Source organism: Pararhizobium polonicum (genome assembly GCF_001687365.1).
Classification (GTDB): Bacteria; Pseudomonadota; Alphaproteobacteria; order Rhizobiales; family Rhizobiaceae; genus Pararhizobium; species Pararhizobium polonicum.
This window is the reverse complement of sequence record NZ_LGLV01000004.1, coordinates 285,646-341,274: the sequence shown is the minus strand read 5'-3', so window position 1 is coordinate 341,274 and position 55,629 is coordinate 285,646. Positions and strand designations below refer to the sequence as shown.

The following is a 55,629-nucleotide window of genomic DNA, read 5'->3' as shown; positions in this document are numbered from 1 at the left end:
GACCGGCTGGCGGAGCGCCAGACCGGCGTACGGAACTGAAGATTTGCCTGCGACGCCGCAAGAGAAACAGGGCATCGCATCGAGTGTGGTTGGCCTCTGCCAAAGGAGAGAGACATGAATGAATCCCGGATGGTCGACCTGTTCATTATCGGGGGCGGTATCAACGGCGCGGGCATCGCGCGTGATGCGGCGGGCCGTGGGCTGTCAGTGATCCTGTGCGAAAAGGATGATCTGGCGCAGGGAACGTCGTCGCGGTCGGGCAAGCTTGTCCATGGCGGGCTGCGCTATCTCGAATATTACGAGTTTCGTCTGGTGCGCGAGGCGCTGATCGAACGCGAAGTCCTGCTGAATTCCGCCAGCCACATCATCTGGCCGATGCGTTTCGTGCTGCCGCACAGTCCCGACGATCGTCCGGCCTGGCTGGTGCGGCTCGGCCTGTTTCTCTACGATCACCTTGGCGGCCGCAAGAAGCTGCCCGGGACCCGCTCGCTCGATCTGCGCCGTGATCCCGAGGGCGCGCCGATCATGGACCAATATACAAAAGGCTTCGAATATTCCGACTGCTGGGTCGACGATGCGCGCCTTGTGGTGCTGAACGCCGTCGCCGCGGCCGAGAAGGGCGCCGAGATTCTGACGCGCACCGCCTGTACCAGCGCCCGGCGCGAAAATGGCGGCTGGACCATCCAGATGCGTAACGAGTGGACCGGCGAGACGCGCACGGTGCGGGCGCGCGTCGTCGTCAATGCCGGTGGCCCGTGGGTCAACGACATCGTCGGCCGCGTTGCCGGCAGCAACAGCCGCCGCAACGTCCGCCTGGTCAAGGGCAGCCACATCATCGTGCCGAAATTCTGGGAGGGGCGGCATGCCTATCTGGTGCAGAATCACGACAAGCGCGTGATCTTCATCAACCCATACGAAGGCGACAAGGCCCTGATCGGCACGACCGACATTCCCTATGACGGAGCGCCGGAAGAGGTGAGGGCGGACGAATCCGAAATCGAATACCTGCTCGCCGTCGTCAATCGTTACTTCAAGGAAAAGCTGCGGCGCGAGGATGTGCTGGAGACATTCTCCGGCGTCAGGCCGCTGTTCGACGACGGTCAGGGCAATCCGTCGGCCGTGACGCGCGACTATACGTTCGATCTGGACGAAACCGACGGCGCACCTCTGCTCAGCGTCTTCGGCGGCAAGATCACCACCTTCCGCAAACTGTCCGAGCATGCGATCGAAAAGATTGCAAAGTTCTTTCCCGCTATGGGGGGAAACTGGACGCGCGGCGCGACCCTGCCGGGCGGCGAGATCGAGAATGCCGATTTCATCCAGTTTGCCGAAGACCTGCGCCGCGCCCATCCGTGGATGCCCCGCCCGCTCGTCCATCATTACGGGCGCCTCTACGGTGCGCGGGTTGGAAAAATTATCGGTAGTGCAACGTCGCTGGCCGGGCTGGGCCGCCATTTCGGCGCGGATCTCTACGAAGCCGAAGTGCGCTATCTGATCGCCCATGAATGGGCGATGACGCCGGATGATATTCTCAGGCGCCGCACGAAACAGGGGCTGCATCTGAGCGAGGGCGAGAGATCGGCCTTTGCCGCCTGGTTCGAGGCGGATCGCGCCAAGAGCGCCTGAACGTCCGGCAACGGCCCACCGCTTTGCCATCGTCTGCAACCTGAATCTGAGAAGCCATCATGTCCCTGACCCTCTCGCTGAATACCAATCCGCTGGTCAACCGGTTCGCCGACCCCGACGACCTCATCGATACCGTCGCGCGCGACCTGAAGATCCGCGACCTGCAGCTGACGCATGAATTCATCAACCCGTCCTGGCCAGCGCCGGTGATCCGCCGCATCACCCGCCGTTTTCGCGCGGCCCTGGATCGAACCGGGGTGCGGGTGACATCCGGCATGACGGGCCCGTATGGGCGGCTCAATCATTTCGGCCATCCCGATCGTGACGTGCGGCGCTACTATGTCGACTGGTTCAAGACATTCGCCGATATCTCGGCCGATCTGGGCGCCAGGTCCGTCGGGACCCAGTTTGCCATCTTCACCTTCGCCGATTTTGACGATCCGCAAAGACGCGAGGACCTGACCCGGATCGCCATCGACTGCTGGTCGGAAGTGGCTGAGCATGGCAAGTCGGCCGGGCTCGACTATGTGTTCTGGGAACCGATGTCGGTCGGCCGCGAGTTCGGCCACACCATTGGCGAATGCATGGCGCTTCAGGACAGGCTGACGGCCGCCGATATGGCGATCCCGATGTGGATGATGGCCGATATCGACCATGGCGATGTCACGTCGCCGGACCCGGACGACACCGATCCCTATGCCTGGGCTCGGGCGGTGCCGAAGGTTTCGCCGATCATCCATATCAAGCAGAGCAAGATGGACAAGGGCGGTCATCGCCCCTTCACCGCCGAGCACAATGCCACGGGGCGGATCCAGCCGGCACCGCTGCTGGCAGCGTTCCATCAGGGCGGCGCGGTGGACAATGAAATCTGCCTCGAACTCTCCTTCAAGGAGCGCGAACCGGACGACCGCAATGTCATCCCCGCCATTGCCGAAAGCATCGCCTTCTGGGCACCCCACATCGATACCGGAGCAGCCGATCTCAATCTCTAGGTGTTTGAGCCTGTCGAAGCCGATGCGAGGATGTCGAGCGTCCGGGGATCGGCCTCGCTACCGAAATAGCGCTCGATTGCCAGCCAGAACGGCTCGGGATCACGTGCCGCCTGCCAAAACAGCGTCATCGATGAGCGTAGCTTCATGTCGTCGGGCGAGCCGAAAATCTGCAGCGCGGTGCGATTGCGCACCGCATTGATGGTGCGGGTGCATTGGACGAGGCGGCCGCCGAGCAGCGGATGCGCCAGATAGGCGCGGGCCTCCTCCAGCGAGGAGATGGCGAACCGCTGCGCGGTCAGTGAATGGCCAAGGCCAGTGATCTGCGGAAAGATGAACCACATCCAGTGGCTCTGCTTGCGGCCATGTTCCAGTTCGCGAAGGGCCGTCTCATAGACCGGCTCCTGCGCTTCGACGAAGCGGGAAAGGTGGTAGAGGTCGCTCATGGACTGCACCGTCAAACCTTGATCGAAAGGCCGCGCCGGAATTCCGGCGCAGCCCTGTCCTGCTACCATTTCTGATGAACGTGAACCTTGATCAGGCGCTCATAGACGGCAGCCAGTTCCGCCAGCGTTTCTGCCGGAATGGCCTGCAGGTCGCTGGTTGCGGCATTCGCCTGCGCCTGCGCCGCGTTGCGGGCACCGGGGATGACGACGGAGACGGCCTTGCTCTCAAGGATCCAGGCCAGCGCGAATTGCGCCATGGAGACACCCTGCGGCACCAGCGGCCGCACCTGCTCGACGGCTTCCAGCGCAACGTCCAGCGGCACGCCGGCAAAGGTTTCGCCGACATCGAAGAACTCGCCATTGCGGTTGAACTTGCGGTGATCGTCGTCGGCGAATTTGGTGTCTGCCGTGATCTTGCCGGACAAGAGGCCCGAAGCCAGCGGCACGCGGACGATGATGCCGACATTCTTCTTTTGCGCCTGCTCGAAGAACAGGTCGTGCGGCCGCTGGCGGAAGATATTGTAGATGATCTGGATCGTCGCAACGCCCGGATATTCGATCGCCTTCAGGGCTTCCTCGACATTCGAAACCGAGACGCCATAGTTGCGGATCTTGCCCTTGACGGTGAGATCGTCCAGCGCGCCGAACACCTCCGGCCGGTAGAAGACCTCCGTCGGCGGGCAATGAAGCTGCACGAGATCGAGCGTCTCGATACCGAGATTGGCAAGGCTGCGGTCGATGAAGGCCTCGATATTGGCGCCGGTATAGCCATCGGCCACATGCGGGTTCAGCCGGCGGCCGGCCTTGGTCGCAACGAACGGCTTGTCGCCGCCGCGTTCCTTCAGCACGGAAGCGATGATCTTTTCCGAGCGGCCGTCGCCATAGACATCGGCCGTGTCGATGAAGGTGACACCGGCATCCAGCGCTGCGTTCAACGCGCGCTTGCCGTCGTCCTCGGAGATGTCACCCCAAGAGCCACCGATCTGCCAGGCGCCGAAGCCGATTTCCGAAATGGCGGCGCCGGTGCGCCCCAGTGTTCTGTTTTTCATGTCTCAATCCTCGCCGGACGGCAGCGCGCCGCCCCAAATCCCCATCCGTTTCGAACGGGAAACCCTGTTTACCCGCCGTTTCTATTCCGAATATGACAGGCTGGCCAGCATTCAGTCTTTCGAGAATGGCGCCGTTCGAAGAAAATCATTCTTGTTTTCAAGATGTTATTATTGCCACACGCGGCAACCGTCTTCACGCATCGTCCAAGATCAGGACAGCCCGGCCGCGGCTGAGGTCGAGGATGGTGGTCTCAGCCGTTTCAAGCCTGTCCGTGGGGATTTGCAAGGAGAGGCTGGCGCCGGTGCCGGTGAAGGTCTCGGTGACAATCGCCACACCCAGGCCGGCCAGCCGCGCCCGGATCAGGGCCAGATCGGAAAAGTCGCATACCAGGCTGCCCCGGACGGTTTCGATGACCTCGATCTTCTCCGCCGCCCGCAGGCAGATGGCCGCCGTGCCGCCATAGGCGCGGATCAGTCCGCCGCTGCCCAGCAGCGTGCCGCCGAACCAGCGGGTGACGACGACAGTGATATGATCCAGAGACTGGCCGTCGATCGCCTGCAGGATCGGCTTGCCTGCCGTGCCGCCCGGTTCGCCGTCGTCGCTGAAACGATAGGTCTGGCCGATGCGGAAGGCCCAGCAATTGTGGCTGGCGGTGAGGTCCGAATGTTGCGCGATGAAAGCCTTGGCTTCATCTTCACTGGCCACGGGACCGCAGATGGCCAGAAACCGGCTCTTCTTGATATCCTGCGTATGGGTTTCGATGCGCTGAAGCGTGAACATTGGCCGGTTCCGTTTGCGCGCGGTGATACCGCATCAGACGGGCTCATGCCAACAGATCACCGATTTTTCTGTGCCCCTCATCCCGGATCGGCGTCGGGATGAGGAGACGGTCTCTCGAACTATCCGATCGACATCAGGCTCGCATTGCCGCCGGCGGCTGCCGTGTTGACGCTCGTCGAGACCTCTTCGAGCAGCCAGTTCAGGCAATAGGCGTCCGGGTTCTTCGCAAGTTCGGCCGTCGACGCGGCCTGGACCAGGACCAGTGGGCCGGGAAGGGTGGCGATCTGCGTGTTGACGGTGCGGACATGCTCCGCCTCGCCTTCGATCAGGGCACCGGCAAAGGGCACATCCATCCGCCAGTCGGCGGTGAAGGAAACGCGGGCGGCGACCGTGGCCGGCAAGGATGCCAGCGCTTCCTTGAGGCCGGATGCCGTATCGACAACGGCGGCGTTGCCGGTTGCAAAGACCGCGGCAAGCTGGCGATAAAGGCCATCGGCAGTCTGCGGCACCAGCAGGATTTTTCCGCGTGGATGCAGGGCGTAGAGGTTGATTTCGCCGACCGGGCCGGCAAGCTCGGTGGTGAGGCCCAGCGCCGACTGGCTGCCGGTTTTGCGGGCATCCTGCGCCGGTGTTTTCAGACCCTTGCTGTCCAGCCATTTGGCAAAATCGAGCAGGATCGGATCGGTATGCACCGAGCTATGCTGCGGCGGCACCGGCGGGGTGGTGACGAGGCGGCCGAGATAGAGCGGGCCACCGGCCTTCGGGCCGGTGCCGGAAAGGCCGCGACCGCCAAAAGGCTGCACACCGACGACGGCGCCGATGATGTTGCGGTTGACGTAGAGATTGCCCGCCTTCACCCGCGAGGTGACATGGGCAATGGTTTCGTCAAGCCGCGTGTGCAGGCCGAAGGTCAGACCATAACCGGTGGCGTTGATATCGTCGATCAGCCGGTCGAGATCGTCGCGCTCGTAGCGCAGCACGTGCAGCACCGGGCCGAAGACTTCGCGCTTCAGGTCGGAGAGATGCTTCAGCTCGATGATCGTCGGCGGCACGAAGGTGCCTTGCTCCGTGGCGGGCGACAGCGCGATCTGTTCTACCTTGGCGCCGATGCCGCGCATGGTCTCGATGTGCTTTTCGATGATGCCCTTGGCTTCCGCCGTGATGACAGGACCGACGTCGACGGCGAGGCGGTCGGTGCGGCCGATGTCGAGTTCGTGCAGGGCGCCCTTCAACATCGTCAGTACGCGGTCGGCAACGTCGTCCTGCAGGCAGAGCACGCGCAGCGCCGAGCAGCGCTGGCCGGCGCTGTCGAAGGCAGAGGCGATAACATCGCCGACCACCTGTTCGGCCAGAGCGGAGGAATCGACGATCATGGCGTTCTGGCCGCCGGTTTCGGCAATCAGCGGGATCGGCTTGCCGGAGGCGGACAGCCGGTCGGCAAGCTGGGCCTGGATCAGCCGGGCGACTTCCGTCGAACCGGTGAACATCACGCCGGCAATGTTGGGCGCGCCGACAAGGGCGGCCCCGACGCGGCCGTCGCCCGGAAGCAGTTGCAGCGCTTCGGCCGGAATGCCGGCTTCATGCAGGATGCGCACGCCTTCAGCGGCGATCAGCGGCGTTTCCTCGGCGGGCTTGGCCAGCACCGGATTACCGGCGACGAGGGCCGCTGCGATCTGGCCGCAGAAGATGGCAAGCGGGAAGTTCCAAGGGCTGATGCAGACGATGGGCCCGAGCGCATGATGGGCGGGGCCGAGCGTGCGGGTTGCCTGCTCGGCGTAATAGCGCAGGAAGTCGATGGCCTCGCGGACTTCGGCAATGGCGTTGGGCAGCGATTTTCCGGCCTCGCGGACGATCAATCCGAGCAGTGTTGGCATGCGGGCCTGCATCAGGTCGGCAGCGCGCACCAGGCACTGGGCGCGCTCGGCAGGTGACACGGTGCTCCAGGTTGCCCCTTCTGCACGGGCGATCTCGACGGCACGGCGCGCATCGTCCTCGGCCGTCTCGACGACCGTGCCGACGGTATCGCGATGGTCGCCGGGATTGCGCACCGGGCGGCTTTCGCCGTGCAGTCTTTTTGCGCCGAGATGCGGGGCGGCGTTCCAGTCGATCGCGGCGCTGGCTTTCAGCGCATCGGACAACATCGCCAGCGATGTCTCGTTGGAAAGATCGAGCCCGGCGGAGTTGCTGCGTCCGGCATAGAGATCGGCAGGCAGCTTGATCTGCTCGTGCTGTGCGCCCATCACCGGCATGGCGCGGACGATGTCGACGGGATCGGCGATCAGATCGTCGATGGAGACGGCCGGGTCGGCGATGCGGTTGACGAAGGAGGAGTTGGCGCCGTTTTCCAGCAGACGGCGGACGAGATAGGCCAGCAGGGTCTCATGCGTCCCGACCGGCGCATAGATCCGGCAGGGACGGTCGAGATTGCCCTTGCCGACGACTTCGTCATAGAGCGGCTCGCCCATGCCGTGCAGGCACTGGAACTCGTATTTGCCGACCTTGAAATCGGGGCCGGCCATCTCATAGATCGTCGCCAGAGACTGGGCATTGTGCGTGGCGAACTGCGGGAAGATCACGTCGGTCGCATCCAGCAGTTTGCGGGCGCAGGCGATGTAGGAAATGTCGGTATGGATCTTGCGGGTATAGACCGGGAAGCCATCGACGCCGTCGATCTGGGCGCGCTTGATCTCGGCGTCCCAATAGGCGCCCTTGACGAGACGCACCATCATCCGGTGGCCGGACCGGCGGGCGAGGTCGATAATGAAATCGAGCACGAACGGGCAGCGTTTGCCGTAGGCCTGGACGACGAAGCCCATGCCGTTCCAGCCCGTAAGGGCGGGGTCGAGGCGCAGGGCTTCGAGCAGGTCGAGCGACAGTTCCAGCCGGTCGGCTTCCTCGGCGTCGATGTTGAGGCCGATATCGTAGCTTTTGGCGATCAGCGCCAGCGCCTTCACCTTCGGCAGCAGCTCGGCCATGACGCGGGCGCTCTGGGCGCGGACGTAGCGTGGATGCAGGGCCGAGAGCTTGATGGAAATGCCGGGACCTTCATAGATGCCGCGGCTGGCCGAAGCCTTGCCGATGGCATGGATGGCGTTTTCGTAATCGGCATAATAGCGCTTGGCGTCAACAGCCGTCGTCGCCGCTTCGCCGAGCATGTCGTAGGAATAGCGGAAGCCCCTGCCCTCCAGCGTACGGGAGCGCTTCAGCGCCTCGTGGATGGTTTCGCCGGTAACGAACTGCTCGCCCATCATCCGCATCGCCATGTCGACGCCACGACGGATGACCGGTTCGCCGGCCCGCGCGATCAGGCGGGTCAGCGCCGCCGACAGGCTGCGGTCATTGACGGTGGAGGTCAGCTTGCCGGTGACGACGAGGCCCCAGGTGGCGGCATTGACGAAGAGGGAGCGGCCGCCGCCGATATGCGAGCGCCAGTCGCCATCGGCGATCTTGTCGCGGATCAGCGCATCACGGGTGGCCGTGTCGGGAATGCGCAACAAAGCTTCGGCAAGGCACATCAGCGCCACGCCCTCCTGGCTCGACAGCGAATATTCATGCACCAGACCCTCGACCCCGGAGCCCTTGTGCTTGGCGCGCAGCGCCGTGATCAGCTTGCGGGCGGTCGCCTTGGCTTTGGCACGGATATCGTCCGGCTGGGTTGCGGCCGTCACCAGCGGAGGCAGGCATTCGGTTTCGGGGCGGCGGTAGGCGGCGGTAATCGCCTGGCGCAGCGCGGTCTGTTCGGCAATCGGCGGGGCGAAGTTTTCAAACGGGAGAGGAGGGCTGTCGGCGGTCTGTTGCGGCTGCGGCTGGCTCATCGAAATCATCCCTCTTCGAAGCGATCAGGCGCACGCGGCGTGGCCCGGAATTCATGGGCGCAAAATAGGGCAGAGGTCTCCGGATAGCTATCCGGGAAAAGGGGCGTCACGCCGGATGTTTCACCGAATAAGACGGCAAAAACAGTGCAGAATACGGCAGTATCCAAATCATGCTGGACGATTCGGCGTCAGAGCAGAACTTTTTGCGACAGTTTGTGACGGGCCATCAGGCATTCGTCATCGCCCGGCATGCAGGTGCGGCAGACGATCGGACGGACCGCATAGATCTTGCAGCCGACATGCACGCCAAGCTTGCCGTCGAGTGCTGTACAGCGATTGTCCTCGCATCGCATGCCGCCAAGATCGGCGGAGACATATTCGGCCGGAATCCGGTCCAGCTCCTCGTCCGTCTCCAGCGAAAAACGCGGCCAATCTTCGGAATAGCTGCAGCAGGCGCCACAACTCTGGCAGTCGAAATCGTCTGTGGGAACGGCAAGGGTCATGGTGGCAGGGTAGCGGAAATTGTGAGGGAACGGAATGGGACGCGGCGTCATATGCGGTCGAAACCCTCCCCCTTGTGGGGAGGGTCGGAGCGAAGCGGAGGGGAGGGGTTCTTTACCATTGAAAAGAAGTCCCTCCCCAACCCCTCCCCACAAGGGGGAGGGATTTGACCCTCACGCCACCGCGGCGTCCCTGACCGCGATCTCGTAGTCTTCCGTATGCACCAGAATGCCCGTGTCGGTCATGACCGCGATCCCGTAGGCGGCGGGTTCGTCGATCGAAAGCGAGGTGTCGGCTGTGTCGAAGGGCATCGGTTGCTGGTGCACGGGGCTCTTGAACACAGAGAACGGGATGCCGCGGCTGGAGCCGGAAATCGTCCGGTGCACATGGCCGGCGAAGATGTGCAGCACATTGCCCCGGCGTTTCACCACATCGTAGAAATCCGCCTCGTTGATCAGGCGCATCACGTCCATGCCGGTAAAGCCGGTGGCGTGCGGCGGGTGATGCATGAACAGCAGCACCGGCAGGTCGCCGGCGGTTTCCAGCTGCCGGTCGAGCCAGGCGAGACGCTTGGTGCAGAGGAAGCCGGCATGGCTGCGCGGATAGTCGTAGGGCGGGGCAAACAGCGTATCGAGCAGCAGCGCGCGGCAATCGGGAAAGTCGATCGCCTCCTGAACGAACCCGTCACCGTCCTGTGCAACATCCGGGAAGATGTCCAGAAACGTGTCGCGGCGGTCGTGGTTGCCGATGGTGATGGCGAGCGGCGGCACCAGTTGGTCCAGCAGGGTTTTCAGCCGTTCGTAGGAGCCCCTGTCGGCCCGGTGCGTCAGGTCGCCCATGACAATCACCCGGTCCGCATCGGCGTGGTAGCGATTGACATGTTCGATGCCGGCGGCAAGCCGCTGGAACGGATCAAGGCCGATGATCGATATGCCCTCTGGCACCATGTGCAGGTCGGTGAAGATAATCAGCTTTGTCATTCTGGGGGGATCCGGTTGGGAAGAGTTTCGCATGAATGCCGCCAAGCTGTCGGTGGGTGGCCTGCGCGTCAAGCAACATAATTGGGACGGTTGGCTCAGACCGCGTTCGAACAACGGGTCGCCGAAGCCATCGCCATCGCCTTCAGTGATCAGGGTGTGGCGCAGGAGGCAGTCCTTTGTCCGTCCCTCGGAGCCATTGCGATCCTGGCTAGGCAAAGCTTTCGGCCTGATATATCACGTAGCGGGCGAAGTTTTGTGCAATGGGTTTTCGTGCGTGACCGAGGGCGTTTCTCCCAGATTGAGCCTGCAAGGCGCAGGCGGGGCCCGCTTGCGTTTTGAAATAACTGCTGCGCGCTTGGATGCGGCCTTTGAAAAATCCGGAGTGAAACGATGAGATGGAAACGCACGATCCAGTTGCTGGATGTTCATTGCGAAGGCGAAATCGGCAAGGTCGCCATCGGCGGCGTGCCGAAAATTCCCGGCAATACGATCGCCGAGCAGCTCAACCATATCAATACGGTCGATGACAGCCTGCGTCGCTTTCTTTGCCTGGAGCCGCGCGCGGCTTCGATTGGCTCTGTCAATCTCCTGGTTCCGGCCAAGCGTCCCGAGGCCGATTTTGGCTTCATCATCCTGCAGGCGGATCAGGCCCATGCCATGTCGGGCTCCAACTCGATTTGCGTAACGACGGCGCTGCTCGAATCCGGCATGATCGAGATGAAGGAGCCGGAAACGGTGGTCATGCTCGATACGGCCGCCGGCCTCGTCAAGGCGACGGCCACCTGCCGTGACGGGCGCTGCGAGCGGGTCAAGCTCACCATGGTGCCGTCTTTCGTGCATCAGCTGGATGTCGAGGTCGATACGCCCGACTGGGGCCGGATCAGGATGGACCTCTGCTATGGCGGCGTCTTTTACGCGCTGGTCGATGTCGCGCAGATCGGAACCACCATCGAGAAGGCCAATGCGCGGCAGATCGTCGAGGCCGGCATGATGCTGAAGGACCTCGTCAACCGTACCATTCCGGTCGTCCATCCGGAAATCCCGGAAATCAAGGGTGTCGCCTATGTGATGTTCCGCGATACCGAGGCGGATGGCACGGTGCGTACCTGCACGACGATGTGGCCCGGCCGGGTCGACCGCTCGCCCTGCGGCACGGGCAGCTCGGCCAATCTGGCGACGCTGCATGCGCGTGGGCTGGCAAAGGTGGGTGATGTCTTCAAGTCCCGCTCGATCATCGGCTCGGAATTCGAGGTGGGTCTGGAAAGCGTGACGGAAGTTGCCGGACGCCCGGCGATCATCCCGACCATTTCAGGCCGTGGCTGGACCTTCGGCCTGCATCAGGTGTCACTCGATCCGTTCGATCCGCTGGCCGATGGTTTTGCGCTGACCGATACCTGGGGACCGCAGGCGGGGGACATCCGCTGATCCGGTTTCGGGTGGGTCACTTCGGTTAGTTCGAATTGTCGAGGGGGCGAGTTCCCCTCGAAAGCCGTATCACTTCGCGCGGCTGGTCTTTGCCAGAACCAGGCTTGCCTGTTCGCTCGGTTCGACGCTGGCTATGGTCGCGGTATCGATCTGCGGGGCGATCTTACTCTGGGCGAAAACATCGCCTTTCTCCGCCGCCTTCGCAAACATCACGGTGGCAGCAGCGGCGTCCGCAACCATGCCTTCGCCGCTCTCCAGCATCAGGCCGAGATTGACCATCGCATCGACATTGCCGCGCTCAGCCGCCAGCTTGTAAAAGCGCGCGGCTCGCTGGTTGTCTTCCGGGATCTGCGTGCCCTCGTCCAGCATCACAGCGAGATTGAAAGCGCCGAGATTGTCTTTGGCGACGGATGCCCGCTCGAACCATTGGGCGGCGAGCTTACCGTTGGCAGTGGTACCGACGCCGTCGCGATAGGCGACGCCGAGATTGTAGGCGGCAAGGATGTTGCCGGTAGCGGCTGCCTTCTGATAGAGCGCGAATTCGCTTGCGTGGTCGCCGCGCTCGCCGAGCATGACGGCGTAATTCACCATCGCGATCGCATGCTTGCCTTCGGCCGCCTTTTCAAGCATCGCCATGGCCTGCCCGCGCTGGCCGGCGGCATGGAGCACGCGGGCGAGCTGAAAGGTCTGTCGCGGACCGCTGCCCTGGTTGTAGGCTTCGCGGCAAGCCGAAAGGGCAATGCCGATGTGGATATCTTCGGTTGCCACGGGACGAAAGGCCATGTTGCGCTGCAGATCGTGTTCGCTGCCGGCTTCGGCGTCGCATTGGTCTGCCGCAAGCATGGGGGAAGCAGCATGGGCCGAGGGCAGGGCGATCGCGGCGATCGACAGCAGGCTCACGGCTGCGAGCAGGATCGCATTCACGACGGAAATGCGTTTGCCGGTTTCATTTTTCATGGCGTTCTCCTTTGCCTTTGTGCCACCTTATGGAGCGCGCCGGCCTGCGGCTGTTCCTTGGGAAACAGCCTGCGAGGCGGCCGGGGAGAACAATGACGACAACACCGGCCAAGGGTGATTTCCGGAGCGGGACGGGTGATTTTCCACCTGCCAGACGGGATGCTCTTCTGGAAAACCGGATTGTTGGAACAAGGAGCAAGGGCAATGACGCGAGAGATTTTCCCGATGCGGCAAGGCCTGATCGGGCGGCGGACATTCATCGCCGGGTGCGCGCTGGTCGTAGGCGGCCTTGCGGCCATCCCGACACGGGCAAGCACCGTGATCGGCAAGGCGTCGGACGTGCGCGGCAAGGTCAGTCTCAAGCGCGCCGAAAGGCAGGAAGGTCTGGCCACGGGCGCGCAGATCATGGACAATGATTATGTCGCGACCGGCACCCATAGTTTTGCCGATCTGGCGCTGGAAGGCGACACCCGCATCCTGCTCGGCAGCGAGACGGCGCTTCTGCTCGACAGCTTCATCGCCGGTCAGGGCGGTACGATGGAGCTCGGGATGGGCCAAATCGTCTTCGATCGGCCGGAGGGATTGCCGAAGATCGACCTCGCTCTTCGCACCACTTTCGGCATGATCGGCGTGCGCGGCACGAAATTCTTCTGCGGTCCCAACCGCGGCGTCTTCGCCGTCTTTGTCGAGCATGGCCAGGTATCGGTCGATGGCGGCGGCGTCAGGCGGCTGGTCGGCGCCGGTGAAGGCATCGAGATCGCCCGGCCCGGCGATGCGCCGACGCAAACCGTGAAATGGAAAGAAGCCCGGATCGTCGAAGCCTATGCCAGTGCCGGTCTGACGCGCTGATGCGCCGCTTCAGGCTCGGGTCGTGAACAGTTCCATTTCGCCAAAACCGCGGATCTCGTGCATGCCGACCGAGCGCAGCGCGCGGCCGCTTTGAACCGCCGCTTCCGGACCGACGCAGATGGCGGTGCCGAGGAACTTGTTGGCTTCCTGAAGCCGGGCGGCAAGATTGATGCAGTCGCCATGCGCGGTATAATCCAGCTTGCCGCCGGCGCCGACCTCGCCGAGAACGGCAATGCCGGTTTCAATGCCGATGCGGGTGCGGCCGAACTGGTGCTCGATGAACCCGGGCCTGCGCCGCATTTCCTCCGTCAGCGCCCGGATCGCCTCGGCGCAGTCGATCGCCTTGTTGACGTGGTCGTCCAGATCCTCCGGCGCATTGAAGAAGGCATGCACGGCATCGCCGACCACCTTGTCGACCATGCCGCCATAGCGGGCGACAAGGCCGTTGACCTCGGCATAGTAGATGTCGAGCAGGGTCACGAGATCGCGCGGCGCAAGCTTCTGCGACAGGGTGGAAAACCCCTCGATATCGGTGAACAGCGCGGTGACGGGCCGCTCTTCGCCCGCGACGCGATCGTCATCCGGATTGTCGATGTAGCGGGCGACGACGGATTGTGGCAGATATTGCGAGAACTTGCTGCGCGCCTTGGATTCCGCGCGCCGGACACGGGCGAATTGCAGCGTGCTGGTGACGACAAGCACGACGATGAAAGCGAGGCTGATGCTGACGGCATCGATCAGCAGGCCCGAGCCCGCGTAGATCGCCGCGGCCGCGCCAACCGTGGCGGAGATCGCCAGAATGCCGAGCGCAACCGATGTGACCGGCCGCAGGCGCGTTGCGACCAGCGCCACCAGAAGCCCGCCGATCAGGGCAAGTGCCGCCTCGAACAGCGGAAGCTGCGCATGCCTTTCGGGAATGAAGCCGGTGAGCACGGCGTTGGCGATGTCGGCGTGGATCTGCACCGATGGTTCGAGCGGCATCGAGGCGGTGGAGCGCAACCCGCCAAGATTGGGCAGGCTGCTGCCGATGAACACCGTCTTGTCCTTGAACCGTTCGGCCGCAACGGTGCCGCTCAGCACATCGCCGGCCGACACTGTGCGCGCCTCGATGGCTGCCAGCGGGCTGGCGGCAAAGCGCAGGCTGCCGTCTTCATCCAGTTCGATCAGCCGGCTTTCGAGCTTCAGCCAGGCGGGTTGTCCGCCCAAGATCGGCGTGCGGCCGCCTTCGGCCAGTCGGGCTGCCTCAAGCCCCAGTGCGGGATAGGCATCGTTGCCGATGATCGAATAGGCCTGGACGCGGCGGATGCGGGCATCCTCGTCGCCGACCAGAAATGCGGCTGCTGCCGAGCGCGATGCCTTCTGCAGGAAGCCGCAGGATGCTTCCGCGCCGTTGATGAACCAGAGATCGGGGATAGCGACCGGTTTTCTGACCGCAACCGGCGGCACCGGCACGGGATGTTCAGGCCCGCCGTCGGCAATCAGGAAGCCGAGAATGACCGGCGCACCGGAAATCGCCTGCATCAGCGCGGCATTCGACGGTTCCGCCGGATCGCAGGCGGTGCTGAAGATGAAATCGACCGCGACGGCCTTCGCTCCCGCTTTGGAGAGCCTGGAGAGAAGTTCGGCGGTTTCCGCCCGGCCCCAGGTCTTGTCCGGCGACTGCTGCATCGATTTGCGGTCGACGTCGATGACGGCGATCTGGCCGGATTGCGGCGCTGGAACCCATTGGGTCAGCGAATCGAAGAACAATTCCCGCTGCGTTTCGAGCGTCGATCCCGCATGGAAGAACAACAGCAGCGCGCTCAAGAGGCTTGCCGCCGCTCCGGCAAACAGCGGTCTGATCCGCGACAGGCGGAGACGTTTCAAGGCCTCATTCCTCTTCCGGTTCCGCGATCTTGCGCAGCCGGCCGATATGGCAGGTGATGACGCCATCGACCCGCTTGATGGCGGCACTTTCCTCCAGCGCCAGAATGGCCCGGTTCACCTTGGGGCGGCTGGCGCCGAGAATGCCGGCTATATCCGATTGGCTGAGCGTCAGGCGCAGATTGGCGCTTTCCGGCAGGTCGCTGCCATGGATCTGCTTGAGGGTCGCCAGGAAGAACCGGGCAACGCGGGCATGCAGGTCGTAGAGCGCGATCGTTTCCAGCCGGTCGGTGGTGTCGCGCAATTGCGAGCAGAGATAGCGGATGATCGATTCGGCGGCATTCGGCGTATGGGTGATGAAGTCGAGGAAGGCCTTCTTGCCGATGACATAGCCCTCGGTTGCGGTGATCGCAGTGGCATCGGCGGAGCGGGGCTGGTCGTCGAGGATGGCCATTTCGCCAAACAGCGCACCGGCCTCGATATGCCGCAACAGCAGCTCGCGTCCCTGCGGTGTGATGAGCGACAGCTTGAGCCGGCCGGACAAGACGGCAATCATATAATTGCCTTCGTCGCCACGCTGGAAAATCACCGTTCCGGCAGTCCATTTGCGATATGTCGCAAGTGCAGCGATCGCGGTGAGCGTTTCCTTGTCGAACTCTTCAAAGATCGGAAAGGAACGCCAGAAGGCGGGACTCTTGTTGATTTCACTCATGCTGCATCCCCTCTGCAGGTCTATTGCTGCCCCACCGAAATTCTTCTCGCAGTCTCCCCGGTGTTGCAACAGAAAACACCATGGAAGGCGGAATGGGGCTCATATGTGCAACCCGTCCCTGCGGATCGACTGGCACCGGGCTTGCCGGATCAGATACGCTATCACGCAATATTGACGAACCGTGTACGCTGTTTTGTAATTGTGAACGATCTGTTTCGTGCCCGCGGACTGGATGAATTTGGAATTGCTGATAAATCTATTGCAAATACGAACCCAACCGGAGCTTCTTTCAATGCAGCAGAACGCAGTCACCCTCGTCGCACGGATCCTTCTGTCGATCCTTTTCATCGTCGCCGGCTACGGCAAGCTCACGGCGTTCAGCGGCACCGCCGGCTATTTCGGCAGCATGGGCCTGCCGCTCCCCATGGTCACCGCCGCCCTTGTCACCGCTGTTGAACTGCTGGGTGGCCTCGCCGTCCTCCTCGGCCTGTTCACGCGTCCGGCCGCCTATATTCTGGCGGTCTTCTGCATCGCCACGGCATTCATCGGCCACGGCGATTTCTCGGTCGCTGGTAACAGCATCAACTTCATGAAGAACTTCGGCCTGGCCGGCGGCTTCCTGCTTCTCGCCACCCTCGGCGCCGGTGCTTTCTCGGTTGATGCCAAGCGCGCCTGACTGCTGGTCACCTGATCATAAAAAGCCCGCCGATTGTGAAAATCGGCGGGCTTTTTGCGTCAGCAAGGAATGTCAGGGATAAATGACGCCCTTGCGCAGGATGACGTTTCCGTAGAGCCGCGGTTCGCTCGTCTGGATGACAGTATGCGCGGCTCTTACCCTCGGATAAAACTCCGGCCCGAGCAGCGGGATGACCGCCCGCTCCGGTTCGTATCGCGCGCAGCAGGCGATGATGTCCAGGTGCACCGGGTCGAGCACATCGCGCTCCTGCTTGACCGTGGCGCGAAAGATCGCCTCCGGCACGAAATCGTCGATCGGCAAGACACTCAGGATGGCATCGAGAACTGGGATCAGGTGATGTCCGTCGAGCCGGATCAACCGGCGGCCATGTTCTTGGCCGGGATAGTTACCATCGACCAGCGCGATCTCATCGCCATGGCCCATGGCCCGCAATGTCGCCAGAAGCTCGGGGCTCAGCAGCGGGTTCAGACCTTTCAGCATCAGGCTGTTTCCTTGAAAAGAACATTGGTATCGATGAGATAGCGGGAAAACAGCGGCAGGCTGGCCGCGCCGATGGCGCGTGCCTGGGCACCGACGGCACCCTCGATGATATCGGGCAGGATGACGCCTTCGAGATCGAGTTCTCCGGCGGCCTTGCGGATCGCCGCGACGATACGCTCGCGCACCCAGCCGGGAAAGCCGCCGTCGATCACGGCCGCGCTGAAATCGATGATCGAGGCGGAAGAAACGATCGCCTGGGCGAGAGCTGCGGCCGTGAGCTGGATCCAGGCCTCCAGAGGCTCGCCGAAATCGATCCATTCATCGGCGGAATACCAGAGCGGTTTCGGATCGATCCCCCTTTCGCGCAGAATGTTTTCGAGCACGAAGATCGACGCGAGCTTCAAAAGCTGCTGCGGCTTGCCGTTCTTGTCGGAAACCTGCAGCGGGCCGACGGCGCCGGCCGTTCCGGTGCGGCCGGAAAACAGCGCCGAATTGAGCACGATGCCGCCGCCGATGAAGGAGCCGATGTAGAAATAGATGAAATCCGGATAGGACGAGCCGACCCCGAAGATCAGCTCTGCAGCGCAGGCGCTGGTGGCGTCGTTCTGCAGCAGCACGGGGTGATGTATGCGCGCTGCCACCGCCTCGCGCAGGTCAAAGCCGCGCCAGCGGTTCATCGCTTCCTTCGGCGCCCCGGTTTCCTCCGCCCAGCTCCAGAGCTGGAACGGCGTTGCGATGCCGACGCCGGCGATGTGCCCGCGCTGCTCCTCGGTCAGCATTTTTTCCAGTTTCGGTATGCCTGCGACGATGAAGGAGAGGATGTCGTCCGGCATCGGATAGGCGTGGGTCTGGTGCAGCTGCAGCCGGATGTTGCCGACGAAATCCATCAGCACGAGATCGCAGCTGCGCCGGCCGATCTTGACGCCGTAGGAATAGACCGCGTCCGGATTGAGCCGCATCGGGATTGAGGGCTGGCCGACGCGGCCGCGTACCGGTTCGCCGCGCATCAGCAGATTGTCCTTTTCGAGCGCGCGCATGATGACAGTGACCGTCTGCGCCGAAAGGCCGGACCGCCGGGCGATATCCGCCTTAGAGAGGCTGCCGTGACGGCGCACCAGCGACATGACCAGCCGCTCGTTATAGGCACGCACACGGGTGAGGTTTGCACCTCCGCCCGGATCGAAGACATCCGGAACGGTGGATGCACCGCCGGAATCGGCTTGTGATGTCATGCCCGTTTCCTCCCTAAAGCGCGATCTCCTATCCGGACTGGGTTGTTCCGGACTGGCCTCCTGATCACGCCTTCATTTTATTTCTTGCGCGCAGTGCAACCACGAGAGGCGCATGCACATTTTCTGCGCAGAGAATGCCATAGATTTTTAATAATTCAATTTGATTTATTTATTGACAGCATTTCGTTTTGATGTTTGTTTTGTCTCCGGAAGCGCCACCCGCTCAGAGGAGATGTTGCGGTGGGCGAGGCCTGACGGTGCCGGTTCGCCGGTGTCATTTTTCAATCCTTGGGAGGATTTCATGAAGAAGACTATTGTTTCCGCCGCTCTCGGCGCGCTGGCGCTCGGCGTCGTTTTTTCAAGCCCCGTTCAGGCCGCCGACGTTTCGGCCTGCCTGATCACCAAGACCGATACCAATCCCTTCTTCGTCAAGATGAAGGAAGGTGCTGCGGCCAAGGCCAAGGAACTCGGCATTGATCTGAAGTCCTATGCCGGCAAGGTCGACGGCGACCATGACAGCCAGGTTGCTGCGATCGAATCCTGCATCGCTGACGGTGCCAAGGGTATCCTGATCGCCGCTTCCGACACCAAGGCCATCGTCGATCAGGTCAAGAAGGCACAGGATGCCGGCCTGCTCGTCATCGCTCTCGATACCCCGCTCGAGCCGGCATCGGCCGCCGATGCAACCTTTGCAACGGACAATCTGCAGGCCGGCAAGCTGATCGGCGCCTGGGCGGCCGCAACGCTGGGCGACAAGGCAAAGGATGCCAAGATCGGCTTCCTCGACCTCGTTCCGTCGCAGCCGACCGTCGACGTCCTGCGCGACCAGGGCTTCATGATCGGCTTCGGCATCGACCCGAAGGACCCCAACAAGATCGGCGACGAAGACGATCCGCGCATCGTCGGTCATGACGTGACCAACGGCAATGAAGAAGGCGGCCGCACGGCCATGGAAAACCTTCTCCAGAAGGACCCGGACATCAACGTCATTCACACGATCAACGAACCGGCTGCTGTCGGCGCCTATGAAGCGCTGAAGGCCGTTGGCAAGGAAAAAGACGTTCTGATCGTGTCCGTCGACGGCGGTTGCCCGGGTATCAAATCGGTGGCCGAAGGTGTCATCGGTGCGACATCGCAGCAGTATCCGCTGCTGATGGCTTCGCTCGGCATCGAGGCGATTGCCCAGTACGCCAAGGACGGCACCAAGCCGAAGCCGACCGCAGGCAAGGACTTCTTCGACACCGGCGTTGCTCTTGTCACCGACAAGCCTGCCAAGGGCGTCGAATCGATCGACGTCAAGACCGGTACGGACAAGTGCTGGGGTTGATGCCCTAGTCCTTTCAACACAGAATGATGGTGAAAGGGCGGTTTCAGAGCCGCCCTTTTCAACAACCGGCAAATGGGCCGGGCTCTTGGGAGGGAGGCGTTGTCATGACAAGCGTCCAGGAATTCGAAAAGTCACTGGATAAAAGCGACAAGTCGGTCGCTTCATTTGAAGATCGTTCGCCTCTGCGGCGCATTCAGCATTTTCTGCATTCGACACCGGCCGCCATTCCGGCGATCGTGCTGATCTTTTCCATCATCGTGTTCGGTGTCCTGAAGGGCGAGCGGTTCTTTACCGCAGGAACACTCACGCTCATTCTCCAGCAGATCGCCGTCGTCGGCATTCTCGGCGCGGCCCAGACCCTGGTGATCCTGACGGCCGGTATCGACCTGTCGATCGGCGTCATCATGGTGCTGTCGGCTGTTGTCATGGGCAATTGCGCCGTGACCTACGGCCTGCCGGCGCCGCTGGCCGTTCTGGCCGGTTTCGTCACCGGAACCGTCTGCGGCATGGCCAACGGGTTCCTGGTTTCCAGAATGAAACTGCCGCCCTTCATCGTCACGCTGGGCACCTGGAACATCATCGCGGCGGTCAACTATATCTATTCGGCCAACGAGACCATCCGCCGTGCCGATATCGAAGCCACCGCGCCGTTGCTCGGTCTCTTCGGCGCCAGCTTCAAGCTCGGCTCGGCTGTCTTCACGCTGGGCGTCATCATGATGGTGGTCACGGTAATCGTGCTTTGGTACGGCCTTAACCACACAGCCTGGGGCCGGCACGTTTATGCCGTCGGGGATGATCCCGAAGCGGCCGAACTGTCGGGTATCCGCGTCAAGAAAGTGCTTCTCGGCGTCTATGGTCTGGCCGGCGCCATCGCAGCGCTCGCCGCCTGGGTCTCGATCGGCCGCAACGGTTCGATCTCGCCTTCCTGGGCGGTCACGGATTACAATCTTCAGGCCATCACGGCGGCGGTTATCGGCGGCATCTCGCTGTTCGGCGGGCGCGGCTCGATCCTCGGAACCCTGTTCGGCGCGTTGATCGTCGGCGTGGTGTCGATGGGGCTCAACATGCTCGGTGCCGATCCGCAGTGGAAGGTGCTGCTGACCGGCGTTCTCATCATCTCGGCCGTTGGCGTCGACCAGTGGATCAGAAAGGTAGCAGGCTGATGGAACCTCTTCTCACCGCGCGCGGTATCGTCAAGCGCTACGGCCGCGTGACCGCCCTCGACCAGTCCGATTTCGACCTCTATCCCGGCGAGATCCTTGCCGTGATCGGCGACAACGGCGCCGGGAAGTCATCGCTGATCAAGGCGATTTCGGGCGCGATCCATCCCGACGAGGGCGAAATCCGGCTCGACGGTCAGGTCGTCAACTTCCGCTCGCCGCTGCAGGCCCGCGAAGCCGGCATCGAAACCGTCTACCAGAACCTTGCCCTGTCGCCGGCCCTGTCGATCGCCGATAACATGTTCCTCGGCCGAGAGATCCGCAAACCCGGACCGATGGGGTCGATCTTCCGCATGCTCGACCGTCCGAAGATGGCCAAGATTGCCCGCGACAAGCTTTCCGAGCTTGGCCTGATGACGATCCAGAACATCAACCAGGCGGTCGAAACGCTGTCCGGCGGCCAGCGTCAGGGTGTGGCCGTCGCACGCGCCGCAGCGTTCGGCTCCAAGGTCATCATTCTCGATGAGCCGACGGCAGCGCTTGGCGTCAAGGAGAGCCGCAAGGTGCTCGAACTGATCCTCGATGTGCGCAAGCGCGGCCTGCCGATCGTGCTGATCTCGCATAACATGCCGCATGTGTTCGAGGTGGCGGACCGCATCCACATCCACCGGCTTGGCAAACGCCTCTGCGTCATCAATCCGAAGGACTATACGATGTCGGATGCCGTCGCCTTCATGACCGGTGCCAAGGTGCCGCCGGAGGCCGCCGCGGCATGACCATGACGCTTGCCGCCATCGCCGATGGCATTGTCGAGAAGGCGGGCCGCTCGGCGCGCTTCATTGTTGCCATTGCCGGCCCTCCCGGGGCCGGCAAATCCACCCTTGCCGATGCGCTTCACGCGGAGTTGACGCAGCGCGGTGAAAAATCCGCCGTCCTGCCGATGGACGGCTTTCACATGGACAACGGCATTCTGGAAGAACGCGGGCTGTTGAAGCGGAAGGGCGCGCCGGAGACCTTCGATGTCCGTGCCTTCATCGATATCGTGTCGGCGGTGCGTAAGGCGGACGAGGAGGTTCTCGTGCCCGTTTTCGACCGGTCCCGCGAAATCGCCATCGCTTCTGCGCGGGCAGTTGCGACCGAGACGCGCATCATTCTGGCTGAAGGCAATTACCTGCTGCTCGACGAGGCGCCCTGGTCGCGGCTGAACGGCATGTTCGACCTGTCGATCTTCGTCGGCCCGCCCTATGCGGTGCTGGAAGAGCGGCTGCGGCAACGCTGGATCCACTATGGGCTCGATGCCGCCGGCATCGAGTGGAAGCTCTACGGCAACGACCTGCCGAACGGAAAACGGATCATCGACAATTCGCGGCAGGCCGATATCGCCATCGAGATTTTCGAAACGGCCTGATCCGGCAATCCGTCATTGTTTTCCGGCGTGGATTGGTGCTATCGGACCTCTCGGTCAGCGCGTGCTCCGAACCCATGCGCGAGAATATGCGTCTGGAGAATCCGCCATGAGCCCACAGCCCATCACCGAGCTTACCATCCGCCGTCCTGACGACTGGCACCTGCATCTGCGCGACGGCGGCATGCTCAAGGGCGTGATCGGCGACACCAGCCGCCATTTCGCCCGCGCCATCATCATGCCCAATCTCGTGCCGCCGGTGGTTACCACCGCCGATGCGACAGCCTATCGCGAGCGCATCATGGCCGCCCTTCCGAAGGGTGACCGCTTCGAGCCGCTGATGACGCTGTATCTGACGGAAGGGACCAATCCCGACGATGTCGAGGCGGGGCATGCCAGCGGCCTGATCAGGGCGGTGAAACTCTATCCGGCCGGCGCCACCACCAATTCGCATGGCGGCGTGCGCAATTTCGAGAATGCCATGCCGGTGCTGGAGCGCATGGCCAGGATCGGCCTGCCGCTCTGCGTCCACGGAGAGGTGACGACACCCGAGGTCGATATTTTCGACCGAGAAGCCGTTTTCATCGAAACCGTGCTCGATCCCTTGCGCGCTCGTCTGCCGGAGTTGAAGGTGACGATGGAACACGTTACCACCAAGGACGGCATCGACTATATCAAGGCGTCGAAGGGCAATCTCGCCGGTTCTATCACCACCCATCACCTGATCATCAACCGCAACGCCATCCTCGTCGGCGGCATCCGCCCGCACTATTACTGCCTGCCGGTCGCCAAGCGCGAGCTGCATCGTCTGGCCCTGCGCGCTGCCGCAACCTCGGGCGACGCCCGCTTCTTCCTCGGCACCGACAGCGCCCCGCATGTAGACCCCTTGAAGGAATGCGCCTGCGGCTGTGCCGGCATCTATACCTCGATCAACACGATGAGCTGCCTGGCGCATGTGTTCGAACAGGAGAATGCGCTGGACCGGCTGGAGGCCTTTACATCGCTCAACGGCCCGGCGTGGTATGGCCTGCCGGTCAATGACGAAACGATCACGCTGCGCAAGCAGGCGGATGCCGTGACATTTCCGGAAAAGATCGAAACGGAGGCGGGCACCGTCACCGTCTTTGATCCGATGTTCCCGCTGCATTGGCAGGTCCAGACCTGATCCGTCCCGCCCGAAACCGCGCAGCGGTTTCCGGTGTGCCTGTGATCCCCACAAAAAAAAGGCGGCCGAAGTGACCGGCCGCCCCTGAAATCCGGCGCCGAAGCGTCAGGACGTCTTGAGCTTCGAATTGCAGATGCTGTAGAAGCCGCCGCCCTTCTGGATCCATGACAGCCCGCCGAGCGCGTTGTTGGCCTTGTTGGCCTTGTATTGGTCAAGGCAGGTATGCATCCGGGCCTTTCCGGCGGATTCCGTGGAATATTTTGCGTCCACCTTGCTCGGGAAGACAACGCCTTTCGGCGCCTTCGCGGTGGTCGTGGCCGGCTCCGGCATGTTTTCCGTATTGCTTGCGGTCGGCTCCTGGTTCGTGGTCACCGCGTTTGTGTTCGCTGCGGCTGGTGTTGCGGCGGCGCTGGTTCCGCATTGTGCCTTGCGGAAGTCGTTCCATTTCATTCCATTGAGTGTGCCGGCCGTCTGTGCCGCTTTGTATTTGACGCTGCATTCCGCCATGGTCGTCGCATGGGCGGCAGGTGAAAAGACAAAGGGTGCGAAGGAGAGGGCGGCAAGGGTTGCGAGCTTGATAATCTTCATGGGACCACCTCGGGTGGAGGGCATCAGGCGTTCAGCGATGCGTTGAACGTCCGCCTCGACCTGGAATATGTCTCCCCATTTGTGACAAGAAGATGATCTGTCACCGGCAACGGACACAGGTTGCCAAAATTTAATCTGGGCAACTGGCAAGATCATGGATTGCAATGATTTTTGTTGTTCGGCCGCAGGCTTGATCGCGGTCAAAAACGCGCCTATTTCTTGGGGAGGCCGGATGCTGCCAGCCGTCCCGCAGTGCTCCGGCACGATGGTGAAAGCATCCTCGAAAACGGTTCTCATCCCTGCCTTTTGGCGCTGATGGCGAACGGGTCAGCAAAGCGGGCACTGATCTTCCTGTTTGCCACCGTAAGGAGGATGAAACATGCGCGATTTTCGCGACGCGAAGCTGATGGCAAAGGTGCTAAAGCAGGCTTTTGCCGATCGCAAGACAAGCCTTTCCCACAGCCAGGCCCTTGAGATTGTCGCCGCCCAGTTCGGTTATGATCAATGGAATATCCTGTCGGCAAAGATCGAGGCGGACGACAAGGCGCCGCCGATGCGGGACGGCCATGTCGGCATCCAGCCGCCGATCCCGATCTTCCGGATTTTCGACGTGGAAAAGGCGATGGAGTTCTATTGCAGTTTCCTCGGTTTCACGCTCGACTGGGAACACCGGTTTGGCGACAACTCCCCGCTTTATTGCCAGGTTTCCCGGGAAGGCATGATCCTGCATCTCAGCGAGCATGCGGGCGATGCCAGCCCCGGCGCGCGAACCTTCGTTCGGGTGACGGATGCGCCCGCCTTGCAGGCGGAACTTGCCGCCAAAAACTATCGTTACATGAAGCCCGGTGTCCAAAAGGCGCCCTGGGGGCTTGAGGTCGAGGTCATCGATCCCTTCAACAACCGCATCACCTTTTGCCAGCAGCAGGGCGACGGTCAGGACGGCTGAAATTGATGGCGCGGCCCGGCTTGCCGCGCCATCCGCCTCTGGTATTGAAGGGGCTGACCTGCTATGCGCGGGGAACGAAAACACCGAGCCACAGGAGCCCGCCGATGATCCAGACATCCTTTTCCGACAAGGCCGTCATGGCCGAACTCGTTGCCAAGATGCTGTGGGAAATCAAGGCCGTGCATTTCCGTGCCGACCAGCCTTACAAGCTTGCATCCGGCATGGCGAGCCCGGTCTATATCGATTGCCGCAAGCTCCTCTCCTATCCCCGCATCCGTTCGACAGTGATGGATTTTGCGGCCGCAACGGTGCTACGCGAAGCCGGTTTTGAGAAATTCGACATTATCGCCGGCGGTGAGACGGCGGGTATTCCCTTTGCCGCCATGCTGGCCGAGCGGCTGTCATTGCCGATGATCTATGTCCGCAAGGCGCCGAAAGGCCACGGCCGCAATGCCCAGATCGAAGGCCATATGCCGGAAGGCGCCCGCGTTCTCGTCATCGAGGACCTGACGACCGCCGGCACTTCGATCTTCACGTTCATCAATGCGATCCGCGCGGCCGGTGGCGTCGTCGATCATGGCATTGCATTGTTCTACTACGACATCTTCCCGAAGGCGAAGGCCGAGATGCTGGACAAGGGCATAACCCTGCTGAATATCGCCACCTGGCGCGATGTTCTGGCTGTGGCCAAAGCGCAGCAACTGTTCGATGAAAAGACGCTGTTCGAGGTCGAATCCTTCCTCAATGCGCCGCTCGAATGGTCGGGGCGCAACGGCGGTGTCAGCGAACTCGCGACCGGCTGAAAACGGCGCTGGAATTTCGGCGTCATTTGGCTTAAATCGATTGAAATTATGTCATTGAAGGGGAGGACATCGCCATGATCGTTTGCTGTGGGGAGGCCCTGATCGATATGCTGCCGCGCCAGACGGCGGCAGGCGAGGTGGCGTTCGCGCCCTATTCCGGCGGCGCCATCTTCAATACGGCCATTGCGCTCGGACGCCTCGGCATTCCCACCGGCTTCTTCACCGGCCTGTCCGACGACATGTTCGGCGATATGCTGCGCGAGACGCTGAAATCCAGCAATGTCGATTTCGGCCCCTGCGCCACCCTGCCGCTGCACACCACCGTCGCCTTCGTCAAGCTGGTCAACGGGTCGGCGACCTATGCCTTCTTTGATGAAAACACCGCCGGCCGCATGATCACCAAGGATGACCTGCCGGCCCTGGGCGATTTCTGCGAGGCGCTGCATTTCGGTGCCATCAGCCTGATACCGGAACCGTGCGGCTCCACTTACGAAGCGCTGATGACGCGCGAGTATCAGAAGCGTGTGATTTCCTTCGACCCCAACATCCGGCCCGGCTTCATCAAGGATGCGCAGGCGCACAAGGCGCGCATGCTGCGCATGGCTGAGATGTCGGATATCGTCAAGTTCTCCGACGAAGACCTCGACTGGTTCGGCGAGGAGGGCACGCATGACGAACTGGTGGCCAAGTGGCTCCAGCGCGGGCCGAAACTCGTGGTCATTACCAAGGGGGCCGATGGCGCCGACGGCTATACGACGCGGGGCAAGGTCTCCGTGTCCGGTGAAAAGGTCGAGGTCGTCGATACCGTTGGCGCCGGCGATACGTTCGACGCGGGCATTCTCGCGTCGCTGAAGATGAACAATCTGCTGACCAAGGACCACGTCGCCACCCTTAGCGAACAGGCTGTTCGCGATGCTCTGGCCCTTGGCGCCAAGGCCGCCGCCGTGACGGTCTCTCGGGCAGGGGCAAACCCGCCCTGGAGCTACGAGATCGGGCTTTAATCAGCCGATCGCCGGGCTAGTGGTCAGTTCTACATCGGCCGCAGCCGCCTGCCACGGCCGGCAAAGGCGCTGTGCGGTACGCCGGCAAGGTTTGAGAGAAACTGACGGGCGCATTCGCTCCAGCTGAAGGTCAGCGCCTTTCGGCGCGCGTCTTCCCGCGACAGCATCAGAGCGGCAAGGGCTGCCTGCTGCAGATCGCTGGACAGCACCCCGCCGCCATCGCCCAGGATATCGTTCGGCGCCGTGACCGGAAAGGCGGCAACGGGACAGCCGCTGGCGAGCGCTTCCAGAATGACGTTGCCGAACGTATCGACCCGGCTCGGGAAAACGAAGACATCCGCGGACGCATAGATCGTCGCCAGTTCGGTGCCCATCCGCCGCCCGAGGAAATGTACATCCGGGTATCGCTGGCGCAACGCGGGAAGATCGGGGCCATCGCCGACGACAATTTTGCTGCCCGGCAGATCGAGATCGAGGAAGGCCGGAAGATTTTTCTCCACGGCGACCCGCCCCACATTCAGGAAGATGGGCCGGGGAAGTGGCAGGGGCTGGCGGCGGGCCGGATCGAAGAGAACGGTGTCGACGCCGCGCGTCCATCGCTTGATGTTGTGGAAACCGCGTGCCGCCATTTCCGTGCCGAGCGAGGCTGTCGCGACCATCATGCCGTTGCCGGAATTGTGGAACTGGCGCAGCCACCGGTAGCTCCAGTCTTCCGGGATAGGCAATCGCGCGCTGACGAATTCCGGAAAGCGGGTGTGATAGCTCGTCGTGAACGGCAGCCCCCTGCGCAGGCAGATGCCGCGTGCCACGAGACCGAGCGGTCCTTCCGTGGCGATGTGAATATAGTCGGGTGCGGATGCGTCGATCTCGCTTGCCACCTGACGCCGGGTTGGAAGCGCCAGCCGGATATCGGAATAGAATGGCAGCGGAAAGGTCGCAAACCGCTCCGGCGTCAGGAAATCGATGGCGATCCCCTGTTCCTTCACCGATCGCGCAAGTTCATCAAGGGTGCGCACGACACCGTTGACCTGTGGATGCCAGGCGTCGGTGACGACGAGAACGGTTTTTTCCATCAGTGGCCTCGACGTGGCTTTGCCACCTGCCGGGAAGCACCGGCTGATCGTCGAATCGGGTGGCAGCTGCAATGGACCCGTTTGAGCATGATCTGATGACAGGCGGATGATTGCCGCTGCCGGACGTCTCATTACGGTTTCCGGGCGGTCCATTGGCCGGGCGCTGCCATGCCCGGCCAGCGCCGATCCTATGTCGCGCTCAGGGCCGGCAGTACGAGGTCTCCGACCTTGTAGATGTGGAACTCGCTTTTCGACACGGTGTCCAGCGACTTGAATTTCTCCACGAAGATCGGATCCGAGAAAAACTCGTCGACATTGTCGGCGCTGTGGATCGCCTCGATGTTGACGACCGTCTTGCCGTCCGTGCTTTTCGACAGGTTGCTCCAGAGAAAGCCTGCCTTGCGTTCGGCAACATAGTGCACGACGTCCTGAATGATCCGGAAGGCCTCATCCTGTTTGCCGGGATGGGCGTGGATGACGTTGACGATAAAGATAGTCGGCTGCGGAGTAAGCTGGAATTCGGCCTTATGGGAGTGAGTCACGGTATCTCCATCTGCAAGGAACTGGCGGAATATGCCGCCGTGCCAAAATCTAGCGTGTCGCAATGCTCGAAAAAATGGGCTAAGCCTCCATTGATAACGGACATCCATGTCCGCAATGGAGATCCCGCTTGGATAATATCGGCTCCTTGAACGTGTTCATGGTCGCAGCGGAGACCCGCAGCTTCGCAAGGGCCAGCGAGGCGCTCGGCATCTCGTCGTCGGCCGTCGGCAAGGCCATGGCCCGTCTGGAGAAGAGGCTTGGGGTCCGGCTGTTTCACCGCAGTACGCGCAGCATCGCGATTACGGCGGAGGGAACCATGTTCCTCGAACGCTGCCGCCGGATTTTTTCCGAGATCGAAGCGGCCGAGCAGGAACTGTCGCAAACCCTTGCCACGCCGCGCGGGCGCCTGCGTGTCAGCCTGCCGCTCGCGGGCATGCTGTTCATGCCGGTGATCACCAAGTTCATGCGCTCGTTCCCGGAGGTTTCCATCGACTTGGATTTCACCGATCGCCTGGTGGATGTGATCGAGGAGGGCTTTGATGCCGTGGTGCGAACGGGGGATATCAGCGATAGCCGTCTGATGATGCGGACCTTGGGAACATTCTCGCATCGTATCGTCGGATCGAAGGACTATTTCGCCCGCTTCGGAATGCCGGAAGAGCCGCGGGACCTGTCGGCCCATATCTGCCTTCATCACAAATACCCGTCATCCGGAAAGCTCGAGCGCTGGCCTTTGAGATATGACGCCAGCAAAGGGAAGCTGGAGCTGCCCGTGTCATCGATGGCAAGCACGCTCGAGCCGCTGGTCAGCATGGCCGAGCAGGGGCTTGGCCTTGCCTGCCTGCCGCTGTTTACGATCCAAGATCAGATCACTGCGGGAAAGCTTGTCCCGGTTCTGAGTGATCATATCGAGGATGCCGGAGAGTTTCGCATCCTGTGGCCATCCAGCCGTCATCTGTCCCCGAAAATACAGGCCTTCGTGACATTCATGCGTGAAAATCTATTTCGCTCATGAACGGATGAAAGGATATCGGGCTTCACAGGAGCCGTCACCGTCCAATCAGCGCCATCTGTTCGCCGGCCCGTCCGCTTGACGCTGCGACGATCGCCAGCACGGAGCCATCGAGCGCGCGCACATGCACCTTCAGCGACCGGTAATCGGTATCGCGGCCGATCCTGTCGGCGATGCGTTGCCCGTAATAGAGAGCTGACCCTTCGTCGAAATGGTCGACGCCGTCTTCGTCCACGACCCGTTCGTCGCCGAAATGCAAATCGAAGAAATAGTGTTCCATGCCGATGCCCCGAAACCCCGCGTCGCCGGAGATCGCTCCGGCTTGAGGACGCAGTTTCAGGGATAGAACATTGTGTCCGAATACAGGCTGAATTGGACGTTCAGCCTGTATTCATCCTATCCGGCGAGGGGCGAAAGCTTATTTCGCAGCCTTGAGAAGTGCCGCCACAAGACCTGCCGTCGACGAATCGTGACCGGCAGCGCTCTCCTTGCCCTCGACGACAGGCAGCAGACCCGTGGCCAGTTCCTTGCCGAGCTCGACGCCCCACTGATCGAAGGAATTGATGTTGAACAAGGCGCCTTCGACGAAAACGCGGTGTTCGTAGAGCGCGATCAGGCGGCCGAAGGTAAAGGGGGTCATCTTGTCGTAGACGAAGGTCAGCGACGGCCGGTTGCCGGTGAAGACACGGTGCGGCGCGATGCGCTCGATGAAATCCTTGTCCAGTCCCTTGGACGCCATCTGCGCCTTTGCCTCATCCAGCGTGCGGCCCTTCATCAGGGCTTCCGACTGGGCCAGGCAATTTGCCATCAGGAGCTGGTGCTGATGACGCAAGTTCGGTTCATGGCCGTTGGCGGCGATCATGAATTCGGCCGGGATGATGCTCGTGCCCTGATGGATCAGCTGGTAGAAGGCATGCTGGCCGTTGGTGCCGGGCTCGCCCCAAACGACCGGGCCGGAATTGCCCGCAACCGGCGTGCCGTCGAGCGTCACGCCCTTGCCGTTCGATTCCATGTCGAGCTGCTGCAGATAGGCCGGAAAGCGCGACAGGCGCTGGTCGTAGGGCAGGATGGCGCGGGTCGCATAGCCGAGCACGTTGCGGTGGTAATAGCCGAGAAGACCCAGCAGCATCGGAATGTTTTCGCGCAAGGGGGCTGTGCGGAAATGATTATCGACGGCATGCGCTCCGGCGAGGAATTCGCCGAAATTCTCCTTGCCGATGGCAATCATCAGCGGCAGGCCGATGGCCGACCAGATCGAGTAGCGGCCGCCGACCCAATCCCAGAAGCCGAAGATCCGGTCGCTGTCGATGCCGAAGGCGGCGACCTTGTCGAGCGCGGTGGAGACCGCGCAGAAGTGATGGCCGACGGCCTTCTCGCCCAGCTTTTCGGCGATGAAGGCGCGTGCCGTGGCGGCATTGGTCATCGTCTCGATGGTGGTGAAGGTCTTGGAGGCGACGATGAACAGCGATGTCTCGGCATCGAGCAGCTTCAGCGTATCGGCAATATGGGCGCCGTCGATATTGGAAACGAAATGCAGGCGCGGGCCGTCATGCTCGGGTGCCAGAGCCAGCGTCGCCATCACCGGGCCAAGGTCGGAGCCGCCGATGCCGATATTGACGACGTCGGTGATCTTCTTGCCAGTTGCACCTTTCAGCGCGCCCGAGCGGATCCCGTCGGAAAACACGCCCATGGCTGCCAGCACGGCGTTGACGTCGGGCATCACATCCTTGCCGTCGACCAGAACAGGCGTGTTGGCCCGGTTGCGAAGAGCGGTGTGCAGGACCGCACGGCCTTCGGTGATGTTGATGATATCGCCGGCAAACATCGCGTCGCGCTTTTCCGCGACCTTCGCAGCCTTCGCAAGCGCCTCGAGCCCGTCCAGTACCTTGTCGTTGACGGCGCATTTCGAATAGTCGAACAGCATGTCGTCGAATGTGACGCTGTATTTGGCGAAGCGATTGGGATCGCTTGCAAAAGCAGCCCGGATATCAGTTGCCTTGGTGTCGGTAACGGTGGATTTCAGCTGGTCGACGAGCGCGTTCATGGCAGGGTTCCTTGCATCGCGGAGAGTTGCGATAGCTAGTCGCTTTGGCCCCCGCAAATCAAGAGCGTCCTGACCCGAAGGCTAAAAAAGCCGTTCTTTCCGATTTTTGCTTGACAGTCGCCAATCATCTTGTGGTTGCAAAATCCAGGGCTTGCAATAGTGTTTTCCTGGTTCAGGGACGAAAGCAGCGACGCCGTGCCAGCTGGCGCATCCGGGCGGATGGGCTTCCCGGCCTGTGGCAGGACAGGAGCCTGTCCTTGAATGTGGAGGTGATCTATGTGGTTTCGACCATTTGGCATCACGCTGAGCATAAGAAAAACCCGCACGAGCTGGTCAATCGCTGTGCGGGTTAACTTCTTAGCATAGCAAACGGTGGCTGGGGTTCGCGCTCCAGTCACCACTCCCACAAAATAGAGGTTTCGGTGCGTTCTGACAAGGGAACGCATGAATACCTCTCTTCTGTTACCCGCGCAGATCCTTGCGCAGGATCTTGCCGACGTTCGATTTCGGCAGTTCGGTACGGAATTCGACGAATCTCGGCCGCTTGTAGTTGGTGAGGTTGGCAGCACAATGCGCCTTGACCTCCGCCTCGGTGAGGTCCGGATCTCTTTTGACGACGAACAGCTTCACCGCCTCACCGGAATGTTCGTCGGGCACGCCGATGGCGGCGCATTCGAGAATGCCGGCAAGGGTCATCGCCACTTCCTCGATCTCGTTGGGGAAGACGTTGAAGCCGGAAACCAGGATCATATCCTTCTTGCGATCGACGATCTTGATCAGCCCTTGCGGGTTCATGAAACCGATATCGCCCGAACGGAAGAAGCCATCCTCGGAAATGGCCTTGGCGGTCTCTTCCGGCTTCTGCCAGTAGCCGGCCATGACCTGCGGGCCGCGAATGCAGATTTCGCCGAGATCGCCCAGGGGCAGAGAGTTGCCATCCTCGTCGCGAATCTCGACATCGGTCGATGGCAGGGGAAGGCCGATCGTGCCGGTGAACTCACCTTCATCGAGCCGGTTGGCTGTGGCGACAGGGGAGGTCTCCGACAGGCCGTAGCCTTCCTTGATCGCCGACCCCGTCATCTTTTCCCAGCGCTCGGCAACCGGGCGCTGCACGGCCATGCCGCCGCCGAAGGTCAGCGCCAGGCTGGAGAAATCGAGCTTCTGGAATTCGGCATTGTTCATCAGCGCATTGAACAGGGTGTTGAGGCCCGGGAAGATGTTGACCTTGTACTTGGCGATTTCCTTGACGAAGGCCGGGATGTCGCGCGGATTGGGAATGAGGATGTTTTCGCCGCCGGTGCTCAGGCCCATCAACGCGTTCACCGTCAGCGCGAAGATATGGTAGAGCGGCAGGGCGCAGAGAAACACCAGATGATCCGGCCGCGTTCTGTGGGTGAAAGCGGTCTCCAGCCAGAGCCCCATCTGGGCCATGTTCGACAGAAGGTTGGAATGGGTGAGCGTCGCGCCTTTGGAGACGCCTGTGGTGCCACCGGTATATTGCAGGAAGGCGACATCGCCGGGTTTGACATTGACAGGCTTGAGCGTCGCGCCCGCTCCCCTGGAAAGAACCGTCTTGAAGGAGAGATGTCCAGGCAGCGACCAGGCGGGGACCAGTTTTTTGACCTTGCGCACGACGATATTGACGATCAGGCCCTTGATGCCCAGAAGGTCGCCCATGGTGGCGACGACGATGTGCTTGAGTTCGGTGCGCGCCGCCACCTGTTCGACGGTATGGGCGAAATTTTCCAGCACGAAGATCGCCTTGGCGCCGGCATCCTTCAACTGGTGCTCGAGTTCGCGCGGCGTATAGAGCGGGTTGACGTTGACGACGGTATAGCCGGCACGCAGGATACCGAAGACGATCACCGGATTCTGCAGGATGTTCGGCATCATGACGGCGACGCGGTCGCCCTTGACGAGACCCGCCGATTGCAGCCATGCGCCGATCTTCCGGCTTTCGGCGTCGAGGCCGTCGAAGGTCAGCGTCTTGCCCATGCAGGTAAAGGCGGCGCGGGATGCAAATTTTTTGCAGGATTGCTCGAAGAGGTCGCCGATCGAGTCATAGGGCAGGGGGGAAATGTCAGCCGGCATTCCCGGCGGATAGGATTGCAGCCAGGGTTTGCCGGCCTGGGGCTCGGGCGTCTGTATCAATGTGTCCGGCATTGTCTCTCTCCCTCATGCATCTATCGCCGCGCCGCAAGACAGATGCCTATCGCCTCTCCCTTTTCCATGCACAACCCTGTCCGAAGATATCTGCGGCAAGCAGGCTGCTCATGCACGAAAAATCCCTCCAGATTCCCCGTGTGTTCAAGATGGGGCTTTTATCGCGCGCCATCAAGCTCATTCCCGATTATATAACCTTGACGTAAACGTCAATAAGGTGGCCACTATTTGCACGTGCATGGCCAGATTTCGCGGCATGACTGTGCAGCAATGGCTTTGCGAACAGGGGAAAAAGGTATATTGCAGTGCAATAACGTCAGGGCTTCCTCCCAATTTCGCCCTGGCTTCCCATTTCAAAACCAAAATCCTTTGGGCCGGTCAGGCCCCAGGCAGGTTATTCCATGTCAGAAGACGCTCTCTCTTCCATTCCGGCTGCCCGTTGGGGCGGCATGTCCAGCGCTGAATTGGCCTTGGCCGTCGGCGGTTTCGGCATCGGCACCGGCGAATTTGCCATCATGGGGCTTTTGCCGCAGGTGGCCGACGATCTTTCCATTTCCGTCCCCTATGCCGGTCACGTCATCAGCGCCTATGCGATCGGCGTCGTTGTCGGGGCGCCGCTGCTTGCGGTGCTTGCCGCGCGGTATTCCCGGCACAATGTCCTGCTTGCCCTGATGAGCCTGTTTGCGCTCGGCAATATCGCCAGTGCCGTTGCCGGCAGTTTCGGCCTGCTGGTCGCAGCCCGCTTTCTCGCAGGCTTGCCGCACGGCGCCTATTTCGGGGTTGCGGCCCTGGTGGCTGCCGGTATGGCGGCACCCCATCAGCGGGCGCGGGCCATTGGCCGCGTCATGATGGGCCTGACGGTCGCCACTCTGCTCGGAACGCCGCTTGTCGCCTGGTTCGGTCAGGCGCTCGGCTGGCGGGCGGCCTTTGCCATCGTCGGCGCCATCAGTGTGCTGACGGTCGTTCTCACGTGGTTCTACGTGCCGAAGGACCGTGCCAACCCCGCCGCATCGCCGTTGAAGGAACTCGGCGCGCTCGGCAAATCCCAGGTCTGGCTGACGCTCGGTATCTGTGCCATCGGTTGCGGCGGCATGTTTGCCGTGTTCAGCTATATCACGCCGGCGCTCACCGAAGTCGCAGGTGTCTCGCTCGGCAGCGTCCCGATCATGCTCTCGGTGTTCGGCGCCGGCATGATCCTCGGCAATATCGTCGGCTCGCGCCTTGCCGACTGGTCGCTGATGTCGGCAATCGGTATTGCGCTCGTCTTCAACCTCCTAGCCTACGTTCTGTTTTACTTCACCATGACGACACCGTGGATGGCCGTGATCAACGTTCTCCTGATTGGTGGCGGATTTGCCGTCGTGCCGGGTATCCAGATGCGGCTGATGGATGTGGCGGGGGAGGCACAGACACTGGCCGCCGCCCTCAGCCATTCCGCCTTCAATCTTGCCAATGCGCTGGGCGCCTGGCTTGGCGGCCTGTCGATTGCGGCAGGCTATGGCTGGACATCGACCGGCCTGGTCGGCGCCATGATGTCCGTGGGCGGTATCGGCATCTTCCTCTCGTCGGTTTTGCTCGATCGCTCGAAAGCGAAGGCGGTCGGCCACCGTTGAGGTTCCGTGCGCGATTTCGTCGCGCATGGCCGCTATTCCCCCGATGAAATTCGATTGTCATCCGCTTGTGTTGACCATGCGATCATACTTACCTATGGCGCATGGGCCCGGTTTACGGGAAACAAATGGAAACATGCTGGCAAGCCGTGGGTTTTGCTGTCATCTTGATGACATGTGGAGGAATGCTTTTTGCAACTGAGCAATCGTGAACGGGACGAGCCGCCGTCAGAACCGCGCCTTTTCGGCCGTCCGGCCTATGAACGCTCGGCGCTTGTCGGCCCCATTGCGGCCGCGCGCTGGCTGCTGGTCTTTGTCCTGCTTGCCGGCGTCTATTTCTTTCACGGGTTTCTCGTGCCGGTGCTCGCAGCGCTTGTTATCGGCTTTGCGAGCTGGCCGATCTATCGCTGGCTCCTCGGCGCGATCGGCGGCAATCGCACGCTGGGAGCGACGATCGCGATCATCGCGGTGATTTCCTTCATCGTTGCGCCGATCTCGCTGACCGCTGCCTATGCCGTCGATGAAGTGCGCAGCTGGGTAATCTGGACCATCGAGACGAATGCAACCGGCGCCACCGTGCCGGTCTGGCTGACGCAGATCCCCGGGCTCGGGGTCTGGCTCGGTGAACAATGGGCCAAATATGTCGGCCATCCCGGTGCGCTCGGCGAACTGGTACAGCTGGTCAGCGGCTCCAATATCGGCAGCATCTATCGCGGTGTACTGGTCGTCGGCGCATCCGCCTTCCAGTCGCTGCTGACGCTTCTTTTCATGCTCATCACGCTGTTCTTCGTCTATCGCGACGGCGAAAAGCTTGTTGCCCAGCTCGATCATCTTGGCGAACGTATCCTGCCGATGCGCTGGGAACGGGTATCGCGGATCGTGCCCTTGACCATCAGTTCGACGGTTACGGGCATGGGGATCATTGCCATCGGCGAAGGCATCGTGCTCGGCCTGGCCTATTGGATGGCGGGCGTGCCCTCTCCGGTAACGCTCGGCATCATCACCGGCATCATGGCGCTCGTTCCTGGCGGCGCACCGCTCTGCTTCACACTGGTCTCGGTCTATCTCTTCGCCAGCGGCTCGCCTTTCGCGGCCCTCGCCCTGTTTGCATGGGGAACCATCGAGCTGTTCATCGTCGACAAGACGCTGCGGCCAAGGCTCGTCGGCGGGCCGATCAAGCTGCCCTTTCTGCCGACCTTCTTCGGGCTTGTCGGGGGCGTGAAGACGATGGGATTTCTCGGATTGTTCGTCGGACCGGTGTTGATGGCACTTCTGGTGTCCATCTGGCGGGAATGGCTGCGGGAGGTCACCACACCGCCGCCGGACACGAGCTCAAAGAAGGCTCACGGTATCGTCTTGCCGGATCGGTGACGGATGGGTGCCGGCCGTCGGTGATTTCTTTCTCTTGGGCGAAACTGAATCCAAAGATCCGGGGGAATTGCCGCGTGATCTGCGCGGCGCGTTGCGCTAATGGTTTTCTACGCCGAACGGCACTCCGCCGCCGTCGCGGCGGATCCATTCGAAAGCTCAGGGAAGCAGATGAACCGCACGTATTACGCCCCGCAGGGCGGCGCCCCCGCGCAAACACAGCTGTTGACGGATCGCGCCGTCTTTACCGAAGCCTATGCCATCATCCCCAAGGGTGTGATGATGGATATCGTCACCAGCTTTTTGCCGTTCTGGGAAAACACTCGGCTCTGGGTCCTGTCGCGACCGCTCTCCGGTTTCGCCGAGACCTTTTCGCAATACATCATGGAAGTGGCGCCCGGTGGCGGCAGCGACCGGCCGGAGCTCGATGCGAGCGCCGAGGGCGTGCTGTTCATCGTCGAAGGGGAACTGACCGTGACGCTGGATGGCGCAGCCCATCAGATGCATCCGGGCGGCTATGCCTTCATTCCGCCAGCCAGCACGTGGTCGGTGCGCAATATGGGCGGCAAGCCGGTGCGGTTCCACTGGATACGCAAGGCCTATGAATTCGTTGACGGGCTCGATGTGCCGGCGGCGCTTTTCCTGAATGAAGCGGATATCGCGCCGTCGCCGATGGCGGGTACCGAAGGTAAGTGGGCAACGACGCGCTTCGTCGATCCCAATGACCTTCGCCACGACATGCACGTGACCATCGTCACCTTCGAGCCGGGCGCGGTGATCCCGTTCGCCGAAACCCATGTCATGGAGCATGGGCTCTATGTTCTGGAGGGCAAGGCCGTGTACCGGCTCAATCAGGATTGGGTGGAGGTCGAGGCCGGCGACTATATGTGGCTGCGCGCCTTTTGCCCGCAGGCCTGCTACGCCGGCGGCCCCGGCAAATTCCGCTACCTGCTCTACAAGGATGTCAATCGTCACATGAAGCTGAAGCCGCACGCCTGAGCTTCCCATCTAGCAACGTATTTCCCTGCCGGATGCCTGTCAGGCAAGACCGGCGGGGATCGGTGCGATCGTCCTGTCGCTGCCATAGTCGCGCTGATGGGCGACATGGCCGCGAAGACGGCGCGGTTCGGACTTGATCTCGATGGCGGGAAGTTCGAAGGCGCCGTCGGCATAGGTGCCGGTATCCGCCGCGTCGTCACGGTTGCTCTTGAGCAGATTGAAGATCATCGAAGGTCCTCCCGGTTTTCGCATCGACGGCCGTTCGGCCGCTACCGTTCTCCTCCTAAACGAAAAAGAGTTAAAAAATTAACCATGTTCGCCAGGGGAAAACTGTGGCGGGGATGCTGTGCATGCCGGGGGCATTTTACCGCCGATGTAAGACATCATTGCGTCGAGCAGCTATCATCGGAAGCCGTAATGTGCCGAACGATCAGTTCAGGGATCGCGTGGCCAGTTCTTCGCTGAGGATCCGGAAGGCGTCGTCCAGTGCATCGACCAGGATGTCGGTCAGCTTGTCGGCATTTTCGTCCTGCAGAAACAGGGCAATCGCCGTGTCCTGGGGGTTGCCGGAATATTCGGTGGTGTTTGACATATCATTGTCCTCTGCTGTCCGGCATCATGCCAGTGGTGGGGCATGGTATGGCGCGTCGCTTGCGCCGGGCTTGAACAGTTGGGCGGCAGGTCAGCCAATAAGGCGCAATTTTGATTCCGTCGAGCCAAATTATGTTTCGATACGGGACAAAACGTATCGATGGGGCCTGCAGACCGGTCTCGCTTTGCATGCCGAGCGGTCCGATTTAATGCAAGGAAATCTGTGGTTGATGCTATCGATAAGGCCCGGCATGCAATCATGCGCAGAGCCTCGAGCGCCGGCCGCTCCGATCGATCAGAAATTTCCGAGGATGACCATGTCTAAAGCCACCGATGAGCGCTTGAACAAACTTCTTGCGCTGGGAAGCCGCATTGAGAGCGAAGAACGACGGAAGAAGCAGGAAATCGAACTTGCCAAAACCCGGAAGGCGGAGCGCAGGCAATGGGTCGAGGAGAATTGGGTGCAAACGTTCCGCCCCAAGATCGAAAGCGCAATTGATGTCCTGAATCAAAAGCTGCAAATGGCCGATATGCCGCGCATGCGTCTGACCGAGCCGGCTCCGGGGACGTCGTCAAAAGTCGAGATGGAAATCTCAAGTGACGTGTCAGGCCGATCGATCAGAAGCGCGGTCAGCTTGACCGAGGATCATATCCAGTTTCAGCACTACCGCCGATCATCGGCGCAAAGCGTTTCGGTCGGGCATAACGTCATCAGCCTGAACGATTTCACCACGGACAAGGTGAACGAAGTCCTCATCGACGTGCTCGATGCGTTTACCCGGGACTTTCCCAAGTAACGGACGGGCAACCGTGCCCATCCGCACGCCCTGTGCATCCGGACGAGCGGCTGGATAGCGTGATGCCCGGATGTTCTCTCCCTCGTCTGCTCGCGCCAGCGGAATTGCCGGCGCAAGCAGTAACGGTGTTGCGCGTTGACGTTATTGTTCCCGCTTTTCAGGGAGAACCTGCATATCCCCGCCGATGAGTATCGAATGCCGAGGCTGGGCGCCGATGGCCAGCGTGCGGGCGAGCAGCCCGTCGCGGAGCAGGCGAAAGACATGTCCGAGCAATCCTGTCATGCTTCTGCTTCCTTGTTTACGCGGTTGAATTCGCTTTTTTCGCATCGATATAGGCCCGCCAGCCGCCGAGCGCCGTCACCTCCTGAGCGCCGGCAATGGCATGTGCCTCGCAGAGGAAACCGGAGATGATCGAGCCATCGTCGAGAACCACTTTTCCGATGCCGAGCGGTCCCGGAATTTTCTGGACGAAATGGCCGAAGGCGGCCGGTGGCAGAGCCCAGACTTCGACCTCCAGGCCGTTGCCGGTAAAACCGGGCTGGCGGATGAGGCCGGGTTTGGGCGGTACCGTGTCCGGCAGCACGAAGAGGCGGTAGTCGCCGGCCGTCCGGCAGGTCTTCACCCGATATCCGCCCGGCTCGGTCAGTTCATGGTTGAGCGGCATGTCGGTGAGGTGTGCGCCGACCACGACGATCGGGACGAAGCCATCGTCAAGCGGTGCGACCCGGCTTGCTTCGGGCAGCGGTGCCGTCCTGTCCTTGCCCATGCCGGCACCCAGCGCCCGGTGCAGGATGTCGGCAAACGGGGCGAGCGCATCGTCGGTAAACGCCGGACCGATCAGCGTTACGCCGCCGGGCAGGCCATTGCTGCCGAAGCCTGCCGGAATGGCGATGGCGGCATAGTCGTAGAGATTGACGAAATTCGTGTAGCGACCGAAATGGCCGTTCTTCACGATCGGATCGGCCAGCATGTCCTCGACGGTATAGGTGGTGGGCGAGGTCGGCAGCAGCAGGATGTCGACCTTCGTCCACTCGACCTTGGTCTTCTGCCGAAGCGCCTCGAGCCTGTACTTGCCCTCGAAGGCGGCGACGGCATCATAGGCCTTTGCACCCTCGATGATGGTGCGCACCGTCGGGTCGAAATCATCGGCGTTGCTGCTCAGGAAGTCCTTGACGGCGGCCAGCCGTTCGGCAACCCAGGGGCCGTTATAGAGCAGTTCTGCCGCCTGCCGGAATGGCGCGTAGTCGAAGGGCACGATGGTTGCGCCGAGCGATTTCGCCCGCTCGATCGCAGCGTCATACAGTGCCTCGACATCCGCGTTTCCGAAGAACTCACGCTCGTCTCCCTCCAGCACACCGATCCGCAGACCGGAGGCGGGAAGGCCAGCGGGTATCGCCTGGCGCGAGAAGGGATCGGCAGCGTCGTAGCCTTCCATCACTTTGCGGATCGCAACACCATCGCCAACCGTGCCGGCAAAGACGGTGACCACATCGACGCTGCGGCAGGCCGGGACGACGCCTACGTTCGGTACCAGTCCGGGCGTCGGCTTGATGCCGACGAGATTGTTGAAGGCGGCCGGTACGCGGCCGGAACCGGCCGTGTCGGTGCCGAGCGCGAATGTGGCAAGGCCGGATGCGACGGCAACGGCCGAACCGGAACTCGAACCACCCGACACATAGGCAGAATTGAAGACGGAGCGGGGTGCGCCATGGGGAGACCGTGTGCCGTTGAGCCCGGTTGCGAACTGGTCGAGATTGGTCTTGCCGATGACGAGGGCACCGGCCGCCTTCAGGCGGCCGACCACGGTTGAGTCCGCTACCGGATCATAGGCATAGGCGGGGCAGGCGGCCGTGGTCGGCAGGCCCGCTGCGTCGATATTGTCCTTCACGGCGAAGGGAATGCCCCAGAGCGGCAGACTGTTTGCCTCCGGCGCCCGCGTCATCAGGTCGCGGGCTGCTTGACGCAGGTCCTCATCCGGCGTGGGCGTGATGAAGATCGCCGGATCAGTGGAGGCCGCGCGGCGGGCGATCACGTCTTCGATGAGATCCAGCGGTGTCAGGCCGGATTGATAGGCAGCGCGCAGACTTGAGAGATCGAGAATGGTGGGCAGCATGTTACAAGCTCTCCAGAACGACGATGATATCGCCGGCTTTGATATTCCGTCCGGGCCCGGCGCGCAGATCGCGAACGCGGCCGCTGGCATGGGCAGTGACGTTGATTTCCATTTTCATGGATTCGATGATGGCGACCGTATCGCCGGCAGCGACGGATGCTCCCGGCTCCACCATGAGTTTCCAGATATTGCCCGGCACGCTGCTGGCGACACCGAAGCAGCCGGCCGGGATATCGCCCTCGAGGCTTTCGCCTGCTCCCTCGTCACTGACGAAACTGTCGAGACCGGTTTCCTTCCAGCTTTGCCGCTCGGCGTCGAAAGCCGCCTGCTGCGTCGCCTTGAAGCGGTTGATTGAGTCTGCGTTGGCCTGCAGCTCCTTTTCGTAAGCCGCATAGGAGAATTCCGTCTCGTCGATCCGCACGGGATAACCGCCATGCGGGAAGGCAGCCCGCGCCTCGGTCAACTCCTGATGATTGACTGGAAAGAAGCGGATCTGGTCGAAGAAATTCAGCAGCCACGGCTTGCCCTTGGCGAATGCGGGTGTCTGCCGCCAGGTGTTCCAGACCTGGATGGTGCGGCCAAACAGCTGATAGCCGCCCGGTCCTTCCATGCCGTAGATGCACATATAGGCGCCGCCAATGCCAACGGCATTTTCCGGGGTCCAGGTGCGGGCCGGATTGTACTTGGTGGTGACGAGGCGATGGCGCGGATCGACAGGGGTTGCCACCGGTGCACCGAGATAGACGTCGCCAAGACCCAGCACGAGATAGCTGGCATCAAAGACGATGTCTTTCACCGCCTGTTCGTCCGGCAATCCGTTGATACGGCGGATGAACTCGATGTTGGACGGGCACCAGGGCGCGTTCGGACGGACCAGCTCCTGATATTTGCGCATGGCAAGCTCGGCATCCGGATCGTTCCACGACAGCGGCAGATGCACGATGCGGCTGGGGACCGTAACCGCCTGCGCGGGTGGAAGGCTTGCCTCTATATCTGCCAACAGTCCAAGCAGACGCTTTCGCGTCAATGTCGTTCCATCATAGTGAATCTGCAGCGACCGGATGCCGGGCGTCAGGTCGATGAGACCGGGCAGGCGGGCCTCCACGACGGCCTGCATCAGCAGGTGGACGCGCAATCTGAGTGCGATATCGAGCGCCATCGGCCCATATTCGACCAGCAGGTTGTCATCACCCTGGCGGCGGTAAACGACGGAAACCGGGCCGTCATCGCGCGTCCCGACAATGGCCGAGCCGATATCCGCAGCCGGCCGGTGAACGGCAGGACCGGCGACAGGATCTTCGCTTCTTGCCACGGCATGAAAGCGGATGCGATCGCCGGGCTTGAACTGGCCCATCTTCCATTGCTCGTCGCGGGCGATCACAGCCGGGCAGACAAAGCCGCCGAGGCTTGGGCCATCGGGACCGAGAATGATCGGCATATCGCCGGTGAAATCGATGGCGCCGACGGCATAGGCATTGTCATGCAGGTTGGAGGGGTGAAGCCCCGCCTCTCCGCCGTCGCTGCGCGCCCATTTCGGTGCCGGGCCGATCAGACGGACACCGGTGCGGGCACTGTTGAAATGCACCTCGTAGGCGGTGGAAAACAGTGCGTCGATGTCGCCCGGCTGAAAGAAATCCGGTGCGCCATGGGGCCCGTAGAGGACACCGACGCTCCATTCGCGGGTGAGTTCCGCGGGCTTGTTCGCAGGCTCTGGCGGCTCGACGGGTTCTTGCCGCGCAAGATGCAGTACATGGCCGGTTTTGAGCGTGCCGGTGGCGTTGCCGCCGAACTGACCGAGCCCGAATGTGGCGCGTGAACCGAGCACCACAGGCGCGGAAAAGCCGCCCGCGACCGCGAGATAGGCGCGCTGGCCCGGGCCTTCGATAGCGCCGATCGACAGCACTTGCTCGGCACGAATGGTCACGGCCGTCCCGTGCGGCAGCAGCAGGCCGTCACAGGTCATCGGCATCTGTGCTCCGCTGAGCGCAATCACCGTATCGGTATAGAAGCGCAGGGTCGGGCCGGACACGGTCAACTCCAGCGCTGCCGTCGTGTCGTCGTTGCCGGCGAGACGATTGGCGTGACGGAAGGAGCGCTCGTCCATCGGTCCGCTCGGTGGCACGCCGACATGCCAGAGGCCGAGACGGCCGGGCAGTTCCTGAAGGCTGGACTGGGCGCCCGGCGACAGGACCTCGATGACATCCGGCACGAAGGCGAAATCGCGCAGCGCCGTCGTGGCCACCTTGCCGCTGGCGAGAAGATCGGAAGCGGCGATTGCACGAAGATAGTCGAGATTGGTCTCGATCCCGGCAATCGACGTCGCGGCAAGGGCTGCCTGAAGTTTTCCAATCGCCGTCGGGCGGTCCTCAGCTGCGACGATCAGTTTTGCCAGCATCGGATCGTAGAACGGCGTCACCTCGGTGCCAGTCTCGATCCAGCCGTCGACGCGGGCGTTTTCGGGAAGCACAACCTCCGTCAGAAGCCCGGCGCTCGGGCGGAAACCGGCGTGCGGCATCTCGGCATAGACGCGCACCTCGATCGCGGCCCCTTTCGGCGTCAGAGCCTCGGCACCCGAAAGCACATCCTCGCCGGCGGCCTGGCGGATCATCCATTCGACGAGATCAATGCCGAAGACCGCTTCCGTCACCGGATGTTCGACCTGCAGCCGGGTGTTGACCTCGAGGAAGTAGAATTCCTCGCGTGCCGGATCGTAGATGAACTCGACGGTCCCGGCCGAAGCATAGGAGACCGATGTCCCGAGATCGACCGCCGCCTTGTGCAGCCGTGCCCGTGTTGTATCCGAAAGACCCGGTGCCGGCGTTTCCTCAACCACTTTCTGATTGCGCCGCTGCAGCGAGCAGTCCCGCTCGCCAAGCGCCACCACCTTGCCTCTGCCGTCGCCGAAAATCTGCACTTCGACATGGCGGGCATCGGCGACGAAGCGCTCGATATAGACGCGGGCATCGCCGAAGCTGGCGCGCGCCGTGCGTTGCACGCTCTCGAAGGCGGCTTTCAGCGCCTCGGCATCCGCACACAGCTGCATGCCGATGCCACCGCCGCCGGCCGTACTCTTCAGCATGACCGGATAGCCGACGGTTTCGGCGGCCACCAGCGCATCCTCGGCATCCTCCAGCAATCCGCTGCCCGGCAGAAGCGGCACGCCGCTCGATTTGGCCAGTTCGCGGGCGGTGTGTTTTAGCCCGAAGGCGGAAAGATGTTCCGGACGCGGCCCGATGAAGGCGATGCCCTCGGCTGCCAGCCGTTCGGCAAAGCCGATATTTTCCGAGAGGAACCCGTAGCCGGGATGCACGGCCTCTGCGCCGGTCGCCTTGCAGGCGGCGATGACGGCATCGACGTTGAGGTAGCTTTCGGTGGCGGGCGAGGGACCGAGACGCACCGCTTCGTCCGCAAGCCGCGTTGCCATGGCAAACCGGTCGGCGTCGGAATAGACAGCGACGGAGGCGATGCCCATTGTCTTCAATGTCCGGATAACGCGGACGGCGATTTCGCCTCTGTTGGCGATCAAAACCTTGTTGAACATGACATCAGACCCCCGCATCCCAGATCAGCACCCGGATCGGTGTCGGATCGAAGCCGTTGCAGGGATTGTTGATCTGCGGGCAATTGGAGATGACGCAGAGCACGTCCATCTCGGCGACAAGCTCGACATAGTCGCCCGGCGAGGAGATGCCGTCGACGATGGTCATCTTGCCATCGGGGCTGATCGGCACGTTCATGAAGAAGTTGATGTTGGGCACGATGTCGCGCTTGCTCATGCCGTGTTTCATCACCTCGATCACGAAGTTGTCGCGGCAGGCATGCAGGTATTTGGTGCCATGGCCGAAGCGCACGGTGTTGCTCTCGCAGGAGCAGGCGCCGGCCGAGGTGTCGTGGCGACCGCAGCTGTCGGCCGTCATTGTCAGCATCACGCGGCCTTCGTTGGACATGATCCGCGTGCCGGTGCCGACATAGGCCGCCCCCTGTTCGCGCATCGTGTCCTGATTGGAGTAACGCTCGGAAAAATCATCGGCCTTGTAGAACAGCGTATCGATCGCCTGCTGGCCGTAGCTGTCCTCGATGCGGATCGTCTGGCCCTTGCGCACGATGCCGGACCAGGGCGCTTCGGCCGGAATGACGTAATCCTGCGCGGCATTTTCGACAGTGCGCGAGGCAGCGGTCTGAATGAAATCGGTCATGGTTCGCTCCTCCTCAAGCCTGCATCAGGGCGTTGTTTTCAAAGCCGCGAACGGCCTCGGCGGTTGCCGTGCGGGCAAGATCGTCGGCTGCCGGTGCTGCGGCACGGAAGCGGGTGATGGTTACCGGCGCGGGCGCATAGACCGGATTGGGATCGAGCGGGTGCGGGCAATTGGAGAACGCCACGATCATGTCCATCTCGGCACGCATTTCGGCGTAGTCGCCGCTGTTGGAGGTTTTGCCCTGCCAGCGGAACCCGCCGGTATCGTCGATGCGGACCGGCGCAAAGAGATTGAGAACCGCCGGAATATCGCGGCGTTCGAGGCCGAGCTTTCCGGTGGCGAGGATGAAATTGTCGCGCGTGTTGCGGGTCTTAACGCCCGGATATTTCGCAGCGTTCGACGCGGCCGTCGATCCGCCCATCAGGCAATCATGGGAGCCTGCGCTGTCCTCGATCATCGAGAACATCACCCGGCCCATATCCGAGAAGATCACCCGGCCTTTGCCGAGTGCGGTCGTCCACTGCATCTTGACCGTATCGACCAGGTTGAGCCTTTCGCTGGTGTCGGCCGCATTCCAGGCGATCAGCGCCACGGTCGAGGCACCGTCCTGCTGGTCGATGCGCAGCGCCTCGCCATGCTTCAAAAGGGTCGACCAGTACCAGCCGCCGGGGATGGTTTCCTGATGGATGACCGCCGTGGGAGAGATCGCCGGTGCGGGCAGGGGGCTCGGTGTCGGAAGTGTCTTGGGAGCGAACTCCAATCCCTTCTTCTGATGTTCTTCGTAACGCTGCCGGTTGGCGGCGATCTCCTCTGCGGAACGTCTGACGTGCATGGCTATTTATCTCCTGACGGACTGGAAGACGGGTCGTCCCGGTGAAGGCCCTGTAAAGCGACCGGGCCGTCCCGGTCAGGGTTTGAATGCGAAGGCTCGCCCGCGCGGCGCGGCGGCCAGATGGCGATGTCCTTGGTGATGGTGGCGCCGTAGCGCTGTTTTTCCTCCGGCCGATCGCGCGGACGCTCGAAGGCGACGACACGGGTGGCGAGCGTGAAGGCTTCGCGCATGTCATGCGTGACCATGACGACGGTCATCTGCGTCTCGTGCCAGAGCCGCTTCATCAGCGTGTGGATCTCAGCGCGGATGCCGGGGTCGAGCGCACCGAACGGCTCGTCGAGCAGCAACACCTTCGGCTTCATGATCAGCGCCTGCGCCAGCGCCAGCCGCTGCTGCATGCCGCCGGAAAGCTGGGCGGGATATTTGCCTTCCGCGCCGGAGAGACCGACTTCGGCAATCAACTGCCGGGCCTCTTCGATGGCTCCCCCCCGGGCGGAGCCGAAGAGCTTCGCCTTGTATTTCGCGGCCGTCAGTTCTTTGCCGAGCAGCACATTGCCCAGCACGGTCAGATGTGGAAAGACCGAATAGCGCTGGAAGACGACGCCACGATCCGGACCCGGCTCGGGCGGCAGCGGCTCGCCGTCGAGCAGGATCGTGCCTCTGGTGGTGCGTTCCTGGCCGAGCAGCATGCGCAGGAAGGTCGACTTGCCGCAGCCGGAGGGGCCGACAAGGGCGACGAAGGCGCGGGATGCGACGGTGAGGGAAACATTCTCCAGCACGATCTGGTCGCCATATTCCTTCCAGACATTGTCGATGACCAGTTCGCTCATCCCTGCTTCTCCAGTTCGGACCAGGGGAAAACGGCGATGCGGATGCGGTCGAGGATGAAGTTGGTGAGAACCGCGAGAAGCGTGATCCAGACGACGTAAGGAAAGATCACGTCCATCGACAGGTAACGGCGGACGAGGAAGATGCGGTAACCAAGCCCGCTGTCGGACGAGATTGCTTCCGCAGCGATCAGGAACAGCCAGGCCGGGCCGAGCTGCAGCCGCACGCAGGTGATCAGACGCGGCAGAATCTGCGGCAGCACGACGCGAAGGGCAATCTGCCAGGAGGAGCCGCCCAGCGTTTCGGCCTTGACGATCTGCTCGCGCGGCAGTTCGAGTGCCCGCAAAGCGAGATCGCGGATCATCGCAGGCGCGACGCCGATGACGATCAGCGCGATCTTGGATGTCTCGCCAAGGCCCATGACGATGAAGAGGATGGGCAGCAGCGCCAGCGGCGGCACCATGGAGATGACGGCGACGAAGGGCGCGAGCAGAGCCCGCAGATAAGGCAGCATGCCGATGACCATGCCGATCAGCAGGGCGGTCAGCGTCGAAATGCCGAGCCCCGCGAAAAGCCGGATGAGGCTGGCTGATGTGTCCGACCAGAGCAGATAGTCGCCGGTGCGGGGGTCCGGCAGGAAGGCCAGCCGGTTGATGGCCTCGGTAAAGCCCGCAAGACTCGGCAGTAGCTTGTCATTGGCATTTTCAGCCAGTCTGGCCGCCGATCCCGCCGTATAGGCGGCAATCAGCAGCACGAAGGGCAGAAGCATCAGGGCAAATTGTGCGCCCCGGCTCGGCCTGGTGTTGATCCAGCGCATGAACATGGCTCCGCTGATGAAGGGATGATGGCGGCGCGGGATCCCGCACCGCCGATCGGCGCAACGCTCAGAGCGAGCCGTCAGCAGCGGCCTTCATGTAGGCCTCGGTGAAGCGCAGCTTGACGTTGCCGCTGTCGCCGAGAACCGTGCCATCCGGCATCTCGATGCCGATGACATCGGCCGACGCCGCGCCGCTGCCAAGCAGGCCCTTTTCGAACAGGAAATTGCGCACCAGATCCATCGTCTTCGGCAGGCTCGGCGAGGCGGTGAAGGCAACGGCATCGGCCGGCTTGTCGAACAGCTTGGTGGCGGCGATCTGGGCTTCGAAGCCCTTCAGGTCGGTGCCGGACGCCGAGCCCATCGCTTCGCGCGCCGCCTTGCCCTCGTCGCTGTCGGCCGTCATCAGCGCCGCGGTTTCGTACCAGATACCGGCCAGCGCCTTGCCGAAATCCGGATTATCCTTCAGCACATCGGAATTGGCGACCATCAGGTCGATGATCTCGCCGGGGATCTGCGAACTGTCGAAGACTTTCTTCGCCGTCGGGTCTTCGAGAATGGTGGAGACCAGGGGGTTCCAGGTGACGACGGCCGTCACATCGGCTGTCTTGTAGGCGGCGACCATGTCGGCGTCGGAGGTATTGACCACCTTCACGTCCTGCTCGGTCAGCTTGAGGCTATCGAGCGCGCGGGCCAGCAGATAGTGCGAGACCGAGAACTCGACCAGATTGACATTCTGGCCCTTCACATCGGCAAGGCTGGCCTTGTCCTTGAGGATGACGGCGTCGTTGCCATTGGAGAAGTCGCCGACGATGACCGCCGTCGTGTCGACGCCGCCTGCTGCCGGAATGGAAAGGCCGTCCATGTTGGTCAGCGTCACCGCGTCGAAGGCACCGGCGGTGTACTGGTTCATCGATTCGACATAGTCGTTGAACTGGGTGACGTCGATCTTGATATTGTATTTGTCAGCCCATTTCTTGACGATGCCGTGGTCGCTAGCATAACCCCAGGGCATCCAGCCGACATAGATCGACCAGGCGACCTTGAACTCGGTCTTGGGTGCCGCGAAGGCCGCCGATGTGATGCCGAAAGCCAGCGATGCCGTCAACGCGGTGATCGAGAGCATTTTCGAAAAAGTCTGCATTGAAATTCCCCTTTTTGCTTTTCTTCAAAAAAGGGATCGGCATGGACCATCGCGCCGCCAATCCCTTGGCTAACGAGGTCTCCCGGGCTTTTGTCCCGCCGTGCACCCGGCGGGATGTCTCCCCAACCGGTGGCAGCTCTCGGACCAGCACGCTTTTCAAAGCGCCGGAACCCTAGCCACCAACTCTGCGACTGAATACGCAAGGCGTGTGCCAGTCTATAAGTTACTGATTTTATTATAATATATCCGGAGGCTATATTCCCTCTCGCATGAAGTGCATGCACTTGCCCATTCGTTGAGCGCCTGCCTGCCTTTTAAGTCATCAGGTTTTCTCGTGATTGCTGGTGGCGATGATCGACATCGCCGTTATTTTTGCGCGTCCTCGATCATCATCGCAGCCCCCTTCATGGCGATCATCGCCGTGGGCGTGTTGGTGTTGCCGGACGTGATCGTCGGCATGATCGATGCGTCGATCACCCGAAGGCCGCCGATCCCGCGAAGGCGCAGGCGTTCGTCGACGACAGAGAACGGATCGTCGGCGCGGCCCATCTTTGCGGTTCCGACCGGGTGGAAGATGGTCGTACCGATATCCCCGGCCGCTTTTGCCAGCGAACCCTCGTCGTCGCCGACGGATGCTCCGGGAAGATATTCGTCGGGCCGGTAGCGGCTCAGCGCCGGCTGCGCCATCAGCCGCCGTGTGGCCCGGATCGCGTCGGCGGCCACGCGTCTGTCGTCCGGCGTCGAAAGATAATGCGGGGCAATGACCGGAGGCTGGCGCGGATCGGCGGATTGCAGCCTGATTGTCCCGCGCGACGTCGGACGCAGATTGCAGGCGCTGACCGTGATCGCGGGAAAGCGGTGAAGCGGCTCGCCGAACTTGTCGAGCGACAGCGGCTGGACATGGAACTGGATATTGGCCCGCTCGCGCGCCGGATCGGAGCGCATGAAAATACCGAGCTGGGAGGGCGCCATGGTCAGCGGACCGCGGCGGCGCAGCGCGTAGTCGACCCCCATCCACCCACGGCGCCACAGCGAATGATAGGTCTCGTTGAGCGTGCGCACGCCGCTGACCTTGTAGATGGCGCGCTGCTGGAGGTGGTCCTGCAGATTTCGCCCCACGCCGGGCAGGTGGAGAGCCGTTTCGATCCCCGCTTGCGACAGCCATTCCGCCGGGCCGATGCCGGAACGCTGAAGGATTTGCACGGAACCGATGGATCCGGCGCTGAGCACGACTTCGCCGCGCGCCATCGCCGTTCTGGCAACACCGTCGTGGATATAGCGCACGCCCGCCGCCCGGCCGTTCTCGATCAGCAGCCTGTCGGCCAGAATGCCGGTCTCAAGCCGCAGGTTGGGCCGGTTCAGCGCCGGCTTCAGGAACCCGCGCGCCGACGACCAGCGCCGGCCACGCTTCTGGTTGACATGGAAATAGCCCGATCCCTCATTGTCACCGGTGTTGAAATCGTCGATCCCGCGCACGCCCATTTCGGCGGCCGCCTCCCTTACTGCGTCGAGAACCGGCCAGGACAGCCGCGGTGCCTCGACCCGAAAGCCGCCGCCTGCGCCATGATGGTCGCTTTCGCCCAGGAAGTGATCTTCCAGCTCCCGGAAACGGGGCAGCACATCGCTCCATTGCCAGCCGGAAAGGCCGGACCGCGCCCAGTCATCGTAGTCGGCCGCCTGGCCGCGCATGGCGATCATGGCGTTGATGGCCGAGGATCCGCCGATGACCTTGCCGCGGGGATAGGCGAGCGCGCGGCCGTTCAACCCTTCTTCCGGTTCGGTGCGGAACATCCAGTCGGAGCGTGGATTGCCGATGGCAAAGAGATAACCGACAGGAATATGAAACCAGATCCAGTTGTCCCGGCCGCCTGCCTCCAGCAGCAGCACCCTGTTCTTCGGGTTCTCCGACAGGCGGTTGGCCAGAATACAGCCCGCTGTGCCCGCGCCAACGACGATATAATCGTAGTCACCGTCCATCTCTCGTCTCTCCCTCCAGAATCCATATGCCATGGGTTTATCGGTGAACCACGGGAAGACAATGCGCAGGAAAACACATAGCATGTGCAAAAAGGAGTGCTGGAAACGTGGATTGGGACAATATCAGGGTATTTCTGCACGTAGCGCGCGTCGGCCGGATCACCGATGCGGCCCATGCGCTCGGGCTCGACCATTCGACGATCAGCCGCCGTCTCAGCCGGCTGGAGGAGAAACTCGGGGTGCAGCTCTTCGAGCGGGCGGGGCGCCGGCTACGGATCACAGCCGCCGGCGAAAATCTCCGGCAGTCGGCGGCCAAGCTGGAATCGATCGTGCTGCAGGAGATCGACGGCCTGGGTGCAGAAATAACCGGCATGACGGGACGGGTCCGTATCGGCGCACCGGAGGGGTTCGGCGTCGGCTATCTGGGCGGCCGGATCGCAGCCATCATGCAGGACTATCCCGATCTGGAAATCGAACTTGTCGCTCTGCCGCAGAATTATTCGCTCTCATCCCGTGAGGCGGACATCGCCATCACGCTCGACCGGCCCGAGGAGGGAAGTCTGGCGACACGCAAGCTGACCGACTACCGGCTGGGCTTCTATGCCAGCCGGGATTATCTGAGCCGCCACGTGATGCCGCAGACCCCGGACGATCTGAGCGGCCACGCGCTTTGCGGCTATATCCCGGAACTGCTGCACACGAAGGAGCTAGCCTATCTGGATTTCCTCGGGCCGAAGCCGACGACGCGGTTCAGAAGCACCAGCATCGTAGCCCAATGCGCCATGATCGAAAGCGGCATGGCGATGGGCGTTCTGCCGGCATATCTGGCTGCCGGCAAAGCCCTGCTGGTTCCCGTCCTGCAATCCTCATTCCTGATCCGCCGCAGCTATTGGCTGTCAGTTCACGACGACCTTCGCCGTCATGGCCGGATTCGCAAGACGGTCGACCTGCTCACCGCAGCCGTTCGAAGGGAACGATCGCTATTCCTGTCGCCGTCATCGTCAAGCGATGTGCCGTCCGCGGACGTGCAGTGATTCGCGGCTTGAAAACAATTCGGAAATATTCTCGGAGGGGCCACGAAGGCGAAGATTTCTCTGAATGAAATCCATGGCTTAGAGGGTGGTGCCGCTTGCAGGACTCGAACCTGCGACCCCATCATTACGAATGAGGAGGCCGATCGTTTCTTATGATTGCATCGGGTTTCATCTAATGTCAAGACAGCTCGATATGGCTTGATTTTGAAGGTGTTTTGAGTTTCTTTCGGTTTCATCTGATTTCTTACAATCCCGCCGTTTCTGTTGCCCAGATGTTGCCCGGAGGAAATATGCCAAGAGAAAACCTCACAGATCGACGGCTGAAATCACTGAAGTCGGCGCCGGCGGGTACGGACCGATACGAGGTTTCAGACGCCATCGTTCCGGGCCTCCGCGTTCGCGTCAATGAAGCCGGCAAGAAAACTTTCGTCCTGCTCGCTCGATTTCCTGTCTCGACGACAGGCGCGAGAAAGTCGCGCGCGGACGGCAAAATCAATCCGACACGCCGCACGATCGGCGTCTATATCGACAAGAGCGTCAGCGGAGAGGCCAGGCCGAAGGAGGGCGAAGAGCCTCAGATCGGCTCTCTTGAGGATGCCCGAAAAAAAGCTCGTGAATGGCTCCAGCTTCTGGACGCGGGAGTCGATCCACAGATCCGGATCGCGGAGAACAAGGCGAAGGAGCGAGTGCGCCAAGAGAATTCATTCGAGGCAGTGTTCGATGATTACGTCGCGAAGGCGCTGTATCAGAAGGACGGCAAAACACCTAAGCTGAAGAACGCCACGGATATGGAGAAAGGCCTGCGACTCGAGTTCGTTGACGACAAGATCGTGAACCGGAAGAAAAGGCCAGGCCTCGCACGCCGGCCGATATCCGGGGTGACGAAAGCCGACATTACGCGGGTGATCCTCGATAAGGTCGATGAAGGTTACGACGCCAGAGCTCTCCAGTTGTTTGCTTGGGTTCGAGGGTTTTTCAACTGGGCAATCGATCGAGGGACATATGATATCGAAGTCTCACCTTGTGATCGGCTCAAGCCGAAGAGCCTGATAGGCACGAGAAATTCTCGCGATCGTGTACTCACGGATGAGGAAATCCGGGCACTTTGGATCGCCACAGAGGCGATTGGTTATCCGCTTGGTCCGCTCTATCGGATCCTGCTCCTCACAGGCCTCCGGCGCGGCGAGGCAGCTTGTGGAAAACGAGATGAGCTCGTTATGAAGGAAGAGCTGTGGACTATCCCGGCAGACAGGATGAAGGGCAAGATCATCCATCAGTTGCCGCTGTCCGGGACCGTGGTCGAGATCCTACAGTCGCTGCCGATCCAGAATGCAGGCACGTTCCTGTTTTCCACCACGGCTGGCGAGAAGGCCGTCAATAGCTGGACGAAGGCGAAAGATGCTCTCGATAAGGAAATGCTCGTGGTTCTCAAGCGCTTCGCCCAGGAGCGCGGAGAAGATCCGGAGAAGGTGACGCTGAAGCCGTTCGTTCTCCATGACCTCAGGCGCACAGCTCGAACGCGCATGGCGAAGCTGGGCGTTCAGGAGCATGTTGCCGAGGCCGTCATCGCTCACAAGAAGCAAGGCGTGAATGCCGTCTACAACCAGTGGGACTACTTCGATGAGAAGCGAGACGCGCTGAACCGCTGGGCCGCCGCCGTCCGTGATCTCATCGAGCCGCCGCCGGAAAATGTCGTTTCATTAACCAGCCGAACAGCTTCTCCGGCGAAGTGATGGACCTTCCGGGCGAGCTGTCATAGGCTGCCTCTGTTGCGGAGCTACGACCGCTTCAGACGTCCCGGTCATAACCGGAGGATATTTTCTTCCAACGGCGGCGCACTGCATTTTATCAATCGTAGCCCGCTGGCTTGGCGCGCAACTCGCGCCGGCGGCAGTGGGCATTGGTAGGGTGTATGTGTCTGATCTCTGCGGAAGGCCTTAAAGTCAAAGGTATCGACTTCTCCAAAACACAGTTGTGGCGTCTCACGAAGGCGGGAAGGTTCCCTCGTCCCGTTGCCATCGGCTTCAAGCGCCGTGCCTGGGTCGAGGCGGAAGTTGACGCATGGATCATGGAGCGGATCGAGGAGCGCGACGCGCACTGATCAGCCGCGGTCGTTCGGATCCAACTTCATCTTGCGATTGATCTCCTCGATGTTCGCCATCAGATAGTCGAAGTCCTTCTTTGGTATCGTGACGGAGCTGACCTTTCCGTCAGTCATATGAAGATTGGTGAAGCTCGCCTCGATACGCGCAACGATCTCGGCATTCATGCTGCGGTTGTTCCGCTTCGCAGCTTCCTTCAATTGCTCCCGCATGCCTTCTGGCATCCTCAGAAGATATTTGTCCGCCTGTTCGCTTGGATAGGATGATCGATCTGCCATGCACACTCCATATCAACTCGCAATAAATTATGGCAAGCGATATTGATGCTATATCGAGTTGATATGTAGTTAACATATCGAGTTGATATGGAGTGATTCGAGATGCCATTGCAGAATGTCGTTCCCTTGGGCGTGCGGATGCCCGCCGATGTGCGGGAATGGGTTGAAGCCACCGCGCGCCGAAACCTTCGCTCGCTGAATTCGGAAATCGTCCTTGCTCTTCGAGAGAAGATGCAGAGGACTTTTGAAAAGCAGGAGGCGCGCGATGAGTGATCAGCGCCTTCTTTCGCGTGAAGATCTCGGCAACAAAGGGATTCGGTTCTCGAAAACACACCTCTGGCGTCTGATGGGTTGCGGAAGATTTCCGAAAACTGTCCCGGTCGGATTAAAGCGCCGCGCCTGGGTGGAATCGGAGATCGACGAGTGGATCAGGGACCGTGTGGCCGAGCGTGATCGGGGCGCATCATGACCGGCAACGATCACGAGCACAACGAGTCCGTCGTCACCGCGGCGCAGTGGCTCGCCGACGAGCGCCAGCCAATCCATCCCATCATTCCTGAACTTCGCCGCCGCTTCGGCCTTAGTGCGCTTGAGGCCTGCGAGGCATCCGCGATGGCGCAGAAGTTTCGGATCTATCGGAGTGCGCACGGATGACCCGGCGCGATTTCTCGAAGATGCGGATGCGCCAGAACGCTGTGATCCGAGGAAGCGAGCCAGTCGATGGTGACGACCTTCTTTTCGCCGCCCCTCGCCAGCGCAAGCCAAAGGCGGCGATCCGCGCGGAGGCCAACAGTTTGATCTCATCGAGCACAATCATCACCAAGATGATCGAGTGTGCTTGCGGCCATCGAGGGAGGGTACGAATCCCGGCGGTCCGCGCGAATGGGCGATTTAAGTGCGTCACCTGCGGGAGGACGACACGATGACGAAGGCCAGCTATTTCGCCGTCGACCGTCGCGCCTGGCGTGCAGCCTGCGGCCTCGGCATGAACGAAGCTGTCGCTTATCTCGTGATCGCTGCCGGCACCGGTGCCGACCAGCGAACGTCTGGATGGTCCGCAACCGCGATCGAGAAATATACGGGCATCCATCACAGGCGTGCAGCCGCCGCCATCTCAGTTCTCCAGGGCGCAGGCCTTGCGACTGTCGAAAAACGCGGCAAGCTTCGTCGTTACTTACTCGTCCCCGTCGACCAGGTAGCAACGATCGTCGGGGTGACAGCAGGTAAGACCCGGAGCAAGGATGCATGTCGCTCCGCGCTTGACCAGCTTGCCAATCCCGAATGGATTTGGCTTCCCAATTCTCTCGTCGAAGG

55 protein-coding genes and 1 riboswitch (2 of these 56 cut by a window edge) are annotated in these 55,629 nt (G+C 61.7%); of the genes, 26 read left to right on the top strand and 29 right to left on the bottom strand.

Annotated elements, in window-relative coordinates:
* The 3 genes from ADU59_RS03330 to ADU59_RS03320 all read left to right on the top strand — a co-directional run.
* Nucleotides 1-39: the 3' end of an FGGY-family carbohydrate kinase gene (locus ADU59_RS03330; RefSeq protein WP_068951641.1), read on the top strand. Its footprint begins 1,533 nt before the window's first position; the window shows 39 of its 1,572 coding nt (coding positions 1,534-1,572); its start codon lies beyond the left edge, outside the window; the stop codon is at nt 37-39.
* 75 nt (nt 40-114) lie between these two features.
* Complete coding sequence (locus ADU59_RS03325; RefSeq protein WP_068951639.1) at nt 115-1,626, top strand: glycerol-3-phosphate dehydrogenase; 1,512 nt, start codon at nt 115-117, stop codon at nt 1,624-1,626.
* 59 nt (nt 1,627-1,685) lie between these two features.
* Complete coding sequence (locus tag ADU59_RS03320; protein ID WP_068951637.1) at nt 1,686-2,618, top strand: sugar phosphate isomerase/epimerase family protein; 933 nt, start codon at nt 1,686-1,688, stop codon at nt 2,616-2,618.
* Here ADU59_RS03320 and ADU59_RS03315 read toward each other — a convergent pair.
* From ADU59_RS03315 to spdA, 6 genes are all read right to left on the bottom strand, one after another.
* Complete coding sequence (locus tag ADU59_RS03315) at nt 2,615-3,061, bottom strand: DUF1810 domain-containing protein (RefSeq protein WP_068952542.1); 447 nt, start codon at nt 3,059-3,061, stop codon at nt 2,615-2,617. The genes ADU59_RS03320 and ADU59_RS03315 overlap by 4 nt on opposite strands.
* Before the next feature lie 62 nt (nt 3,062-3,123).
* The gene (locus ADU59_RS03310) at nt 3,124-4,110 is read right to left on the bottom strand and encodes an aldo/keto reductase (protein ID WP_068951635.1); all 987 of its coding nucleotides are present in this window, start codon (nt 4,108-4,110) and stop codon (nt 3,124-3,126) included.
* 193 nt (nt 4,111-4,303) lie between these two features.
* Nucleotides 4,304-4,891 carry an IMPACT family protein gene (locus ADU59_RS03305; RefSeq protein ID WP_068951633.1) on the bottom strand — a complete coding sequence of 196 codons (588 nt, stop codon included), beginning with the start codon at nt 4,889-4,891 and terminating at the stop codon, nt 4,304-4,306.
* A 119-nt stretch (nt 4,892-5,010) separates the two neighbouring features.
* Nucleotides 5,011-8,706 (bottom strand): trifunctional transcriptional regulator/proline dehydrogenase/L-glutamate gamma-semialdehyde dehydrogenase, encoded by a 3,696-nt coding sequence (gene putA / locus ADU59_RS03300; protein WP_068952540.1) that lies wholly within the window; start codon nt 8,704-8,706, stop codon nt 5,011-5,013.
* A gap of 188 nt (nt 8,707-8,894) precedes the next feature.
* Complete coding sequence (locus ADU59_RS03295) at nt 8,895-9,209, bottom strand: YkgJ family cysteine cluster protein (protein WP_068952538.1); 315 nt, start codon at nt 9,207-9,209, stop codon at nt 8,895-8,897.
* 171 nt (nt 9,210-9,380) lie between these two features.
* Nucleotides 9,381-10,187, bottom strand: a complete 807-nt coding sequence (gene spdA / locus ADU59_RS03290; RefSeq protein ID WP_068951631.1) for a 2', 3'cyclic nucleotide phosphodiesterase SpdA — start codon at nt 10,185-10,187, stop codon at nt 9,381-9,383.
* 390 nt (nt 10,188-10,577) lie between these two features.
* Between spdA and ADU59_RS03285 the strand changes: the two genes are divergently transcribed.
* Nucleotides 10,578-11,612, top strand: coding sequence for a proline racemase family protein (locus ADU59_RS03285; protein WP_068951629.1), 1,035 nt, complete (start codon nt 10,578-10,580; stop codon nt 11,610-11,612).
* A 69-nt stretch (nt 11,613-11,681) separates the two neighbouring features.
* On the opposite strand, the gene ADU59_RS31435 is transcribed toward ADU59_RS03285, so the two are convergent.
* A complete protein-coding gene (locus ADU59_RS31435) occupies nt 11,682-12,569 on the bottom strand; it encodes a tetratricopeptide repeat protein (protein WP_068951628.1) in 888 nt (295 codons plus the stop codon).
* 225 nt (nt 12,570-12,794) lie between these two features.
* On the opposite strand from ADU59_RS31435, the gene ADU59_RS03275 reads away from it, so the two are divergent.
* Complete coding sequence (locus ADU59_RS03275) at nt 12,795-13,418, top strand: FecR family protein (protein WP_068952536.1); 624 nt, start codon at nt 12,795-12,797, stop codon at nt 13,416-13,418.
* A gap of 9 nt (nt 13,419-13,427) precedes the next feature.
* Here ADU59_RS03275 and ADU59_RS03270 read toward each other — a convergent pair whose 3' ends face one another.
* Together ADU59_RS03270 and ADU59_RS03265 are read right to left on the bottom strand one after the other, a co-directional pair.
* Nucleotides 13,428-15,284 carry a CHASE2 domain-containing protein gene (locus ADU59_RS03270; RefSeq protein WP_068951626.1) on the bottom strand — a complete coding sequence of 619 codons (1,857 nt, stop codon included), beginning with the start codon at nt 15,282-15,284 and terminating at the stop codon, nt 13,428-13,430.
* Between the two features lie 4 nt (nt 15,285-15,288).
* A complete protein-coding gene (locus ADU59_RS03265; RefSeq protein WP_068951624.1) occupies nt 15,289-15,993 on the bottom strand; it encodes a Crp/Fnr family transcriptional regulator in 705 nt (234 codons plus the stop codon).
* A 292-nt stretch (nt 15,994-16,285) separates the two neighbouring features.
* Here ADU59_RS03265 and ADU59_RS03260 point away from each other — a divergent pair, with 292 nt between their 5' ends.
* The gene (locus ADU59_RS03260; protein ID WP_068951622.1) at nt 16,286-16,669 is read left to right on the top strand and encodes a DoxX family protein; all 384 of its coding nucleotides are present in this window, start codon (nt 16,286-16,288) and stop codon (nt 16,667-16,669) included.
* Nucleotides 16,670-16,741: 72 nt separating this feature from the next.
* On the opposite strand, the gene ADU59_RS03255 is transcribed toward ADU59_RS03260, so the two are convergent.
* Both ADU59_RS03255 and ADU59_RS03250 read right to left on the bottom strand, forming a co-directional pair.
* On the bottom strand, nt 16,742-17,170 hold the full coding sequence (locus ADU59_RS03255) for an RbsD/FucU family protein (protein ID WP_068951620.1): 429 nt from the start codon (nt 17,168-17,170) through the stop codon (nt 16,742-16,744).
* Entirely contained in the window at nt 17,170-18,402 is a 1,233-nt protein-coding gene (locus tag ADU59_RS03250; protein WP_068951618.1) for an ROK family transcriptional regulator, read from the bottom strand. Before ADU59_RS03250 ends, ADU59_RS03255 begins: the two co-directional genes overlap by 1 nt.
* Nucleotides 18,403-18,703: 301 nt before the next feature.
* Here ADU59_RS03250 and ADU59_RS03245 point away from each other — a divergent pair, with 301 nt between their 5' ends.
* The 5 genes from ADU59_RS03245 (at nt 18,704) to pyrC (ending at nt 23,459) form a co-directional block, all read left to right on the top strand.
* The gene (locus ADU59_RS03245; protein ID WP_068951616.1) at nt 18,704-19,729 is read left to right on the top strand and encodes a sugar ABC transporter substrate-binding protein; all 1,026 of its coding nucleotides are present in this window, start codon (nt 18,704-18,706) and stop codon (nt 19,727-19,729) included.
* A 104-nt stretch (nt 19,730-19,833) separates the two neighbouring features.
* A complete protein-coding gene (locus tag ADU59_RS03240) occupies nt 19,834-20,892 on the top strand; it encodes an ABC transporter permease (RefSeq protein ID WP_068951615.1) in 1,059 nt (352 codons plus the stop codon).
* Nucleotides 20,892-21,665 carry an ATP-binding cassette domain-containing protein gene (locus ADU59_RS03235; protein ID WP_068951613.1) on the top strand — a complete coding sequence of 258 codons (774 nt, stop codon included), beginning with the start codon at nt 20,892-20,894 and terminating at the stop codon, nt 21,663-21,665. The genes ADU59_RS03240 and ADU59_RS03235 overlap by 1 nt, the downstream gene beginning before the upstream one ends.
* Nucleotides 21,666-21,667: 2 nt before the next feature.
* A complete protein-coding gene (locus tag ADU59_RS03230; protein WP_425331998.1) occupies nt 21,668-22,297 on the top strand; it encodes a nucleoside triphosphate hydrolase in 630 nt (209 codons plus the stop codon).
* Between the two features lie 121 nt (nt 22,298-22,418).
* Complete coding sequence (pyrC, locus tag ADU59_RS03225; protein WP_099050750.1) at nt 22,419-23,459, top strand: dihydroorotase; 1,041 nt, start codon at nt 22,419-22,421, stop codon at nt 23,457-23,459.
* A gap of 105 nt (nt 23,460-23,564) precedes the next feature.
* On the opposite strand, the gene ADU59_RS03220 is transcribed toward pyrC, so the two are convergent.
* Complete coding sequence (locus ADU59_RS03220) at nt 23,565-24,047, bottom strand: hypothetical protein (protein WP_068951607.1); 483 nt, start codon at nt 24,045-24,047, stop codon at nt 23,565-23,567.
* Nucleotides 24,048-24,426: 379 nt separating this feature from the next.
* Between ADU59_RS03220 and ADU59_RS03215 the strand changes: the two genes are divergently transcribed.
* The 3 genes from ADU59_RS03215 (at nt 24,427) to ADU59_RS03205 (ending at nt 26,797) form a co-directional block, all read left to right on the top strand.
* On the top strand, nt 24,427-24,993 hold the full coding sequence (locus ADU59_RS03215) for a glyoxalase superfamily protein (protein WP_068951605.1): 567 nt from the start codon (nt 24,427-24,429) through the stop codon (nt 24,991-24,993).
* 104 nt (nt 24,994-25,097) lie between these two features.
* A complete protein-coding gene (locus tag ADU59_RS03210) occupies nt 25,098-25,796 on the top strand; it encodes an orotate phosphoribosyltransferase (RefSeq protein WP_068951603.1) in 699 nt (232 codons plus the stop codon).
* A 74-nt stretch (nt 25,797-25,870) separates the two neighbouring features.
* Nucleotides 25,871-26,797, top strand: coding sequence for a carbohydrate kinase family protein (locus ADU59_RS03205; RefSeq protein WP_068951601.1), 927 nt, complete (start codon nt 25,871-25,873; stop codon nt 26,795-26,797).
* A gap of 29 nt (nt 26,798-26,826) precedes the next feature.
* Here the strand turns inward: ADU59_RS03205 and ADU59_RS03200 are convergent, their stop codons facing one another.
* Nucleotides 26,827-27,870: a glycosyltransferase family 4 protein gene (locus ADU59_RS03200; protein WP_068951598.1), complete on the bottom strand. Its 1,044-nt coding sequence runs from the start codon at nt 27,868-27,870 to the stop codon at nt 26,827-26,829.
* Between the two features lie 188 nt (nt 27,871-28,058).
* On the bottom strand, nt 28,059-28,412 hold the full coding sequence (locus tag ADU59_RS03195) for an antibiotic biosynthesis monooxygenase (protein ID WP_068951596.1): 354 nt from the start codon (nt 28,410-28,412) through the stop codon (nt 28,059-28,061).
* A 128-nt stretch (nt 28,413-28,540) separates the two neighbouring features.
* Here ADU59_RS03195 and ADU59_RS03190 point away from each other — a divergent pair, with 128 nt between their 5' ends.
* Complete coding sequence (locus tag ADU59_RS03190) at nt 28,541-29,428, top strand: LysR family transcriptional regulator (RefSeq protein WP_068951594.1); 888 nt, start codon at nt 28,541-28,543, stop codon at nt 29,426-29,428.
* Between the two features lie 34 nt (nt 29,429-29,462).
* Here ADU59_RS03190 and ADU59_RS03185 read toward each other — a convergent pair whose 3' ends face one another.
* The 3 genes from ADU59_RS03185 to ADU59_RS03170 form a co-directional block, all read right to left on the bottom strand.
* Complete coding sequence (locus ADU59_RS03185; RefSeq protein ID WP_068951592.1) at nt 29,463-29,705, bottom strand: DUF6894 family protein; 243 nt, start codon at nt 29,703-29,705, stop codon at nt 29,463-29,465.
* 138 nt (nt 29,706-29,843) lie between these two features.
* Nucleotides 29,844-31,469 (bottom strand): glucose-6-phosphate isomerase, encoded by a 1,626-nt coding sequence (gene pgi / locus ADU59_RS03180; RefSeq protein WP_068951591.1) that lies wholly within the window; start codon nt 31,467-31,469, stop codon nt 29,844-29,846.
* 462 nt (nt 31,470-31,931) lie between these two features.
* On the bottom strand, nt 31,932-33,632 hold the full coding sequence (locus ADU59_RS03170; protein WP_068951587.1) for a long-chain fatty acid--CoA ligase: 1,701 nt from the start codon (nt 33,630-33,632) through the stop codon (nt 31,932-31,934).
* Nucleotides 33,633-34,033: 401 nt separating this feature from the next.
* Here ADU59_RS03170 and ADU59_RS03160 point away from each other — a divergent pair, with 401 nt between their 5' ends.
* The 3 genes from ADU59_RS03160 (at nt 34,034) to ADU59_RS03150 (ending at nt 37,609) form a co-directional block, all read left to right on the top strand.
* Nucleotides 34,034-35,245, top strand: coding sequence for an MFS transporter (locus ADU59_RS03160; RefSeq protein WP_068951583.1), 1,212 nt, complete (start codon nt 34,034-34,036; stop codon nt 35,243-35,245).
* A 189-nt stretch (nt 35,246-35,434) separates the two neighbouring features.
* Nucleotides 35,435-36,613, top strand: a complete 1,179-nt coding sequence (locus ADU59_RS03155; protein WP_068951581.1) for an AI-2E family transporter — start codon at nt 35,435-35,437, stop codon at nt 36,611-36,613.
* Between the two features lie 168 nt (nt 36,614-36,781).
* On the top strand, nt 36,782-37,609 hold the full coding sequence (locus tag ADU59_RS03150) for a bifunctional allantoicase/(S)-ureidoglycine aminohydrolase (protein ID WP_068952535.1): 828 nt from the start codon (nt 36,782-36,784) through the stop codon (nt 37,607-37,609).
* Nucleotides 37,610-37,648: 39 nt separating this feature from the next.
* On the opposite strand, the gene ADU59_RS03145 is transcribed toward ADU59_RS03150, so the two are convergent.
* Together ADU59_RS03145 and ADU59_RS30830 are read right to left on the bottom strand one after the other, a co-directional pair.
* Complete coding sequence (locus ADU59_RS03145; RefSeq protein ID WP_068951580.1) at nt 37,649-37,837, bottom strand: transthyretin-like family protein; 189 nt, start codon at nt 37,835-37,837, stop codon at nt 37,649-37,651.
* A gap of 202 nt (nt 37,838-38,039) precedes the next feature.
* Nucleotides 38,040-38,201, bottom strand: a complete 162-nt coding sequence (locus ADU59_RS30830; RefSeq protein ID WP_099050734.1) for a hypothetical protein — start codon at nt 38,199-38,201, stop codon at nt 38,040-38,042.
* A gap of 316 nt (nt 38,202-38,517) precedes the next feature.
* On the opposite strand from ADU59_RS30830, the gene ADU59_RS03140 reads away from it, so the two are divergent.
* Nucleotides 38,518-38,997, top strand: coding sequence for a hypothetical protein (locus ADU59_RS03140; protein WP_139093136.1), 480 nt, complete (start codon nt 38,518-38,520; stop codon nt 38,995-38,997).
* A 141-nt stretch (nt 38,998-39,138) separates the two neighbouring features.
* Here ADU59_RS03140 and ADU59_RS30545 read toward each other — a convergent pair whose 3' ends face one another.
* From ADU59_RS30545 to ADU59_RS03100, 9 genes are all read right to left on the bottom strand, one after another.
* On the bottom strand, nt 39,139-39,279 hold the full coding sequence (locus ADU59_RS30545; protein ID WP_158515693.1) for a hypothetical protein: 141 nt from the start codon (nt 39,277-39,279) through the stop codon (nt 39,139-39,141).
* Between the two features lie 16 nt (nt 39,280-39,295).
* Nucleotides 39,296-41,110: an allophanate hydrolase gene (atzF, locus tag ADU59_RS03135; protein WP_068951576.1), complete on the bottom strand. Its 1,815-nt coding sequence runs from the start codon at nt 41,108-41,110 to the stop codon at nt 39,296-39,298.
* Nucleotide 41,111: 1 nt separating this feature from the next.
* On the bottom strand, nt 41,112-44,651 hold the full coding sequence (gene uca / locus ADU59_RS03130) for an urea carboxylase (RefSeq protein WP_068951574.1): 3,540 nt from the start codon (nt 44,649-44,651) through the stop codon (nt 41,112-41,114).
* 4 nt (nt 44,652-44,655) lie between these two features.
* Nucleotides 44,656-45,306: an urea amidolyase associated protein UAAP2 gene (locus ADU59_RS03125; RefSeq protein ID WP_068951572.1), complete on the bottom strand. Its 651-nt coding sequence runs from the start codon at nt 45,304-45,306 to the stop codon at nt 44,656-44,658.
* 13 nt (nt 45,307-45,319) lie between these two features.
* A complete protein-coding gene (locus ADU59_RS03120; RefSeq protein ID WP_068951571.1) occupies nt 45,320-46,138 on the bottom strand; it encodes an urea amidolyase associated protein UAAP1 in 819 nt (272 codons plus the stop codon).
* 2 nt (nt 46,139-46,140) lie between these two features.
* Entirely contained in the window at nt 46,141-46,968 is an 828-nt protein-coding gene (locus ADU59_RS03115) for an ABC transporter ATP-binding protein (protein WP_068951569.1), read from the bottom strand.
* Nucleotides 46,965-47,783: an ABC transporter permease gene (locus ADU59_RS03110; RefSeq protein ID WP_068952532.1), complete on the bottom strand. Its 819-nt coding sequence runs from the start codon at nt 47,781-47,783 to the stop codon at nt 46,965-46,967. Before ADU59_RS03110 ends, ADU59_RS03115 begins: the two co-directional genes overlap by 4 nt.
* A 67-nt stretch (nt 47,784-47,850) precedes the next feature.
* Nucleotides 47,851-48,924: a putative urea ABC transporter substrate-binding protein gene (locus tag ADU59_RS03105; RefSeq protein WP_068951567.1), complete on the bottom strand. Its 1,074-nt coding sequence runs from the start codon at nt 48,922-48,924 to the stop codon at nt 47,851-47,853.
* Nucleotides 48,925-49,001: 77 nt separating this feature from the next.
* A riboswitch (guanidine-I (ykkC/yxkD leader) is annotated at nt 49,002-49,111 on the bottom strand.
* A gap of 179 nt (nt 49,112-49,290) precedes the next feature.
* Nucleotides 49,291-50,901, bottom strand: coding sequence for a GMC family oxidoreductase (locus ADU59_RS03100; protein WP_099050733.1), 1,611 nt, complete (start codon nt 50,899-50,901; stop codon nt 49,291-49,293).
* 107 nt (nt 50,902-51,008) lie between these two features.
* Between ADU59_RS03100 and ADU59_RS03095 the strand changes: the two genes are divergently transcribed.
* The 3 genes from ADU59_RS03095 (at nt 51,009) to ADU59_RS03085 (ending at nt 54,036) form a co-directional block, all read left to right on the top strand.
* Nucleotides 51,009-51,935: a LysR family transcriptional regulator gene (locus tag ADU59_RS03095; protein WP_068951564.1), complete on the top strand. Its 927-nt coding sequence runs from the start codon at nt 51,009-51,011 to the stop codon at nt 51,933-51,935.
* 290 nt (nt 51,936-52,225) lie between these two features.
* Nucleotides 52,226-53,668 carry a site-specific integrase gene (locus ADU59_RS03090; protein ID WP_068951562.1) on the top strand — a complete coding sequence of 481 codons (1,443 nt, stop codon included), beginning with the start codon at nt 52,226-52,228 and terminating at the stop codon, nt 53,666-53,668.
* Nucleotides 53,669-53,847: 179 nt separating this feature from the next.
* Entirely contained in the window at nt 53,848-54,036 is a 189-nt protein-coding gene (locus ADU59_RS03085; protein WP_068951560.1) for a helix-turn-helix transcriptional regulator, read from the top strand.
* On the opposite strand, the gene ADU59_RS03080 is transcribed toward ADU59_RS03085, so the two are convergent.
* Nucleotides 54,037-54,315, bottom strand: a complete 279-nt coding sequence (locus ADU59_RS03080; protein WP_068951558.1) for an Arc family DNA-binding protein — start codon at nt 54,313-54,315, stop codon at nt 54,037-54,039.
* A 108-nt stretch (nt 54,316-54,423) separates the two neighbouring features.
* Between ADU59_RS03080 and ADU59_RS29490 the strand changes: the two genes are divergently transcribed.
* From ADU59_RS29490 to ADU59_RS03060, 4 genes are all read left to right on the top strand, one after another.
* On the top strand, nt 54,424-54,588 hold the full coding sequence (locus ADU59_RS29490) for an Arc family DNA-binding protein (RefSeq protein ID WP_244506336.1): 165 nt from the start codon (nt 54,424-54,426) through the stop codon (nt 54,586-54,588).
* Nucleotides 54,581-54,784, top strand: coding sequence for a helix-turn-helix transcriptional regulator (locus tag ADU59_RS03075; RefSeq protein ID WP_068951557.1), 204 nt, complete (start codon nt 54,581-54,583; stop codon nt 54,782-54,784). Before ADU59_RS29490 ends, ADU59_RS03075 begins: the two co-directional genes overlap by 8 nt.
* Nucleotides 54,781-54,969 (top strand): hypothetical protein, encoded by a 189-nt coding sequence (locus ADU59_RS03070; protein ID WP_068951555.1) that lies wholly within the window; start codon nt 54,781-54,783, stop codon nt 54,967-54,969. The genes ADU59_RS03075 and ADU59_RS03070 overlap by 4 nt, the downstream gene beginning before the upstream one ends.
* 268 nt (nt 54,970-55,237) lie before the next feature.
* On the top strand, nt 55,238-55,629 hold the start of the coding sequence (locus ADU59_RS03060) for a hypothetical protein (RefSeq protein ID WP_068951551.1). Its footprint extends 640 nt past the window's final position; only the first 392 of its 1,032 coding nucleotides appear in the window; the start codon lies at nt 55,238-55,240; its stop codon lies beyond the right edge, outside the window.

What these genes read in the sequence shown, in the direction of transcription:
- ADU59_RS03185 (WP_068951592.1), bottom strand. Translation starts at nt 29,705, where the DNA reads ATGGAACACTATTTCTTCGATTTGCATTTCGGCGACGAACGGGTCGTG.
- ADU59_RS03160 (WP_068951583.1), top strand. Translation starts at nt 34,034, where the DNA reads ATGTCAGAAGACGCTCTCTCTTCCATTCCGGCTGCCCGTTGGGGCGGC.
- ADU59_RS03110 (WP_068952532.1), bottom strand. Translation starts at nt 47,783, where the DNA reads ATGCGCTGGATCAACACCAGGCCGAGCCGGGGCGCACAATTTGCCCTG.
- ADU59_RS03220 (WP_068951607.1), bottom strand. Translation starts at nt 24,047, where the DNA reads ATGAAGATTATCAAGCTCGCAACCCTTGCCGCCCTCTCCTTCGCACCC.
- ADU59_RS31435 (WP_068951628.1), bottom strand. Translation starts at nt 12,569, where the DNA reads ATGAAAAATGAAACCGGCAAACGCATTTCCGTCGTGAATGCGATCCTG.
- ADU59_RS03115 (WP_068951569.1), bottom strand. Translation starts at nt 46,968, where the DNA reads ATGAGCGAACTGGTCATCGACAATGTCTGGAAGGAATATGGCGACCAG.
- ADU59_RS03250 (WP_068951618.1), bottom strand. Translation starts at nt 18,402, where the DNA reads ATGACATCACAAGCCGATTCCGGCGGTGCATCCACCGTTCCGGATGTC.
- ADU59_RS03230 (WP_425331998.1), top strand. Translation starts at nt 21,668, where the DNA reads ATGACGCTTGCCGCCATCGCCGATGGCATTGTCGAGAAGGCGGGCCGC.
- ADU59_RS03150 (WP_068952535.1), top strand. Translation starts at nt 36,782, where the DNA reads ATGAACCGCACGTATTACGCCCCGCAGGGCGGCGCCCCCGCGCAAACA.
- ADU59_RS03125 (WP_068951572.1), bottom strand. Translation starts at nt 45,306, where the DNA reads ATGACCGATTTCATTCAGACCGCTGCCTCGCGCACTGTCGAAAATGCC.
- spdA (WP_068951631.1), bottom strand. Translation starts at nt 10,187, where the DNA reads ATGACAAAGCTGATTATCTTCACCGACCTGCACATGGTGCCAGAGGGC.
- uca (WP_068951574.1), bottom strand. Translation starts at nt 44,651, where the DNA reads ATGTTCAACAAGGTTTTGATCGCCAACAGAGGCGAAATCGCCGTCCGC.
- ADU59_RS03120 (WP_068951571.1), bottom strand. Translation starts at nt 46,138, where the DNA reads ATGCACGTCAGACGTTCCGCAGAGGAGATCGCCGCCAACCGGCAGCGT.
- ADU59_RS03315 (WP_068952542.1), bottom strand. Translation starts at nt 3,061, where the DNA reads ATGAGCGACCTCTACCACCTTTCCCGCTTCGTCGAAGCGCAGGAGCCG.
- ADU59_RS03100 (WP_099050733.1), bottom strand. Translation starts at nt 50,901, where the DNA reads ATGGACGGTGACTACGATTATATCGTCGTTGGCGCGGGCACAGCGGGC.
- pgi (WP_068951591.1), bottom strand. Translation starts at nt 31,469, where the DNA reads ATGAACGCGCTCGTCGACCAGCTGAAATCCACCGTTACCGACACCAAG.
- ADU59_RS03070 (WP_068951555.1), top strand. Translation starts at nt 54,781, where the DNA reads ATGACCGGCAACGATCACGAGCACAACGAGTCCGTCGTCACCGCGGCG.
- ADU59_RS30830 (WP_099050734.1), bottom strand. Translation starts at nt 38,201, where the DNA reads ATGTCAAACACCACCGAATATTCCGGCAACCCCCAGGACACGGCGATT.
- ADU59_RS03200 (WP_068951598.1), bottom strand. Translation starts at nt 27,870, where the DNA reads ATGGAAAAAACCGTTCTCGTCGTCACCGACGCCTGGCATCCACAGGTC.
- ADU59_RS03285 (WP_068951629.1), top strand. Translation starts at nt 10,578, where the DNA reads ATGAGATGGAAACGCACGATCCAGTTGCTGGATGTTCATTGCGAAGGC.
- ADU59_RS03265 (WP_068951624.1), bottom strand. Translation starts at nt 15,993, where the DNA reads ATGAGTGAAATCAACAAGAGTCCCGCCTTCTGGCGTTCCTTTCCGATC.
- ADU59_RS03305 (WP_068951633.1), bottom strand. Translation starts at nt 4,891, where the DNA reads ATGTTCACGCTTCAGCGCATCGAAACCCATACGCAGGATATCAAGAAG.
- ADU59_RS03140 (WP_139093136.1), top strand. Translation starts at nt 38,518, where the DNA reads ATGTCTAAAGCCACCGATGAGCGCTTGAACAAACTTCTTGCGCTGGGA.
- ADU59_RS03170 (WP_068951587.1), bottom strand. Translation starts at nt 33,632, where the DNA reads ATGCCGGACACATTGATACAGACGCCCGAGCCCCAGGCCGGCAAACCC.
- putA (WP_068952540.1), bottom strand. Translation starts at nt 8,706, where the DNA reads ATGAGCCAGCCGCAGCCGCAACAGACCGCCGACAGCCCTCCTCTCCCG.
- ADU59_RS03295 (WP_068952538.1), bottom strand. Translation starts at nt 9,209, where the DNA reads ATGACCCTTGCCGTTCCCACAGACGATTTCGACTGCCAGAGTTGTGGC.
- ADU59_RS03075 (WP_068951557.1), top strand. Translation starts at nt 54,581, where the DNA reads ATGAGTGATCAGCGCCTTCTTTCGCGTGAAGATCTCGGCAACAAAGGG.
- ADU59_RS03215 (WP_068951605.1), top strand. Translation starts at nt 24,427, where the DNA reads ATGCGCGATTTTCGCGACGCGAAGCTGATGGCAAAGGTGCTAAAGCAG.
- ADU59_RS03320 (WP_068951637.1), top strand. Translation starts at nt 1,686, where the DNA reads ATGTCCCTGACCCTCTCGCTGAATACCAATCCGCTGGTCAACCGGTTC.
- ADU59_RS03205 (WP_068951601.1), top strand. Translation starts at nt 25,871, where the DNA reads ATGATCGTTTGCTGTGGGGAGGCCCTGATCGATATGCTGCCGCGCCAG.
- ADU59_RS03245 (WP_068951616.1), top strand. Translation starts at nt 18,704, where the DNA reads ATGAAGAAGACTATTGTTTCCGCCGCTCTCGGCGCGCTGGCGCTCGGC.
- ADU59_RS03255 (WP_068951620.1), bottom strand. Translation starts at nt 17,170, where the DNA reads ATGCTGAAAGGTCTGAACCCGCTGCTGAGCCCCGAGCTTCTGGCGACA.
- atzF (WP_068951576.1), bottom strand. Translation starts at nt 41,110, where the DNA reads ATGCTGCCCACCATTCTCGATCTCTCAAGTCTGCGCGCTGCCTATCAA.
- ADU59_RS03235 (WP_068951613.1), top strand. Translation starts at nt 20,892, where the DNA reads ATGGAACCTCTTCTCACCGCGCGCGGTATCGTCAAGCGCTACGGCCGC.
- ADU59_RS03080 (WP_068951558.1), bottom strand. Translation starts at nt 54,315, where the DNA reads ATGGCAGATCGATCATCCTATCCAAGCGAACAGGCGGACAAATATCTT.
- ADU59_RS03310 (WP_068951635.1), bottom strand. Translation starts at nt 4,110, where the DNA reads ATGAAAAACAGAACACTGGGGCGCACCGGCGCCGCCATTTCGGAAATC.
- ADU59_RS03260 (WP_068951622.1), top strand. Translation starts at nt 16,286, where the DNA reads ATGCAGCAGAACGCAGTCACCCTCGTCGCACGGATCCTTCTGTCGATC.
- ADU59_RS30545 (WP_158515693.1), bottom strand. Translation starts at nt 39,279, where the DNA reads ATGACAGGATTGCTCGGACATGTCTTTCGCCTGCTCCGCGACGGGCTG.
- ADU59_RS03240 (WP_068951615.1), top strand. Translation starts at nt 19,834, where the DNA reads ATGACAAGCGTCCAGGAATTCGAAAAGTCACTGGATAAAAGCGACAAG.
- ADU59_RS03090 (WP_068951562.1), top strand. Translation starts at nt 52,226, where the DNA reads ATGCCAAGAGAAAACCTCACAGATCGACGGCTGAAATCACTGAAGTCG.
- ADU59_RS03275 (WP_068952536.1), top strand. Translation starts at nt 12,795, where the DNA reads ATGCGGCAAGGCCTGATCGGGCGGCGGACATTCATCGCCGGGTGCGCG.
- ADU59_RS03105 (WP_068951567.1), bottom strand. Translation starts at nt 48,924, where the DNA reads ATGCAGACTTTTTCGAAAATGCTCTCGATCACCGCGTTGACGGCATCG.
- ADU59_RS03145 (WP_068951580.1), bottom strand. Translation starts at nt 37,837, where the DNA reads ATGATCTTCAATCTGCTCAAGAGCAACCGTGACGACGCGGCGGATACC.
- ADU59_RS03325 (WP_068951639.1), top strand. Translation starts at nt 115, where the DNA reads ATGAATGAATCCCGGATGGTCGACCTGTTCATTATCGGGGGCGGTATC.
- ADU59_RS03210 (WP_068951603.1), top strand. Translation starts at nt 25,098, where the DNA reads ATGATCCAGACATCCTTTTCCGACAAGGCCGTCATGGCCGAACTCGTT.
- ADU59_RS03085 (WP_068951560.1), top strand. Translation starts at nt 53,848, where the DNA reads ATGTGTCTGATCTCTGCGGAAGGCCTTAAAGTCAAAGGTATCGACTTC.